Source organism: Streptomyces sp. NPDC048269, assembly GCF_040652395.1.
In the GTDB taxonomy this organism is placed as follows: Bacteria; Actinomycetota; Actinomycetes; order Streptomycetales; family Streptomycetaceae; genus Streptomyces.
This window is the reverse complement of the sequence record NZ_JBEZLW010000022.1, coordinates 1-56,897: the sequence shown is the minus strand read 5'-3', so window position 1 is coordinate 56,897 and position 56,897 is coordinate 1. Positions and strand designations below refer to the sequence as shown.

Genomic DNA, 56,897 nt, shown 5'->3' with positions numbered 1-56,897 from the left:
CTTGACCATGGTGGACTTTCCGGAGCCGTTCTCACCCACCAGGGCGATGATCTTTCCCATGGGGAAGGAGAGGCTGACCTCCCGCAGCGTGGGCTTCGGCTCTTCGCCGCTGCTGCCTGGGTAGGTGAAAGTGACCTTCTCGAACCGGACCTCCCGCAGCCGCTCGGGCAGCGGCTCCCCGCCTGCCGGGATGGCCCGGGCCTCGGCCTCGCGGCACAGCCGCTCATAGTCGGCGACGAACAGCGACTCCTGGTGCAGGTCGGTGATCTGCAGCACCAGGGAGTCCAGGCTGGAGGCGCCCGTACGGATCGCCAGCACGGCCGTTCCCGCCACCGCGAGCTCCATCGCCCCGCCCCACAGCAGCAGCCCGAGAGCCCCGTAGGTGAGCAGGGTGGCGACGCCGCCGGCGCCGTCGGCGATCAGCCCGATCCGCGCGGCCCGCCGGGCCAGCCGGGTCTGCTCGCGCTCGCTGGTCTCGGCCATGTTCCGGAAGTGGCCGAGGGGGAACGGGCCGACCTCGTGGACGCGGACCTCGGCAGCCGCCTCCTGCCGCCCCGTAGCGGGCGGCGTCCAGGAGCCGGTGGAACTCGTCGTCCTCGACGGCCGCGAGCTCGACCCGGTGCACCAGGCCCAGGTAGCGCTCCGTTGCCACCCGCTGCACCTTCGGCTCGAGTGTGCCGGTGGCCGCCGTGGACGCGGACCGCAGAAGCGATCCGAGCAGTCCCACCACGGCCACGACGGCGAGCGCGGGGACTGCCCGGGCGAGCCGCTCGTTGGTGGTGCCCTCGGTGAGGAGGTGCCCGAGTACTCCGTTGACCGCGACCAGGCCCACGGCCTGGGTGATACCGCGGCCGAACTCGGAGCCGAGAACGATCCGCAGGGCACGGGCGTCGGCGAGGTGCGCGAGCCGGACACCCGTGCCGACCAGCCGCGGCAGACCCCGCGCCATCGTCCACAGGCCCAGCTTCAGCCACGCGCCCTCGTGCCGGTCCCAGCCGATGTCGTACGCCAACTCCCCGCCGAACAGAAGTCGCTCCGAGTCCGAGACCCCGGGTGTCTTGGCCCCTCCCAGGTCGTCGCTCGCGTCTGTCATTCCCCCACCCCATATCCGGTCGTGATGAGCGGCGGGCGCGGGCCGCGGGGGCGTCAACCTGGCGCCTGGGCGCTGGGGCGGCACGGACGGATTCCTGGGGGCGTTCGAACGCGGCCGGGTCCTGGATGGGGCAGGGCAGGGCAATCACGGCTTCCTCCGGATGAGCGCGTGAGGGGCACTGGTGCTCTAAGAACGGCCCCCGGAGAGGCCCGTAACGGGTGCTTCAGGGGCAGATTCGGAACGCATGTTCTAAGTCGGGGCTATGGCCAAGTGGCCCTTGGGTCCTTGGCGCTGGGGGTGACTCGAATAGGAAGATCACTCGTTCGAGGGATTGCCTCCGGATTCTTGGCTGGCGATCACCCGGCCGTCGGTGGGGAGGGGCGCTGGGCTGCTGGTCACGGGACTTCTGGGGGCGGTCCAGGGGGAGGTGAGGGTGAGGGGGTGGGCTGCTTCAGCGTCCAGGCGTGCGACAGCACCGATGGGGAGTGTGAGTTGTAGCGGGGTGTGTCCGAAGGGCAGGCCGTGGGCGACGGGCCAGGTGTAGTCGCTGCAGACGTCGTCGACCATCTCCGGGTTCGAAGGCCGCAGGACGCGAGTGCTCCCAGCCCGCGATCGGAGACGTCCGGGTGGGCGGCGGCTTCGGGGGCGGAGAGGCTGACGATGCCGACTCGGTCGCCTCGGCGCAGGGAGGCGGGAAGCAGTGGTGTCGCGATCAAGCCGGTGTCTCCTTCGTAGCGGGCGTTGTCGGGCAGGTCGCGAGCTCTGTGCCGAGTGCCGCGGTGTCGCCTGTGCGGCGGTCTTGCGCGCTGTGACGTTCCCGGCTCCGTTATGGCTACGGTCAGAGCAAGACCGGATCGTGCTGCTGTTCAGGGATGGGAAAGCCGGAGGCCGAGGCGGTTGGCCAGGCTGGGGTCGGGGCAGCTGGAGAAGCGAGTAGAGCGCAGGCCGGGCGGTGGAGCAGCCGGATCTGGCCGACCTCGTAGTGATGGGCTCCTCGGGCGCACAGGAGGTTCGTATCGGAGCGCGGTCGCGCGCCCGGTCCTGGCCCGCGGTTTCGGCGAGCAGGGTCCCATGCTGCCGACGTCGCCGGTGGTGAGGGCTGTGAGTACGGCGACTTGCCGGACGTCGAGCATTCGCTTACCGATGCCGCGGTGTGTCTCGATGTGCTTCAAGGCCTCGCTCCAGCGGCCAGCGGTAGTGAGGGAGCGTGCTCCGTCGGCGAGAACCACGCGCCACAGCCATGCGCGGACTTCCGCGCGGGCTTGTGGGCTCTGGGTGAGGTCTGCCGGTACGGTCACGCCCTCGAACTGGGCCGCTGTTCCTGTGCCGACGGCGTCGTACAGCTCAAGGAGGCGTTGGCGCCCGTCGTCGGCTTGACCGGCGCGGATCTGCAGGCGCGCGAGGTTGGCGACGGGTTCCAGGGCCCGGATCGCGGTCATGCCGGGTAGGGGGCAAGAGCGGAGGTATGCGGCGGCGTGCTGGTGGCACATCTGGCGGGCGAGCTCGGGGAGACCAACGTCGGAGGCAATGAGCACGGCCTGGTTGTGGACGGCCGGTGCCAGCCCCTGGTCAGTGGTGCTCTGCGCCGTGTAGGACAGCGCGGTTCAGCGGCGTGTCGAGCGAGAGGAGGCCGGGCCGGTGCTCGATGGCGGGGGCGTTGAAGGGTTGGATCTCGAACGTGGCCTCGCGGCCGCGGTATGCGCGATCCAGGTGCGGATGGCGTCGGCCACGGTCGCGCTGCGCTTCCCAAGCCATCCGGAGGGTCCCGTCTGGGGAAGAGGCCATCACGTCCGCGCGAACCGATGCAGGCAGGCCAGGATCAGGCAAAGTAGGCGAGTCGCCGCCGGTCGAACGGTGAGGCGCGATCCAGATTTTTCGGAGTTCGGCGGTCTGAGGATGTCGAGAACGTGCCACCGGCTCCGTCCCAGGGACGGCAGCGGCCACCACCGGCCGCACGAGGAAGAAGGAGAAACGAGCATGGCGATTCAGCGGATGGACAACGTCGGCATCGTCGTCGAGGACATGGATGCCGCCATCGCGTTCTTCGTGGAACTCGGTATGGAGCTGGAGGGCAGGGCGGAGGTCGGGGGCCTCGTCGCCGACCAGTGCACCGGACTCGACGGCGTCCGCTGTGACATCGCGATGGTCCGGACCCCGGACGGTCACAGCCGGCTCGAGCTGGCGAAGTACCGCAGCCCCGCGGTGATCAGCGCCGGGCCGCGCAACCGGCCGCACAACATTCTGGGCACGCACCGCGTCATGTTCGCCGTCGACGACATCGAGGACACCGTTGCCCGCCTGCGCCCTCACGGCGCCGAACTCGTCGGCGAGATCGCCCGGTTCGAAGACAGCTATCTGCTCTGCTACCTCCGCGGCCCGGAGGGCATCATCGTCGGACTGGCCGAGCAACTGCGCTGAGAAGGAGAAACCGAACAACAGCTCACTGCACCGCTGGCCGCGCAGGTCGCCCTCTTCCTCCGGGGAGCCGGCCCAGCCGCTGAGTCCCGCACCCCGGACGGGGAGCCGTACCGGCGTGCTGACGAGGGCCTGGTGGTGGAGGTCGCGGCCGGGACAACGCGGCACGCGGTGGTCACGGTCGTGCGCGTCCACAGATGACGTGCCGAGCAGCGTGAGCAGAGCGCAAGAGTGCCCGCCCGTGGGTCAGCCCTGCCCCTGCCGAAGGGCCTTGCATCGCTCACAGAGCGGGTTCTCTGGGGGAAAACTGCGGCACAACACGGTTCGGTCAGGAACGCTGCAGCTCAGCGGCTACGGAGTGACCGTAGCGTGCGCAACAGATGCGCCGCCACGGCCCAGTGGCGCGGACGCGGACGGCAGAGCCCGCCGCCCTGAACGGGGTTGCTCTGCCGCCGGAAAGTCCCAAGTTCCAGCAGGTCAAGGGCTACTGGACGGGATGTCAGGCACCGCAACGGGACGGAGCACCGTTAGGGACTCTTCCTGACGAGCCATCATCGCAAAGGGGAACCTGTCGATTTCCAAGCAGAGATCGACATCGTCTGGGTGGTATCCGCTCCGCAGCCCACCGGCAAGATCGGCCGCGGCACGAGAAGTCCTCGCGCGGTGGACATACGGGGCCGCCTCGACATCGCCCCCGGCCATAGATCGACCAATGTATTCGGCGCAGGCCAGGTCCTCGTCGGCCCGGCCTCCCTCGCCGGTGACAACGAACGTCACCGGGCCGGAATCCTCGGTCTGCAGGAACCGCGCGGTCGGGCCGGCCACCACGAAGCTCGCGCACAAGACCAGCGGTGCGTTCGCGACGGCCAGCGCGCCCACGGTCCCTGCCGTCGTCTTCTGCACCAGCGTGCGGCCAGCGAAATCGCATGACCTGAGCAGGCCAGGTGAGTTCACCGCGTCGAAGCCCGCCGCTGGGGCTCCGTCCTTCAAAGCCAGCCAACCCGAGCGGCTCTCCTTCAAGGCAAGTGCCTCACTCTCCGTCGAGGCCAGGACGATCTTCTCGACGCCACGCGAGAAGGCCCAGGCAGCCACGGTGAAGGCGCGCATCACGTCGATGACGACAGCAACACGGGGAACGCCGGTCAACTCTGGGATGCCAACGAAGTGATGGTCCATCGCACCATTCTGACGCCCCTGCATCATCCGAAGGGCACGATTGATCCGGCTGCCGTCGGGGTGACGGTCAGCGAAGCGGTTCTGGTGCTAGTGCTGCGGGCGGCGAGGGCCTCGCGCTCCTCCGCGACGGCCGGCGCCTGCTCCGCGCGGCCGAGCCGACATCGACGACCGCGAGACGCTCTACCGCAAGGTCGCCCCCCACGCCAGTGAACTCCACGACTCCCTGTGCGCCAGTGCCAAGGAAGGGCACACCGTCATGACCGAAGAACTCGGCCAGTGGATCCCGGGCCCGCTCCAGGCACAGTAACCGTCTGTGGCCATCACCGATCAGTGGCGCCGAACAGCACCCAGCCCCGGGACCGTACTGTCCCGGGGCCTCATGTTCACTTCGCTGACCTCTGGGCTCAACGACCCAGGCAGAGCGGTGTCACGTCCACTCCCCACCCAAGTGCCCGTGCCGCGGAGATGGCTTCGGCGCATTTCGTGACGAGCCAGAAGGTCAAGCGTTCCCCCTAGACTTCGGGGACCTGTTGCCGGCCACTCCTCGCGCCGAGAACCAGCGCTGCTGTGACTACTGGGACATCAGTGTGGGTTTACCCAGCCGTGTCGGATGGCGTGACCACCAAGCTGCATCCGGGTCCGCACTCCGGCCATGTCCATGAGGTGGCGCAGGCGTCGGTGCAGCGTGCGTGGTGAAAGACCGAGCTGTGCCGCGGCCGTCGGGTCGGTCAGACCGGCCAGCAGAAGGGCGAGGATCTTCCTGTCGAGGTCGGTCGGGCCTTCCGCACCGAGCTCGACGGCGGTTTCGGCTTCTCCGCCGCTGCCCGACAGCTCGAATGGGCGGGCAGTGCGCCATACCGTCTCGAACAGCGCGTCCAACGCATCCAGCAGGCCGCTGCGGTGCAGCAGCACGGCGCCGGGCTCTCCGTCTGGTGTGACCGCAAGCGGGACGAGGCCGAGGTCGGCGTCTGCCAGGACGAGTTTCATCGGCAGCTGGTCGGCGACACGCAGTTCCACGCCGTTGCGCAGTGAATTGATCGCCTCTTCGATGATGCCCGGCTCTGCCAGCGCGGTCCGGTCGAGTACCGCCCGGAAGTGCACGCCGCGGCCGAGGGCCACGGGTTCAGCCGTGTTCTCGTCGGGTGGCAAGGCGACGAAGGGTGCCGTGATGAAGCTGCGCACCTGCGTGCGGGCTGCCTGCTGCACCTGTAGGAAGCGGTGGCGGATGGCATCGACTCCCGTGACCACCTCGATCAGATCGCTGATGCTGCTCCCGGTCATCGCCGCCCGGTGTTCCTCGGCGAAGGTCACCAGTGCCTGCTCGGCCACGCGCAGCCCGTCACGGCGCTGGCTGATGAGAGCGCCGAGCGCCATGGCCGGCGGTGCGGCGGTGAACCGCTCATCCGCCGACCTGGTCACCAGTCCCCACCCGACCAGGCGGGACAGCGCCTTGTCGACGTGGGCTCGCGAGAGAACGAGCAGATCCGACAGCGGCATCGCGGTGGAGTTCGGCAGTCCGAGCAGCGCCCGGTAGACGCGCTCGTCATCGGGTTCGAGGCCCAGGACATCCAGCATCGGCGACCGACTCTCTTCCGCTTGCCGCAGCGAGGAGAGTATGCGCCACGGCGGCAGACCCTGAAAAGTCCCTGCTGGGAGCAGGTGGGACGGGAAGGGCCCCGGGGATTCGCCTCCCCGGGGCCCGACAGTGCGGTTCATCGCAAGCCGTACGCCCGGATGATCTCGTTCTTGACGCTGAAGCCGCTGTCCGTCTCGGCACTCGCGCGTACCGAGACGAAGCCGCCGGGCTTCTTCGCCGTCCTGAACGAACCCGTCCAGTAGCCGCCGGCGCCCTTGTCCAGGGTCACCTTCTGCCAGGTGCGGCCCTCGTCGTACGAGACGTCCAGCTTCACCGTGGTCACGGTGCCCGGCACGGTACCGAGGTCCATCGACACCGGCTTGAGCGCGATCTGCTCGGTCGCATTGGCCTTGACGTCGCCGTGCAGGTCCGACTCGAGCTTGTAGTCCAGATTCAGCACCGAGAACGGCTCGAAGAAGTCCGAGTCGACGGTGTCGGACATGAACGTCCACTCGGTGTGGGTTCGCGTCGACAGCCGGAAGACGTCACCGGGCCGCTCCACGTCGAGGACGGCGCGGTAGGGCAGATTGCCCGCCGGCACCTCGTGCCACTGCATGTCTCCACCGGCCGGGTTGTCGTGGATCAGCGTGTCGCCCTGGAAGACCTGCAGGTGGGACGGCGTCTCACCCCAGGGCAGGTAGCCGCCCAGCCGCATGTTGTCGCTGGCGGAGGCCCATGCCTGCACGTTCCAGGTCATGTAGTTCCCCCAGCGGGAGTTGTACACACCGAAGGACTCGCTCTGGCCGGGGCGCGTCGCCGGAGCGAACCAGTCCAGCCGGGTGGCGCTGCCCTTGGCGTAAGTGTTGTCGCCCGACACCATCGACCACGGCAGGGCTCCGTCGAGGCCCTGCGTGTGGAACTCCCTCCAGACCTGGCCCGGGGTCACCCATTCGGTGCGGGTACCCGGGTGCCACTCGAGCTCGGGGAAGTTGAACGACGGGCTGAGGGTGAAGTCGGAGCGGTAGCCCTCCGCCAACCGGCCGCCCGCGGCGGAGTAGTAGCGCGCGTCGATCCGGGCGAGGTCGTCCTTGGTCGGCTTGTAGACCAGGGCCCGGTCCGGCACCTGGCCGGGATAGTCCCGGGTCAGGTCGTAGACGAACGGCGTGTACTCGGTCTGCTGTGCGGTCAGCTCAAGATGGCCCGCCTTGGCCATCGCAATGAGGGTCTTGCCCGCGTCGCGGTGCACGGTGGCCACCGGGATGGTCGACTCACCGACGTACTCCAGCAGGGCACCGACACCGTCATTGACCACGATCAGCGCCCTCGCACCGGCCGCGACCGCGGCCTCGGTGCGCTCCTGCGGCGAGACCTTGTCGTTGCGCTCGATGACGACGAACTTGCCCCTGGCCTTGACCTTCCCGTAGTCGGCAGCCGCACCGTTGCCCGCGTAGACGGCGTCCAGCTTGTCCGTGGCGGTGCCCAGGGCGCTGCCCGCCTGCACCAGCGTCTCGAAGCGGAGCCGGTCGCCCGACGTGCTCAGACTGAGCAGCGGCTCGCCCTTGCGCCAGCGCGTGGTCAGGATGAACTCGCCGTGCTTCATCGGCTCAGTCGGCGCGACGTAGACGTCGTCGTACGCCAGGGGCAGCACGTATGCGCTGCGGTAGTCCATGAAGGGGTCGAGGCCCTTGTAGTGGACGTTGAAGTCGACCTTGCGTTGGCGGTCCTCGGTGCGCTGCGGCGCCTCGGTCTGCAACAGGCGTGCCTTGCTCGCGTCCAGCACCACGTCAACGGAGCCGTCCTTGAGCACGGTCTCCGGGTCGACCAGCACGGCCAGGCCCGAGCGGTCCGCCTTCTCGCCGGCCACGTCGAGGTACGCCGCGACGGTGTACAGGCCGGGTGCCATGCGCATGGTGGTCGAGCCGTCGACGTAGACCGACCACGGCCAGAAGTCGCCGGCCAGGTTGATCGCGACCATCCCGGCGGCGGGCTTGCCGTCCCGGCCGACCAGCTTGATGTTCAGGTCGTAGCGCTCCTCTTCCTTGATGAGCGCCACGGAGGTGCGGGTCACCGGGTGGCCGTTGGCCGCGTCGGTGGCTGTCACGTAGCCGACGTGCCGGCCTGCCGAGGCGTTTCGCGGGTCGCCCGTCACCGGGACGGCGGCGGTGCCGCCCGCCGGGACGGTCACTGTGGTGGCTCCCAGCGTGAACGGGCCGCCGTCGTTGGTCAGGGCCAGTTTCAGTGTGATGTCTGTGGAACCGGAGTTGGTGAAGGTCAGGTCCTTGGTGACGGCGACGTCGCTCGGCTCGTGCGGCCATGTGTAGTCGCCGAAGAAGAGCGATCCGGTGCCGCGGACCGTGGTGCGCACGGCGGCGGCGACGTCGAGACGGCCGGCTCCGACCTCGTACGGCGAGTACCCGCCGTCCAGGCCCTTCGCGGTGCTCATCAGGTGTTCCTTGAGCTGCGCGCCGGTCCAGTCCGGGTGCTGCTGGGCAAGGATCGCCGCCGCGCCGACCACGTGAGGGGTGGCCATCGAGGTGCCGCTGATGGTGCGGTAGAGGCCCTGACCACCGTCGGTCATCTCCTGCGAGCGGGCCGCGGTGATGTCCACGCCGGGCGCCGCGATGTCCGGCTTCATGCCGCCGGAGTAGGCCAGCGGGCCGGTGCTGGAGAAGGACGCGAGCCGGTCCTGCTTGTCCGTGGCGGCCACGGTCAGCGCCGAGGCGGCCGCACCCGGCGCGGAGATGCTCTCCGGGCCCGCGTTGCCGGCGGCGATGACGAACAGCGTGCCGTACTGCGCGGACAGCGCGTCGACCGTTTGTGACATCGGGTCGCTGCCGTCCGTCGGGTAGGAGTCGCCGAGGCTCATGTTGACGACGTCCGCACCGGACTCGGCGGCCCACTGCATGCCGGCCATGACCCAGGAGTCCTGGCCGTAGCCCTCCGCGCCGCCGAGCACCTTGCCGACGAACAGGTCGGCGCCGGGGGCGACGCCCTTGTTGTCGCCTCCTGAGGCGGCGCCCGAACCGGCGATCGTGCCGGCCACGTGCGTGCCGTGCCCGTTGACGTCGGTGACGGTCTCACCCGGCACGAAGCTGGTCGTGCCGTCGATCAGGCCGGCGAAGTCGGGGTGGTTGACGTCGATGCCGGTGTCGAGCACCGCGACCTTGACGCCCTTGCCGGTGTACCCGGCCGCCCATGCCTCGGTCGCGCCGATCAGCGGCACGCTCTCCTTCAGGCTGGCCTTCACCCGACCGTCGAGCCACAGCTTCGCCACGCCCGCGCCCAACGTGGCGCTGCCCTGCGGCGCGACGTCGCTCCAGAACGTGCGGGCCTGCCGCTTCTCGGTGCTGAGCGCGGCACCGCGGATGCTCTTGAGGTCGCGGGTCAGCTTGCTGCCCCTGGGGGCCGTCGGCGGGGCGGCCGAGCGGGACTTCGGCTCGGCGTACGTCGCGATCAGCGGCACCTCGGCCGACTTCGCGTCGTCGTAACCCATTTCGATCAGGTCGCTGACGTTGAACAGCCGCCGGTCCAGCTTGCCCGTGCCCAGCAGCGGCACCGCCTCGTCCGGGATGACGAACAGATCACCCTTGATCTCCTGGATCTTTACGCCACCGACGGCGCTGTCCGGCCGGTCGACGTCGGCGGCCTGCTTGCCGTCGGCCATCGTGGTGACCGTGACGACGTCGCCGGTGACCAGGGTGACCTTGTGGGTCGCCGAGGGTTTGGCGGGAACGGTGGGCTTGCTCGGAGCGGCTTGTGCGGGCGCTTGCAGAACTGCGAGTCCCGACGCCAGCAACGGCACCGCGGTGACGGCCGAGATCAGCTGCCAGCGCCTACGGCGGAAGGCGGAAGATAGTGAGGGGGAGAACATGCCATGGGTCTATCGGCCAGTAACGCCCACGTGAACGCCTGATGGAGGCAAGTCCTTGCCATGGCGCGGACTTGCCAGCCGTGAACCTCGCGAATCCAGGCAAAGTCACACGCCGCAACGGTGAACGGCACGATCGCGGTGCTCCTCCACAGGCAGCCAGGTGCGTCAGGATTCGCCGTCGAACTCCCGGCCGGCGACGGTCACCAGGTGCTTCCATCCGGCCGCCGCGCGCCGCGCGCCGCGGCCTCGCAGCCGGCCAGTTCGGCTCGTGGGCTCAGCTCGGATATCCGCCCAGCTCGATCCCGGGAGCATCGGCAAGGTGGGAGTCACACCGCAGTCCGGTCTGTCCGAGCTGATCCTGGAAGCGGTCCTTGACGAGACGGGCTCTCCGAGCTGCTGCCGCGGGCCTGGCTGCGGGCGGCGCGGCGCAGCTCGATGCCGTCGGCCATGACGGCCGTCGCCGCCATTGCGGGCGGGCGTGCATGAAGTCCGGCTTGTGAAGCATGCGCGGGAGATGGAATGCGTCATTTACGACCAGGGTTCAGGCCGCTCGGAGTTCGCGGAGTGCGAGCTGCCGGACGAAGCCTGCCGGCTCGCCCTCAAACAGCTCCGTGGCCTGCGCGACGGTGAGTTCGCCTGGGTGCGTGTGGCAGATCCGTCCGAGGACGAGCTCGTTCAGCTGTCCGAGGAGCTGGGCCTGCATCCGTTGGCTGTCGAGGACGCCGTCCAGGCGCAACAGCGTCCGAAGCGGGAGCGGTTTGGCGATGTCCTGGCCGTTGCGCTGAAGACCCTCTGGTACGTGCAGGAAGAGACGGCGGTGGAGACCGGCGAAATGATGCTCTTCGTCGGCCCCCGCTGCATCCTCACCGTTCGCCACGGGGCGGTCGACCCGTGCGCCGAGGCCACCCGTCGGCTGGACGCCGACCCGGACATGCTGCGATTCGGTCCCTGGGCCGTCCTGCACGCCGTCCTGGACGTCGTCGTCGACGCCTACAGCGACGCGGCCGAGAAGGTGCGCGCCGCCCTCGACCGGCTGGAAGACCAGGTCTTTTCCAGTTCGCGCGTCGACCACACCGAGGGTATCTACTCGCTGAAGCGAGAGGTCCGCGAGTTTCGTGACGCGGTGCAGCCGCTCGTCCCGGTCGTCCAGGGCCTCTTGAGCGAGCCCGGCGAAGGGGACCGTCGGACGAAGATCGCGCCGTACGTTCGTGATGTGACCGATCACCTTCAGCGCACGGACATCGAGGTGCGGACTCTGGATGAGTTGCTGAACTCGGTCCTTGACGCGCAGCAGGCCCGGGTGAGTATGTGGCAGAACGACGACATGCGACGCATTTCGGCGTGGGCGGCGATCTTCGCGATCCCCACCATGGTTGCCGGCGTCTACGGAATGAACTTCGAACACATGCCGGAACTCGGCTGGACCTACGGCTACCCGATGGCCGTCGGGCTCATGGCGCTGGCGTCGGGAGCCTTGTACCGTGCCTTCCGCCGCAACGGATGGCTGTAGGCGAGATGCCGTCATCGCTGCGGCAGTTCACCCTGGCGAACTCCCACCACCCGAACCACACCGTCCAGACCCGCGCACTGCACGCCTGTCCACACTGGCTTGGGACGCTCCAGGCTGGCGCGGACGAGCCGGAGTGCGGCCGCCGGGTCCGCGGCACGGGTGACCGTCCTGCCCACGACGACATGTGAAGCACCAGCGGCGACGGCAGCATGCGGTGTGCCGGGCCGGGCGTGCTCACCTTGGGGCTCTCCCGGAAGCGCGACTCCCGGCGTGATGATCAGGGTGTTGGCTCCCAGCACACCCCGCAGTGGCCCGGCTTCCCGCGGCGATGCGATCACGCCATGGCAACCAGCGCCTTCCGCCAGCCGGGCCAGCCGCAACACCTGCTCCTCGGTCGAGGCTGATCCGGTGACGCCGATGTCAGCGAGATCGGAGCTCGTCATGCTGGTGACGACGGTCAGAGCCAGAACGCGAAGGCGTGGAAAGTCGCGGGCCGCCGCGACAGCGGCGGACATGATGCCGGTGCCGCCCATGCTGTGGACGGTCACCATGGAGACACCCAGAGCGCCAGCGGCGCGGACCGCGCCGGCCACGGAGTGGGGGATCTCGAAGAGTTTCAGGTCCAGGAAGACCTCCTTGCCCTTGGCTACGAGGTGCTCGACGAGGTCCGGCCCGGCCGCCGTGAGCAGTTCCATCCCGACCTTGTAGAAACGACACTCCTCACCGAGCCGGTCGACGACTTCGTCAGCCGCTCGACGGTTGTCAAAGTCCAAAGCAACGATGATCCGACTGGTTGGCTCCACGGCGTCATTGTCACCCACGCGGAGTTGGAGGCGTCAGCGGCCTGGGTTGCGCCCGACCGCCCTCACCAGCACCCTGGCGCCATGAATTCCTGACCGGGTGCCGGTGCCTTCTGCGAGGATCGGCGGATGGCCGACAGCAGGGACCGCTCGACTCTTCGACAGTTGGTCGGCGACGTCGTCGTTCGTCTCGGTGGCGCGAACGCGCACGCCACACTCGACGAGGCCTTCGCGGAGCTGGGGATGCCGCCCGTTTCGGACGAGGGGACGAAGAACGACGAGGAACTGCAGGAAACCTGCCGCGCCATCGTGACTCGCCTCGCATGACCTGCACACCGCGCCAGAAGACGCCACCAGGTCCCATTGAGCGCGGACGCAGCCTGACGGGCCATGTGGGCGCTCAGTCACAGTTGTTGTGACCGAGCATTAGACCTGTCACATGAGCACTGGATTTGTCGTGCTGTGTGGTGAAGCCGGGTTCGGCGCGGCGATCCCGGTCGTGGAGTCGACGCACACGATCGTCCAGCCCACCTCACTGATCGCGTCCGAGTGCTGCTGGACGTGCGCCAGGAGCCGGTCCCAGGTTCCGTCCGCCGACCAGCGGCGGAAACGTTCGTAGACCGTTCTCCACGGCCCGTAGCGTTCCGGCAGGTCCCGCCAGGCGGCCCCGGTGGACAGCTTCCACCGGATCCCGTTGAGGACCTGCCGCCGGTCGCGGACTGGTCGGCCCATCCGCGGCGGGGCAACAACGGCCCGATCACCGTCCAAGCCTGATCGGTAAGTTCACGACCTCGCACCACGAAAGGAGCAACGGGCAACCGACTCTGCGGACACGCCCCCAGTAATGGATTCCGGTGACAGCCGGGGCACCAGCACGGGCGGAGGGGGAGGCCAGTCATGCGGTCGGCCGGGCCGGGTGGTGAGGTGGCAGGCGGCGGCACGGGAACGTGTTGCAGCTCACCAGGAAACGGTGACAGGGCGGTGTCGCGGAAGGCTGCGATCGTCGACGCCGTGATGATCACCGATGAGGACTGCCTCGCCGAGACCCTGGCGTTCAACAAGCAATTCGAGGCCGCTGCCGCGAGCCGCCCAGCGCGCGACCAGATGCCGGATGCAACCGTGCTGGCCGCCCTCCGGCGCAACCGGTTGGGCGGTGACACGCCACCTGTTCGCCTGCCGCAGGGCCAAGACCGCGTCACTGCCGACGGGGTGAAGGTCCGGGCGTTCGTGCCCGACCGCGTCGACGGCGTGTACCTCCACTTCCATGGAGGCGGCTGGATGTTCGGCTCCGCGGACGGGCAGGATGAAAGGCTGTGGCGACTCGCCGAGCAGGCACGGCTGGCCGTGGTCAGTGTGGACTACCGCCTCGCGCCGGAACACCCCTTCCCCGCCGGGCCCGACGACTGCGAAGCGGCCGCCCTGTGGCTGGTGGACCAGGCTGCGGCCGAGTTCGGAACCGGGCGGCTGCTGATCGGTGGTGAATCGGCCGGAGCCCACCTGAGCGTCGTCACGCTGCTCCGGCTTCGCGACCGGCACGGCATCACCGGCGCGTTCCGGGCGGCCCACCTCCTCTTCGGCCCGTACGACCTGTCGATGACACCAAGCCAGCGATCGTTCGGTTCCAGGCGGCTGCTGAGCAATACCGATACGCTGCGGCGCACCATTGGGCTGTTCACACCGGGCATGGGGGCGGAACAGCGCCGCGATCCCGAGGTCTCGCCGCTCTTCGCCGACCTGGCCGGCCTGCCGCCCGCCCGGATCGTCGTCGGCACCGAGGATCCGCTGCGGGACGACTCGCTGTTCCTAGCCGCACGGTGGCAGGCGGCGGGCACGCCTGCGCATCTGAGTGTCGTCGCCGGCGCCATGCACGGCTTCACTCTGTTCCCGTTGACCATCACCGAACGGGAACAGCGACGCGAGTGGCACTTCCTGTCCACCACGGGACGGTAGCGTCGCCGACATGAACCGCACTGCCCGGCTGTATGCACTGGTGGAAGAGCTGCGTGCGGTGGCGCCACGGTCACGGACGGTCGCGGCGCTCGCCGCGCGCTTCGAGGTGAGTACGCGCACGGTGCAGCGCGACCTCCAAGCGCTGATGGAGACCGGCGTCCCGGTGCGCAGCGCCCCCGGGCGGGGCGGGGGCTGGTCGGTCGACCCTGAAATGACCCTGCCCCCGATCCACTTCACCTCCGAGGAAGCCTCGGCACTAGCCGTTGCCCTCGCCACGGCCGACGCCTCCGCCCCGTACGCCGGTGCGGCCCGCGCAGCAGCCCAGAAGATCGCGGCCTCGATGACCGGCTCGGCTTCGGCGGCGGCCCAGGAACTGGCCACACGGATCGTTACGCTGCCCTCACCGTCCGACGCCTTGGTTCGCACCGCCGTGGAACACGCCCTCAGTGCCAAAACGGTCCTGCAGCTGACCTACACCGACGCGGCAGGACGCGAAAGCCACCGCGCAGTGGAACCGGCCGGACTGCTCACCGCCGACGGCCGGTGGTACCTCATCGCCTGGTGCCGCACGCGACAGGCCGGCCGGGGTTTCCGGCTGGACCGCATCACAGCTGCGGCTGCGACCACGGAGCAGGCACACACCCACGACCTGACCGAACTGCTGCGCGGCTCGGTCGCAGCCGGCGCGGTCCAGCCCACCACGCTGGCCTCATTCACGCCCCGCCTTGAGAAGCCGAAGTCACCACTCCGGTGAACCCCTCCGGTCACGGCACCAGGGACACCGAGCGCGGACATGCTCGACACTCACGGACCTGGGCGGGGCTGAAAACCCTGGAGTGGTGCAGCGGCCCCGCACCACCCAGGCCCGGTCCCGCCGCGCGGCTAGCCGCGCGGCCCTCGGGTCGCTTCGGCGCGGCGGAAGGCCTCGTCGCAGGTCCGGCCAGAGCGGACGGCTACCAGTGAGAGGTTGTTGACGAGGCCGCCGTTGGTGAACTCCAGACGCCAGGAGCCCCTGGTCAGAGCTACTGCCGGAACGGGCTCGCCGTGGCGGGCCGTGACCTGCCAGCCACGTTCCTCCAGAGCGATTTCGAGGGCCGTCAGCCGACCGTCGTCGGCGGGGCCGTCGCCCGTCCAGTCCGCGATGCAGTCGGCGAGCTCCCCTTCCTCGGCGGGGGACGCGGCGCCCGGGGTGAGCCCGGCAGTTGTGGTGGCTGCGGCGAGTTCCGCCGCGACCGTGCCGCGCGAAGGGTCGCCCTCGGCGCGGGCCGGGGCCTTCGCGCCTTCGGGCTCCCGGACCCAGCCGTCCCCGCTGCCTTCCTCGGTCGAAGCCAGGATGATCCCACCGACGACGAGGGTGCTCGCGAGCGCCGCGGACCCTGCGGCAGCCGCCCATGCGGCTCCGCCCCTGATCCTGCGCACGTTCGCCCCCCTCGCACCGTCTGGCCTGCAACCGGGGCGTCATGCTAGCCGACCCGGTCGACGGCGGCGGCGACCGGGATGTCTCAGCCGGCGATCTCGCGGATCTGTTGTGCGTTCGCTCTCCAGCCGCGCCGGGCCGAGAGGTCCAAGCTGCATTCCCCGGTCCCACCTGCACTTCACCCTCGACAGGCTCGTCCTGACTGAACCTGGTGGAAAGGTGGTTCACCGAGCTCACCACGAAGAAGCTCCGGCGCGCGGTCGACCACGCGGTCCAGGCCCTCGAACGCGACAGCCGGGCCTGGCTCACCGACTGGACCGCTACGCCTCGCCCCGCTGGCACGAGTGGAACTTCACCGGCGACCGCTGCCCGGGCGGAGAGGACGCCCGCCGCCGGCGACCGGTAGCCGGCCGACGATGGAGACGACGTCGCAGCGGTGCAGGGGCGGTTGGGGATCACGGTGGCGAGCCCCTCGTCACCGAAAATCTGTCCCCATGCATGTCGGGCTGATCGAACGGCTCGGTGGGACACCATCGGTGCTGACTCCTCGTTGGACGAATCGGCCGGCCTGATCCTCCCCGAGGCGGGCTGCGACCCGCTGACCACTGAAAGGAACCCCACCGTGGACAAGACGATCTGGGACACCACCGCCGAGCTCGCGGCCTTCCTCGACGAGAAGGCCGCGCACGTCCCCGCCGAACAGCGGAAGGTTTTGCAGGTACTGAAGATCGGCGAGGAGTTCGGCGAGGCGGCGCAGGCCGTCATCGGTGTCACCGGCACCAACCCCCGTAAGGGCCGGTCCCACACGTGGGACGACGTGGCCGCCGAGGTTTGCGATGTGATGGTGACCTCGATGGTGGCGCTCCACCGGCTCGGCATCCCCGATCCGGCCGCTGTGTTCGCCGCGCACCTTCAGAAGACCACTGCCCGCACCCTCGCGGCCCGGGAGGCGTGAGTGGGTGACTGGATCCCCCGCGAAGAGTGGGTGAAGACGCAGCCGCAGGCACTCGTGGCGTCGTGCGTCATGCTGCTGGACGATCAGGACCGAATGCTCTTACTCCGGTACGGTCCTGGCCAGGAAGACGCCAGCGGGACGTGGTGGCTACCGGGCGGCATGGTCGATGACGGCGAGAACCCGTGGCCGGCGGCCCGGCGCGAGCTGGGCGAGGAGACCGGCATCACGTTGGGCTCCCCACCGTGCCTCATCGGAATCGACCACAGGGCCGACGTCCTCGGAACCGGCCCCGTCGTCGACTATTTCTTCGCTGCGAGGCTCGCCGCCGGTCAGCGGATCCGGCTCAGCCCCGAGCACGACCGGCACGCCTTACACCACCCCGACGACCTGCCGGATCTCCTCGCGGCACACTGTCAGACTCTCACCGCGCTTCATGCCGCAGCCCTGGCCGGCCGCGCCATATACCTCCAAGAGGGGATACCGACATGAACCGGATCCGTACCGCCGCGACCGGCCTGGTCGTCCGTGGCGGCCACGTTCTGCTCGTGCGCGGCACCTGGCCCCAGCCGGATACCTGGCTGCCGCCCGGCGGCGGACAGAAGCTGGGCGAGCCTCTGCACCGCACCGTCGAACGGGAGGTGCTGGAGGAGACGGGGGTGACGGTTCGCGCCGGACAGTTGCTGATCCTGCGCGAGCACATCCCCGCCAGCCACGAGGAGGGACCGATCGGGGACGACCGCAATCACCGGGTCGATGCATTGTTCTGGTGTGAGGTGGTCTCGGAGCCGTCCGAGCTGGGCGGCAGCGTTCCGGATCCGACTCATTCGGGCGTTGAATGGGTGCCGCTGGAGAAGGTCGGCGAGCTGCGGATGATTCCGGTGTACCTGCGCGACCAACTTCCCGTTATCGCAGCCCGGGCCGCTGCCGGTGCGTGGCGGACGATGTACCTGGGCGACATGGCTTGACCCGGATGAGCGCAGTGCCCCTTCCGCCGGGTCGGTAGAGGGGGCACTGCGCCGTGTGGAACAGACCGAGCCGGGCGGGATGACGCCGGCGTTCGCTGGTCAGCGGCCGGTGGCATCGCCCACGCAGTCCGTCTGGGGGTAGACCTGTTTGAGTTCCGCCAGGAGTTCGCTCTGGCCCGTGAGGAGTTCGGTCAGGATGCGGCGGGCCGCGCGCAGGAGGTCGGCCACGTCGCCGCCGGCGAGGGCGTAGCTGACGGTCGCTCCGTCACGGATGGAGATGACGATGCCGGAACGGCGTAGGACCGCCAGTTGCTGAGAGAGGTTGGAGGCCTCGACGTCGATCGCGGCCAGGAGGTCGCGTACGGGTAGGGGACCGCTCTGCAAGAGTTCCAGGACACGGATGCGGACGGGATGTCCGAGCATACGGAAGAATTCTGCTTTTGCCTGGTAGAGGGGTACCTGCATTCCCATGGGTGCTCCTGCTGTTGCTTCAAATCCCTGCCCCGATCCGCCGGCGTCCAGCCTGCCGGTCGGCTTGCGGTACCCACCATTCGTGCGGTCCGGCCCACGCACACCCGCTTTCACCTGTTTCAGATGTGTCGCATTGAAAAGTTCTTCAACTCGTGGGCATGCGTGGGCGCCGATGGGTCAGAGCTCCAGAGCGGCCTCGATGCGCTTGAGCTGGTGCCGGGCCATTGCCAGGTTGGATTTGGTCTTGTCCAGCACGACGTAAAGGAACAGGCCGTTGTTCCCGCGGCCCTTGAGGAGCCGGATCAGGTGATACTGGCCGCCGAGCGTGATCAGAACGTCCTCGATCTCGTCGTTCAGGCCCAGCATCTCCATGGTCCGGACCTTCGCCCGAATCACGTCGGTATTGCCCGCGGCAGCGACCGCCAGGTCGAGATCATTCCCCCCACCGAGGGTCCCCAACGCCATACCGCTGGTGTAGTCGACCAGCGCGGCACCCATCGTGCCGTCGATCGAGGTCATCGTCTCCTTCAAGGAGACTTCCACGTTCGCCATCGGCGTCCGCTCCCTTGCTCTTGCGGTCCTGGTCCGGCGTTCGGTTCCTTCTCACACCGGCCCATCTGTGAGCGACACGCTACCGAGAGTGCGCGACGACGGAAGGAGAACAACGGATTGGGCGGAATGTCCCTTGGCAACGCCGATGATCCGGCCATAAACCGTTGCAACTCAGCCTGGCCACCGCAAAGCGCAAGGGCCGCTCCCTCCTCTACGCCCTCCACGACCACCACGTCGCCCAGTTCTCGACCAGGCTCTCTTCCAACTTCGAACGCCTCACCCGGGCCGGGGCGGCGGGGGCGGCACCGGTTTGGGCGACAGCGGGCTGGGGCCCGGTTCTCGGTGGCGCCGACGAGCGGGCCCGGCCGCCCGAACCCTGGACATGGACCGGCTGGAGGCTTCTTTCTTCCCCAGTCGATCCACTTCCCGACGGGGACGGGGGAGAGGAGCGCTCGCGCCTGGGAGCTGTGCAATCCGGCGATCTGCCAGTCGGAGCACTCGGAGCACTCGGAGCACTTCTGAGCACTTCTGAACACTTCGAGGGCTGCGGGGGACGCTCTGTGTGCCGATGCGGTCGCGCCGGAGGCGGCGCCGGGAGCCAGCACCAGCAGAGGCCCTCTGTACGGCTCCGGTGCGTTCGGCTTTCCTTGAGAAACCGGCGACGGGGGGAGAACGGTGGACTACTCGTTATCGCGGAAGCAGGGGGAGGCTGCCCGCCGCCGCAAACGCGTACTTGCGGCTGTTGCCCTACCCCCGCTCATCACGGCGGTGCTGCTCGCCTTCCTGCTCCTCGGCGCATACGGACCTGGTGGAGGGTGGTGGACCGTCATCGGAATGCTGGCTGCCCTCGGCCTCCTCGGAGCCGGCTTCCTCAACAGAGTTCTGCGCTTCCTGCCCGCGGCTCTCACGCTGTGGGCACTCGGAATGACTGTCGGGGCCTTCGACGACTGGATCCTGGAGAGCAGGGGACTCGACGTCACCTGCACCGTTCTGGAGAAGGACTCGCGGGTCGAGACCTCCACCTCTACGGATGCCAACGGTCTCACCACCACGAATTCGACGACCTACTACGACTACCGCCTGGCTTGTCCTGGCGGCCGGCCCACAGCCATGACAACGACCAGCGATGTCGGCCACAAGGACCAGCAACTTCAGGTGGTGTACGACCCCAAAGGCCGCATCGACCCGGAACCGGCGCGCGACACAGACGCAACCGCGGTGTGGGTCCCCGGCAGCCTGATAACGGCGGCGATCGTCGTGGGCGTTGGTCATGCGCTGTTCGGTCGCAACGATTGGTAGGTGGGAGCGGACCGTTCCAGAATCAGCGCCCCGCGTCGGATGCACCCGCCGGACGCGACGGAACCGTCCGCGCCACGGCCCAGGGCCACGTCGACGTTGCGCCAGGCGCGCGCCTGCTGGTCATAGAAACGGATCGGCCCGGCGGCCACTTCGGTGGTGAGAGCGCCGTTCGGGTTCATTCGCCCCGTCGACCTGGGGCGGGATCAGCCGCCGCCTCTGTGGAGGAAGAGGAGAAGGCTGTTCGCCTGGGCGGGGGTCAGGTCAACCGGAACGTCCCGAGGAGCCGGTCTCCCATCGGCGATGGCGAGGAGGCAGTCCTCGGCCTGTTCGGGAGGGACGCTGTCGAGGATTTCATTGATCAGTTTCATCATCTCTTCGTCAGAGAGTGTTTCCGGATTGTTGGGATCCTTCGGCTTCTTCTTGTCCATTTCCGGCCTCACCGCGTAGTCATGTGATCGAACTTGCGTGCCCTGGCTACAGGCGTTCGCCTGCGGTCACCGTTGCTCCCGCGAGCGCACCCGCGCTGCAGCGAATGCCCGACGGAGCTGCCCAACATGGCATGCGTGTCCAGTGCGACGACAGGGGCGGCCCGGGTGGCCATGTTGAGCCTGCTCATGCCGACTCATTCGTCGGCGTGACGGGCCGGGTTGGGCCGCGTCCGTGTCCCACCATGACGAATCGGTTGGCTCGAGGCGCTGCGACCCGCTCGCATGCCATGCGAACGAGCGAGCCCCGATCCAACAGGAGGCCACTGGACGTCCTTGCCGTCGGCGGCCTGATCGGCCTGGACGACTCCAGGTTTGAGGGTTGCCCCGCAGCGGTTCTCCCCTCACGTGGCGCGGCGGGACCGTCTTGGGCTCGTACCGGCACGCGAGGACGACCAGAGCCGCTGGGTGACCCGCAAGCGTGACAGGTCGCTACGCGCGGGCCATTTCTTGACGTCCGGCGGTAGTCCGGGGTGGGTCTCCAGGCGATCTCGTTGCGTTTGCCAATCGCTGCGGACGGAAGGAGACTGGTGATATCAGCGTGGCCCCGCCGCTGGAATCCGAGCTGGCCGGCGCCAAGCGCTTCTCCTGTTGCTGCCACATCACGGGGCGCCTGCTGTTTCCCCGAGCCTTCCATGGCCGGAAATTCGAGCAGTGATCTGAGGGCATCCAAGTATCAACTGATGAATTTGTTAACCGTTGGTCCTCTCGCTCAGGAGGTGTCCCATGAGCAGAACCCGCCCAATCAACTGCATCATTCCCCCTTACATTCTCGACAAGCTCCTGGAGAGCGACGACCGCGAGGTGCGCCAGGCGGCCTTGGACACCCTGTTGACCACTGCGCGCCTGCGGGGTGAGCGAGCGGTCCGCGCGTCCCTCGCCGGCGCGGCGGCCACCGCCGGTAACGGCCGGCGCACCATCTTCGACGGCGAGCAAGGGGTTTCCCTTCCCGACGCTGTCCTGGTCAGGACGGAAGACGGACCGCAGTCCGCGGACCCGGCCGTAAACCAGGCGTTCGACGGACTCGGCCTGACGCGCGATTTCTACAAGGAGGTGTTCCAGCGCAACTCGATCGATGACCGGGGGATGCGGCTGGACGGTTACGTCCACTTCGACATGCAATTCAACAACGCGTTCTGGGACGGACGTCAGATGGTCTTCGGTGACGGGGACGGTAAGGAGTTCAGCAACCTCACGGGATCGCTGGACGTGATCGCCCACGAGTTGACGCACGGGGTCACCGAGAGCACCTCGGAATTCGAGTACCACAATCAGTCCGGGGCCCTGAACGAGTCGATGTCGGACGTCTTCGGGTCGCTGGTCAAGCAATGGTCGCTGAAGCAGACAACCGAGGATGCGGACTGGCTGATCGGGGCTGAGGTGTGGACCCCGGGAATCGCCGGTGACGCCCTGCGATCGATGAAGGCGCCGGGACAGGCATACGACAATCCGCAGTTCGGAAAAGATCCCCAGCCCGACCGTATGAGCAAATTCGTCCACCTGCCCGACACCCGTAGAGGGGACTTCGGCGGGGTGCACTTCAACTCCGGCATTCCGAACAAGGCGTTCTTCCTGGCGGCCATGGGCATCGGTGGATTCGCATGGGAGGCTGCCGGGGTCATCTGGTACGAATCGCTCAAAGCCTCCAGCAAGGACGCCACTTTCCAGGATTTCGCAGACACCACCTTCCAGAAGGCCGGGAAACTGTTCGGCGTCGGAAGCCCTGAGCAGTCGGCCGTGCTGGCGGCGTGGCAGGGAGTGGAGATCCACATCAGCGGGGTCCCGGCGGGGCTCGCCCGGGCACGGAGCTTGCCGGTCAACGGCAACGGCGGCCTGGGCCGGCAGGACGGCCTGGCGGCCCTGTCCAGGCAGATCGGGGAACTGAACGCCAAGGTGGCCGGGCTGGCCAAGGAAGTGGCCACACTGAAGGGGGCCAAGTGACCACCGGTCGCGCGCAATGAAGGTGACTCTGGAGTCATATGGCGGGCTGGCGGCGGTAATCCGCCGCCAGCCCAAGGCGCTGGACACAGCGGCCCTGCCCGAGGACGCCGCAGCGGCCCTGATCCGGCTGGTGGCGGCGGCCGTTGCGATGCCCGTGGAGGACCGGGCCGACCGCGCCAGGGACGCGATGACCTACACGATCACGGTGGAGGACGACGACCACGCGACGGTCCTCGAACAGTCGGACGCCGCGATGTCCCCGGCGTTCACGACCTTGCTCACCTGGCTCAAGAAACACTTCGCGCAGCAGGACCAGCCCTGAGAGGTCCTGGCAAAGGCGTTGGTCGTGTCGGTGGGTGATGAGGCAGGGGGCGAGGCCGGGGAAGGCTTCGTGGATGTCGTCGCGTCGTTCCCATCGGATCCTCGACCACGAGCGGAACCGGCGGCGGTGGTGGACATCGGCGCTGTGGAAGCCCGGGTCGGCGCCGTCCATCAAGGACAGCCTCACGGAGGCGTCCTTAGCGTTCCGGTCGGCGGCAGGATCCTCACCGAGTACCTGAACGCGGCTCCACGTTCACCACGGCATCGGAGGGAGACGTTGTCCAGGCCATCAAGGAAGTGGCGTGCTCCGTCGCCTTTGACTTCGACAAGGCCATGACGCGCGCCAGCGCAGCTCCTCGGCGTTCGAGAGCAGCTACAGCCTGCCGGACGGCAACCACATCTCCCTGGGCATCGAGCGTCTCCGGTGTCCCGAAGCCCTCAACGGGTTGCACAAGACGGTCGTGAATGTGATCTACCGAGCGGACGATTACATCCGCGCCGACCTGCTCGCAAGCGCCGTACGGACCGGCGGCTCGGTCGCCGCCGTCAGATCCAGCGGGCCCGCCGGAGGGAGCTCCTGGAGTAGCGGCTGGTCCAGCCGTCGGCAGGATCGAAGGCACACGCGCGCGGAGTTCGCGCCACGTACTGGTCGATCTTGGTGGTTCCTCCAGGTCGGGATCAAGTCAATCCGGCATGTATGGATCTTCCTCCAGTAAATGGACATCTTCGCCACACGAGGAAGCGCAGGCCCCCCATCTGAAGCGCATCTCTTGGTTGTGTCGATCAATCGGGAATGTCCGATTCCGGCCGAGAGGATGCGATTAGTGGCTGACATGATCAACGACGACGAACGGATGTTCGTTACTGGCGGGCGTGCCGACTGATCATGGCGTGCCCGCACAGTCGATGAAGGGGGAAGTGCCATGAACGCACTCGACATCGAGTTCGCGGAGTTCTCGCTCGAGGAGATCTCCGTGGAGGACGTGCCCGACACCACCGGCCTGCCGGTGATGGGTGCGTCCGATGGAGCGTCGTGCTGCCGGGCCAGCTGTTCCTGCTGCAGCAGCAGCAGCTGATGAGCCGTTGCCGAGGGCCGCGTCAGCGGCTCTCGGCAACACCTTCCGAATACGGGGACAGGCAAGACCGGCCGGTACGAGCGGCGCAGCAGGAAAGAGAGGGACCGCCCGCATGAGGCGATTCGTCGTGGCCGAAACAGCCACCACGCGGGTAAATCCACTTCCGTATACCCCGCTGGTGCGGCCCCGGGCCTCCGCCTCCTGGGAGCGACTTCTCACCACGGCCGCGCAGGTACTCGTAGCGGCCCGTGCGGCGGACGACGAACTGAACGCCGCTCTAGGGCTTGGACTGGATGGTGGCCGCCCTGAGTACGTACGGCTGCGGCGCAGGATCCGCGACAAGCCGATGACGCCACTGCCCAATAGGAGTGCCGCCGAGGCTCATCGCGAACCGGCGGTGCGCCGCTGGCACGCGGCAGCCGCTGCCTATCGGGACCTCCTGGCCGCCGTGACACGCGAACGCGAGCACGAGCTGGTCCATGAGCGCCTCGCCTTGAGTGCCGTGTGCGCCGCGCCGACCCTGTCGTCATCGGTCGAGCTGGTGAGCCCTGACCTGGGGCACGCCGTACGCCGCTACGCGGCCGGAGCGGGCACGGCGGACCGGGCCGACCGCAAGTCGGAGTCCCGCATCGCCGCCTACGCCCTGCGGAGCATGACCCGTACCAGTCCGCGCTCCACCTTCACCGTCGTCTCGATGTCCGCCCTCGCCCCCTCCGACGCCACGCCGGCCGATGTCGCGCGCTGGGAGGCCGCCCCGCCGTCCGGCATCCTGCGTGCCGTCGACGTGCAGCGTGGTGCGCTGCTGTCCGCGCTCGAACCTGAGGCGGTTACGGCCGGGCACGTGCGGCTTGCTCCGCTGCTGCCCGCGGACGTGTCCGAGACGGCCTTCATGGCCATCACCGGCGAGCCGCCCCGGCCGCGGAAGGTGACCCTGCGCCGCAGCCGCGAGCTGGGCGAACTGATCGCCGCCTGCCGCTTCGGCGTGCACCCCTGGGAGAAGCTGGCCGACACACTCGCCATGGCACTGGACTGCTCCGTCAGCCGGGCTCTGCAGGTGATGCGCGCCGCCCTCAAAGTCGGCCTGATCGCCCCCGCGCTCCCCGTGGACGATCAGGAACCCCGCTTCCTCGAGGCGTGCCTCGGTGCGCTGCCCGAAGACGGCCCGATGCAGGAAAGCGCACGGCACGAGGACAGCGCACGTCAGGACAACGCACGACAAGGCAGCGGCCTTCGGCCCGCATTGCGTGACATCGCCGAGCTGACCGGCCTCCTGGCCACGGACGACGCGGCGTCCCGGCCCGGGCTGATGGGGCGCCTGCGTGCGGCGGCCGAACAGCTGCCGCACTCCGACACCCTGCCGTTGCGGGTCTACGAGGACGCCGTCGCCGACCTGCCCACCTGCCCGCGTCCCACGACCGCGCTGCGTGCCGCGGCAGATCTGCTGCCCGTGCTCGCCGCCTTCGACCTCAAGGCCGATCTCCGGCTGGCCCTGCAGGCCGCGCTGCGCGTACGGGGAGGCAAGGCCCGGCTGCTGGACGACGCGGAGGGCCTCGCGGACGAGGCTGCCCGACTCGCCACCTCGGCGGCGGCCGGGGGGCGGCTGCCGGACCCGGGCATCCAGACCGCCATGGACGAGCTGTGGCGGTTCCGGCACCGGATTCTGGCAGACATGGCCGAGATCGTGGCCTCGGCGGCCGCAGCCGGAGACGGCGCGGACGCCGTCATCGGGGTGGAGTCCGTACGGGCGTGGGCCGCGGCCGTCCCGACGTGGCTGCACCAGGACGGCACCTCCTACGCGTTGATGGCCCAGCACGCGGCGGGAGACTGGGTCGCCAACAGCATCTTCGGCGGGCTCGGCGCCACCGCGGCACGCTTCCTGCACCTGGACGCCGCCGCGGGTGGCGACGCCACAGACCTGCTGAGGCGGCGCCTGCGCCGACTCCTGGGCCCCGGAGCGGCCGAGGACCGGTCCGCGCACGGATTCAACACCGGTTGCCATCCCCAGCTCCTCGACGAGGTCATGGACCCGGCGGACTGGGCGGGAACGTTCCTGGTCGACGGCGGGGTTCCCGGCCGGCTCTCCTGGCAGACGCCGCGCGCCCTGCACCCGGTGACCGTCACCTCCACCCGGTGGGACCTGCTGCCCTCGCCCAGCCGCATCGTACTGTGGCTCCAGGGCGGCGGGTTGCTCAGCTGTTCCTATGATCATGTCTACCGCGATACGGTCCGGCCCGGCTCCGACGGTGTCCTCGCCGTCCCCCGCCTGCGCTACGGGAACCTGGTGCTCCAACGGCGACGTTGGTACCTGCCGGACGCCTCCGTACTGACCGACGCGCGCCGAGGCTCGGCCGACGACCTGCACCGCCTGGTGCGGACCCTGGCCGAACACGGAGTTCCCGCACGGTTCTTCGTCAAGCAGCTGCCGCCGTGGCAGCGTGGCGAAGCGCTCGTACCGGACGTTACGGCACGCCCGGCCGCGCAGCCCAAGCCCCGCTTCGTCGACACCGCGGGCGTGCTGGGACTCTCCTCGTTCGCCAAGGATGCCGCTGACTTCACCCACCCGTTCCTGGAGGAGTGTCTGCCCGAGCCGGTCGCCGGCCGGTCCGTCCGCGAGGCGGTCTACGAGTTCGACGCGACGGACACGACGGAGATGAGGGGATGACGGCGTGCTGACGACCGTACGGGTCCATGACTACCGAGGAGATCCGTTCCCGCTGCTCGCCGGTGGCGTACTGTCCCTCGTCGCGGACTTCGCGGCGGACACCGCCGTCCCCGTGTGCTTTCCCACCCGGCACTGGGACGGCGGCCCGCACCTGGCCCTGCACCTGGGATACGGATTGCTGTCCGACACGGCTCTCGCGACCGTACGGGACCGGCTGGAGGTGGCGGCCGGGGCGGGAGATGCCTGGTCTGCCGAGGAGTACCAGCGTCGGGTCCGTTCACTGGCGGCGTCCGAGGGCACCGAGGTGCGGCACGTCCTGCCGTATCCGCACGCGGCGGTGGCCGTATCCACCGACGCCGCGGCCCCCGGCCCGGTGGAGACCGTGCGGCACCGGTTCCTCACCGAGTTCGCCCGGCTGCTCCCCGAGGGGCTGACCCAGGACGTGGAGACGGCCCGGTCCCGCGCGCCCGGACTCGCCCTGCAATGGATGGCGGCTGCGGCAGCCGCCTACCCCGGTGGGGCACGGTTCGGTTCTCTCTCGTTCCACTCCCACACAGAGGCGTTCCTCGCCTCCCGCCCGGACGGCGAGGAGTTGCGGGCCCGCTTCACCGCAGCCGGCGAACGCCACCGCCCGCACACCGACCGGCTGGTGGACATCGCGCTGCGCCGGCCGGAGCGGCTGCCGGGGCACGCCGCGTGCGTTGCCGCCTGCCGGCAGCTGAGCGACCCCGCGCTGCGGCCTGATCTCGACGTGCTCATCGCGGCAGGGCGGGCCCCGGTCACGGGCAGCGCGCCGAGCGCCTTCCACCGACAGCTCGCCGAAGGCGGCTTCGCGCAGAACGCGCCCGCTGGCTTCACGGCCTTCAGGGCCGTCGTGAACTGGCTGTACGAGGCCCTGCAATGGCTCGGCGTCACACCGCTCAACCGTTACCTGTACTGCCACAGCCTGGCCAACGCCATCGACGTCCGGCTCGGCGAGCCGTGGCAGGACCGACTCAAAGTGAGGCCCGCCTGACATGTTCGTGAAACTCCGCCCCAGCACCGTGTACGGGGCCGTCGCGGGAGGCGTGTTCGTCCAGACACCGGGCGAGTCCTTCACGCTCAGGCTGCCTGCGCCCCTGGTCGAACCGGCCTGCGCCTGGATCCGGGCGCTGGAGGTGCCCCGTACGACCGACGAACTCGTGGCGGCGACCGGAAACCCGAAGGCGGCCCCCTTCGTTGAACGTGTCGTGGCACAACTGCGCTCCCACGGCGCGCTGGTGGACGCATACGAAGTCCCGTCAGGGGTACCGGCGGCCGCCGTGGCCTATGTGGAGAGCTACAGCGACCGTCCCCAGGAGGCGCTGAACCGACTCGCGGCCGCACAGGTGACGGTCACGGGGCCGACGGCTCTCGCGGCGGCGGCCGAGGTGGCACTCGCCGGGCGAGGCGTGTCCGTGCGTACGGTGGCGGACGACGCTGAGCCGGATGTGGGGGATGGGACCCTGACCATCAGTGGACAGGGGCGGCTCTGTGTACGCCTGGAGCCGGCGGGAGCCCGCCTGTGGGTTGCCTCCTCCGGCCTCGCCGACCCGGTCAGCCGTGCCGCGTTGCGCGCCAGGCTGGCCGTACCGGGGGAACCCGGTGCGGTGGCCGCGGGGCTCGCGGCGGGGCTCGCCGCCGAGCAGGTCTTCCGCGAGCTGACCGGGCTTGCGGCCGAGGGCGTACACACCGTGCACGTTGTGGACTCCGGACCTCTGGGCTGGCGGTCGGTGGAGCTGCGGTCCGCCGACGGGCCCGGCCCGGTGCCGGCCGCGAGTGGCTCCGGGGCCGACGAACTGATCGGCTGCCATCGCCACGACACCCCCGTCGACTGGCCGCAACTGCCGGTGTGCCTGGGCCGCGTCACGCCGGGTCCCGGGCGCCCTGACGCGGCGTCGGCCGCAGGCTGGGGACGCACCCGGGGCGAAGCGGACCAGGAGGCACTGCGGGCGTTCCTGCGCGGCGGTGATCCGGCCGGTGGCGCCGGTGCCACGGAAGAGGAGGCGCTGCTGGACGCGGCCCTGCGGATCTGTGCCGCGCAGCGGGTGGGTGACACACAGCTGGAGTGGGTCGACGGTCTACCGGACGAGAGCACCGAGGACGGTACGGGTTGGCGGTACCGGGTTCACGAAACGACGGTGGGACTGGTGCTTGCCGAGGCGGAGTACCGGGCCGACGGGGCCGACACGACGCAGGAGCTGTGGCGGGGGAGTGCCTGGGGCTTCGACCGGGCCCATGCGCTTCGGTCGGCGGCAGGCTGCGCCCGGGCCCGTGCCCAGTTGTTCCCGCACTCGGCCGAGTTGGCGCAGTCCCTGGGCGTCGACTGCCGGATTGCCGCAGACGTCGTAGGGCAACGGCCCGACGCCGCGCCGGTCGCGACCGCCCTGCTGGGGTACGAGGTCGCCTTCCGCGCCGCCGAACCGGATGTGCTGCTGGGCGCCGCCCCGTTGGCGTGCGGTGTGCTGGTGCGGATCCCGCGAGGTGAGCGATGACTGCTGCGCTCGCCATCCACGAAGCGAGTCGGCTGCCCGAGCCGGCGGCAGAGGCGCTGGGTGAACTCGCCGCCGGGTACGGCGCACTGATCATGCTGGTGGCCGGACACGACGCCGCCTGGGAGCAGGAGCAGATGGTGCGGGCCACCGCGCTCGGCGTGCCCCTGCTGCCCGTGCGCCTGTGGGGCGCCGAGGTGGAGATCGGGCCGCTGTGGAGGGAGGGCGTGGCAGGTGGCTGCCCCCTGTGCCAGGTGGCCGCGCATCTGCGCACGCGCGGTATCAGCGACCCGCCCCGGCGGCTGGCCACCGGAGCGGACCATGCGGAGGCGGCGCTGCACGCGCTGAGCGCCGCGATCCGCCTGGCGTGCCACGAACCGCTGCGGCCGGGGGAGACAGTACTGGTCTCGCCCCGGGGCAGCTCCCGGCACCGCGTGGCGCCCCAGACCGGCTGCCCCGCCTGCGATCACACGGCCGGCACACCGGCCCCGCCCGGCGAAGCCGACAGCCCCCACCGGGTGGACCCTGACCTTCACGACCTGGACCTTCACGACGTGGACGTGGACGCGGACCTGAGGCAGATCCCAGGACCGGACCTCGCGGTGGAGTCCTTGACCGCGCTCCTGGTCGATGACCGGTACGGCCCGGTGGTGGGGCTCCAGTCCGTCCCGGACAGCCCCGCCTCGCTGGTGGCCGCAGTGCACGCCCGGCACGGATCGGCCGCCGAAGCGGCGGGCTACGGCCGGGGCCGGACCGTCGCGGCCGCGTCCCGGCTCGCGCTGCTGGAGCGGCTGGAGCGTTCCGGCTCGGAAGCGGTGGTGCGCGCCGCCCGACCGCTGCGCTGCGCCTACGACGCGCTGCCCGGGCGGGCGCTGGACCCGCGCCGGCTGGGCGTCCTCGCACCGGAGCAGTACGCACATCCGTCGTGCCGGGTCGACCCGTTCGCCCCGGAGGACGTCCTGCGGTGGATTCCGGCCCGGGTCTGGGGCGCGGCGGACACCTGCTGGGTGCCGTTGGAGGCGGGCTCGTACCACGTGCACCCCGAGCCCCGGCCGGGCCGGAGGTGGGGGCGGGTGCTGTACGAGTCGTCCAACGGCTGCGCCCTGGGCGCCACGGTCGACGAGGCGGCGCTGCACGCTCTGCTGGAAGTCGTCGAACGGGACGCGTTCCTGCTGACATGGTGGGCCGGGCGGCCCGTACCGCGTGTCGACTGGTCCTCGGTGTCCGACACCACAGCCCTCGAGCTGCGCGCGGCGATGCGCGCGGCCGGTTACGAGGTGCACTTGTGCGTCATCACCCAGGACGTGCCCGTGCCGGCCGTGTGGGCCCTGGCCGTCAACCCGCGCTCCGCCGAGAAGTACAGCCTCACCACGGCGGCCGCCCACCCCGATCCGGCCAGCGCGGTGCGCGCCGCCGTTGCCGAACTGGCGCCGCTGGTCCTGGGGGACGTGGTCACGCCCCACCCTGCCCGCGCCCGTCGGCTGCGCGCCGACCGCTGGAACGTGACAGATCTCGATGACCACATCCAGTGGTACTCGGTGCCCGAGGCGGCCCCTGCCTTCGAGCCGTTCCTCAGCGGTCCGCTGGTTCCTCTGGCCGAGGCTTTCCCCGCCTCGCCCCTGCACGGGGCGCGCACACTGGGGGAGGCACGCGACACGATGCGCGCGCTGCTCACGAAGGCGGGCATGGACGAGGTGCTCGTCGTGGACCAGACGGGCCGGGAGCACCGCGCGGCGGGACTGCACGGCGTGCGGGTGCTCGTCCCCGGATCCATCCCGCTGACCTTCGGCTTCGCCCATCAGCGTGTCTTCGGCTTGCCCCGGCTCCTGGCGGAGTCGGGACCACAGGGGCTGTCCCTGGACCGGCTCACTGTCCACCCCTTCCCGTGACCGGGCCTCCCCGCCCCTGCCCGCCGAACCCTCCTGTGTCCTGTCTCTGAAAGAAGTGGCTGCCGTCCGTGGTCGTTCCTCCCCCCTCTCCCACCTCACCAGGAACCGGCCGGCCCGCCGACGACGACCGTCCGGCCGAGCTCCGCACGATCCTGGCCGCCAAACCGTCCGGTGACACCCGGGTGGACCCCGAGGCCCGTCCCGAGCTGCAGCGGGTGCGCGCCGCGGTCGCTGCGCTCGCCGGCGGCCCGCGTAGTGAGGTGCCCGGTGGGGTGCCCGCCCGGTGGGACCTGTTGGAGCGCACCCGCTGGCCGGCGGGCGGGCTGCCGACGGGCGTCTCCTTGCGGGAGATCGCCGCCACCGTCTGCGCTCCGGTCCGTTTCGAGACCGACAATCCGTACAGCGAGCACCGGGCGTACCCCTCGGCCCGCTGCAAGTTCCCCGTTCGGCTCGTGGCCCACGAGGCAGGCGCGGCGGCCTTCCTCATACCCGAGGCATCAGGGACTCTCCAGGTCCCCGCCGCGCCGGGCGAGACGCCGGACCACATCGAGACGTTCTCGCTCCCCGCGGCCCTACCCTCGTTCTACGGCCCGCTGCGGGCAGTCCTGGCCGGTCTGGAGACCGGCCACGTCCTGGCTGCGGCGGCGCTGCTGGGCCGGGCCATGGGCCGTCCCCTGATGGTCCGCGGTCGGACGGACGGCGTACCCGCGTGGACCGACCGACTGCCGGGCCCCGCCCTTCCCGGCTACCGGATGACGGACGACAGCGGTGCGCGGCCCCCCACACCGCAGGACGCCCCCACCACCGCACCGACCTGGAACGAGGTGCTCTGGAACCGCAACAGCGGCCGGGTGCCGCGCGGCGTCTCGGGTTTCACCGGTACCCACCGCACGCTCGCGGCATCCGTGTGGCGCGGCGCCCTGGCCGCGCTCGCGGCCGGTGCCCAGGGTCTCGGAGCGCTCGAAGCGGCCCGCTCGGCCCTCGGACTGTACTGCTGGGTGCGCGATGTCGAAGGCGTGGAACCCGGTTGCTACCTGGTTCACTTCGACGGCTCGGCCGACCGTGTGGGCGACCTGGAGGCCGCGCGCGGCGCGCTGCTCATCGACTCCGCTCCCGCACCCGGACTGGCCTTCGATCTGAGCGCCTGCAACCTGGTCTGGCTGGTCACCGCTGACCCGGGCCTGGCCTGCGCGACGTCACCGGCTCCCGCTCCGCGGATCGCCGCCGATCTGCTGGCCGCGGCCGGCTGGACGGCGCAGCACCTGTCGTACGCGATGGCGGCCCACGGGCTGTTCGCGCGGCCGCTGCGCAGTTACGACGCCGAACTCGCCGCCCAGGCACTCCAACTCGACGCGGGCCAGGTGCCGGTCTATCAACTGGCCTGCGGCCCGGGCCGATTCACCGAGCCGGCCCTGGACGTACGGCAGCCCCCCACCCTGTCCGGCGAAGACGAAGGCACCACATGAGCAGTCCCCACCCCCACCTGCACCCCAAGGCCAACGCATCCGGCTGGCTGGCCTGGCACGTGCACGTGCCCGCGGACGGCTCCGGCACCGACCGCATCTCCCCACTCGTGCGGGAGAACCTCCCCGCGCTGATCACACCGCTGCAGGAGGCCGGACGGCTGCGCAGCTGGTTCTTCATCCGCTACTGGGAAGGGGGCCCGCACCTGCGGATCCGCCTCCTGCCACAGGCGGGTGTTCGGCCGGCGGAACTGGACGCGGCGGTACGGCGGGCCTTTGCCGGTCTGCCGTCGCAGGGCCACTCCCCGCAGGAGTACCTGCGCTCCATCGGCGACCTGGCAGCCGCCTCCACCGCGAGTGATCCGACGGTGGACCAGCGACTGGCAGCCACGGTGCTCGCCCCTGGCGTGCACCCCGCGGTCTACGAACCCGAAACGGCACGCTACGGAAGCAGAGCGGCTCTGGAGGCCAGTGAGGCCGCCTTCGCTGTCTCCAGCGAACTGGCGCTGCGCGCCGCGGGGTCCCCTTTGGACGGTCTGAGGCTACGGCTCCTGGGCATCGAGGTTCTCCTCAAGGCTGCCGCGCTGTCCGCTCCGGACGCGTCGGCCGGCGATCCCGTCGTACGCCAGCTGCGGCGTCACGCCGACTTCTGGCGGCGCTGGTCAGCGTCCGCCCCCCGGGAGGTGTTCCCCGCAGAGGAACTGACCCGGCAGGCAACCCAATGGGCCGACGTGCTCGCGGGGCGGGGCGGCGTCAGCGCGCGTGCTCTGGCCGAGCGCTCCTCCGCGGTGTCCCCGTGGCTGGAGTCGCTCGCCGCTGTGCTGCCGCTGGGGGCCGCCTCTCTGGGCGACGACGCGGAAACCGGCCTTCTCGTATCTCACACCCATATGACGCTGAACCGCCTTGGTATCTTCGTGCATGATGAATTTATTTTGGCGGAGACAGCCCTGCGGCTCTGGTCCGCGAGCGGGGAAGCGGGCGGCGGGCGATGAGTGACACACCGGACACGTCACGGCCGGATCTCCTGCGGGCCGGCGGCGTCCACGTCGGTTACGACGGCGAAACCGTGCTGGAGGACGTGAATCTGACACTGGGTCCGGGCCATTGCCTGGCCCTGGCGGGGGCCAACGGCTCCGGGAAGTCGACGCTGTTGCGTGTGTGCGTCGGTCGGCAGCAGCCGGACCGGGGCGAAGTGCTCTTCGCCGGCGCCCCGCCGCGTGAGGTGGACACGACCTTCCGCCGCGAGGTCGCGCTGCTGCTCGACGGGGCGGACTGCTTCCCGGATCTGACGGTCGGCGAGCATGTGGGCATGGTCGCCACCGCCCACGGCCTGGGCGCGGACGCGCGAGCGGCGGCGGCCCGGGTCTTGGCGGAACTGGGTCTGGGCGGACGCCTCGACGCCTTCCCCGGCACCTTGTCGGCGGGACAGCGGCAGATGCTGATGCTCGCCTCGGTCCTGGTGCGTCCCGCCCGTCTGATCGTCGTGGACGAGCCCGAACAGCGGCTGGACGTACGGGCCCGGCGCAGGCTCGCGGCCGCGCTGCGGGCCGCGAAGGAGAACGGCACGGCCATCCTGCTGGCCTCCCACGACCGCGGAGTCGTGGATGAGGTCGCCGACGAGGTACTACTGCTCGAGCGGGGCCGCACGGCCGCATTCGGAACACCCGCCGAGGTGACCTCTGGATCGGCGGCCGGACCATGGCGGTGACCGCACGCCGGGCGGGCGAACTGCGCAAGGCCGCCGATCCGGCGGCCGCCACGGCCGAGGCGATCGCGGAGATGACGACGGCCCGGCGCCGACGTGGCTCGGGACGACCCCGGTTCGACGACGTATGGACCTGGGTGTGTGGCGCCTTCGCGATCGCCCTCATGCTGGCCGGACTGATACAGGCGGCGCCGGGGCTGGGACACTCCCTCGGCTGGTCCGGCGGGGCGACGGCCCGTGCCGTGCTGGTCGGCGCGGGCCTGCTGTTGTGGGCGGGCGAACTGGCGGTGTGCGTACGCCTCGGGCCGGTGCTGCTCGGCGCACCCGAGATCACATGGCTGTTGTCGCTGCCCGGTGACCGCGGGAGACTGCTGCGGCCCCGGCTGACACGTGCCGTGGTGGTTGCCTCCCTCGCGGGACTGCTCATCGGCACGCTGATGACTGCTCTCGCGCTCCTGCTCGAAGGGCAGTCGCGGCTCACCGTGTTGCCTGTGGCCCTCGGCGCCCATGTGGCGCTGGCCTGGCTGGCGGTGGCCGCAGGCGCGCTGGTGGAGGCCCGCCCGGTCCTCCTCCCACGGGCCCGCGCCCTGGGTGTCTGCCTCGCCGCAGTGGGCGGGGCGGTCGTCGCCGCGGGCCCGTCCGTGCCCGCGCTGACAGCGGCGGCCGCGTTCTGTGGGCCCTGGGGCTGGGCGGGCTGGGCGACGGCAGGGGCATCCCACCACGGCCTGCCCGCCTGGGCGACTGCGTCGCTCGGTGCCCTCCTGCTGTGTGCTACCGCCGTACTGCGGGCGGCATTCGCGGCGGCGGGGAGCATCCCGACGACCGAACTGCTGAGCCGGGGCCGGACGATCCGGGAAGCCGCGCAAGGTGCGGCCCTGCTGGACCTGCGAGCGCTGACGCTGGTGATGCAGTCGGCCGCACCCACCGGGCTGCGGCGCCCGCGGCTGCGGCTGCCGCTGCCCAGAGCCCGCTGGGCGGTCGGGCCGTGGCGGGACGCCGTCGTCTTCCTGCGCCACCCCGGACGCTCGGTCACGGCTCTCGCCGTACTGGCTGCCGGCGTCGCCCAACTCCGGTTGGTCGCCCAGTGGATGCACGACACTCCGCACGGCCCGGTCGGGCCGCTGCACGCCACCGCCCTGGGCCTGTTCCTCGTCGTGCCCCCGTATCTGGCCGCGGTCGCCCTGGCCGAGCCGGCCTACCAGGACACAGACCGGCCGCGGCGGACCCTGATGCTGCCCTTCTCTCCCGCAGCCCTGGCTCTCGGCCACCTTGTGGTGCCCGTCCTGCTGCTCTGGGCGGCGGCCGCGGCTGCCTGGTCGGCCGCTCTCCTGCCGGGCACCCCCACCGCAACGCTCACCGCCTATGCGCTGACGCTGCTCTTCGCGGGGCCGGCGCTGGTGGCGACAGCGCTGGTCGGCGCCTACCGGGGCGCGCCCCGGTACGACCTGCTGGCGCTCTCGCTCGACTGGTACGCCGCCCTGCCGTTCCTGCTGTGGCGACTGGCACCCGCTCTGGCCGCGGGGTTCGTGGCCGCCCCCTGGCTCTGGCACACGGTGGCTGCACCGTCCGGCGGTCCGGACGCCTCCGCGATCCTGTGGCTCGCCGCCCGGTCGGCCGTGGTGATCGCCTGGGCGGCTCGCCGTATCGCCCGCCAGGCCCGCGACTTGCACACGTGACCAGGCCAGCTGGCCTCGCGCGAACGTGAAGTCTCCCCTGTGGCCTGGACGCGGAGGAGTGGGACGCCGGCACGTCCGCCGATGATGCGTTTCTGGAGCTGGACGTCGGTGATGCGGCCCTCGTCGACTCCGGAGTTGTAGCGGCCGGTGATCCCCTGGGCGACCGCGTGCCGGTCTTCGCGTAGGGCGGTGGCGATGCCGGCGAGGGACGGAAGTCCGCTGTGGGTGAGGTGATCGAGCCAGGTCGGCAGCGGTGTGGCGTCGCGGTTGTCGAGCATGCCGGCGAATTGGCGGACCAGTTCGTGGGTGCGGTGAAGTTCCGGGCAGTGGTCGAGCAGCCGTCGCAGGCGCTCCGCCGGCTGCGGGCGGTGCCGGACCGGACTGGCGATGATCCAGCGGGTGGCTTCGCGTGGAGAGGGCGGCCGTTCGCGGGGCTCGTCCAGGGGCGGCCCGCGTCGCAGCGGTGCCAGGGCCGCTTTCACGCGCTGGCAGTGGCCCAAGTGGCCCTTGCCGAGGAGTTCCTGGTGCAGAATCTTGGCGCTGTGTTCAACGAGTACGCCGACAGCGCGGGTCACGCGGCGGGCGGCCTGCGGGCTTCGACCGCTACGACACGGAAAGGGCAGGCGCGGGATGAAAGGCCCGCCGGTCAGGCGACCTCCTGGCGCTGGGGCGCCTTCCGCGTCTTCACCCCGCCGACGATGAGCGCCAGCCCCACGACGACGATGCCGAGGTAAGCGGGGGACGGAAGGTCGACGATCTTGTGCATCCAGCCCCACTCCGTGCCGAAGAAGGTCTGCGAGGCGAAGCTGACAAGCCCCTGGGCTCCTACGACGTAGCCGATGCTTTCGACGGTGTATCCGATGGTTGTTCGCACGGATCAACCCTCTCGCGGCGGTGCCGCAAGATCGTCCTCCACAGGGCCGAAAACGCAGTAGTCCAAAGGATGTAGTCGCGTGCTCGCGGCACCGCCGCGACTTCGCCGCTCAACGCGGCTACGCGGCACCGCCGCGACCATGGCCCCGATCCACATGTCTGTACGGGTTCCAGAAGAGCGGCGAATGCAGTACCGGCGCTGGGAGCAGGGTGCGGAGACTGCGCAGGACTGGGAGCGTAGGGGCCAGATCGCGGTGTAGGGATGGGTTCGTGCGGCGGTCCGGGGTCGGCTGCGGAGGCGGCCGGCGCACTCCACCGGCAGGTTGTTCCAGGCCGTTGAGCAGGTAATGCTGTGACCGCAGGAGCCGCGAGGGTCCCGCTCTTGTCAGGCCAGATGTCTGAGTACGTCTTCAACCGCGTCGATGAGTGGATCGCCTTCAGTGCCTGTCCTCCGTATGAGACCTAGTTCGACGTCAGGAAGTTCGGGCAGGCTGCCATGTGCGGCGGTGCCGGGTTCCACGCAGGCGGGCAGTAGAGCCGCAGCGCCGAGGCCGGCCCGGACGGCGGCTTGCACGGCGGCCAGGCTGGTGCTTTCGAAAACAACACGCCACTTGCGTCCGTTGGCTTCCAGCGTGTCCAGTACCGGCGTGCGCCAGCGGCAGGGCTGGGAGAACAGTACGAGAGGGAGGGGGTCAACGCTTGGATCCAGTCCAGGCCCGACGGCCCATCTCAGCGGCAACCGGATCGTCCAGCGGGCCGGGGCGGGCAGGTAGGACGGGTCGCACAGAGCGAGATGGATGCGTCCCGAGGTAAATGCCTCTCTCATGTACGGTCCAGGAGCGCTGATCACTTCCAGCGTCGCCTCGGGGTTCAGTCGGGCAAACTCCGCAAGTGCCTGGGGAAACGGCCCTGCGGCGAGGTCCTCGATCAATCCGACACCGCAATGACCCGTCACGGTGTCCCTGGTTGCGGTGAGCGCCTGGGCAGACAGAGCAAGGATCCGCTCGGCATAGGGCAGCAACGCCTCGCCGGCCTTGGTCAGGCTCACTCCGGTGGCCGTGCGGTTCAACAGCGGCTGCTCAACGGAGCGTTCTAGCTTGCGCAGCTGCTGGCTGACGGCTGGCTGGCTGTATCCCAACGCGGCTGCGGCGCGACTGATGCTGCCAGAACGTGCGCAGCTGACGAACATCCGCAGCAACGACGTCTCTAGATCGCGATCGTAGGTCATAAGCGCAGATTATATGACCCCTTCGCAATTGGGCAGTTCCTTCTGGAGAAGAAGATCATTAGCGTTAGCTCCGTGCACTACTTCCTCGTCGATGTGTTCAACACTCGGTCCTTCAACGGCAACAGCCGCACCGTCTTTCCGCCACCAGTTCAACAGTGCCCGGATGGCATTCATCACCAGGGGGTGCGCCACCACCTCGAGAGGTCTGTCGGCGACCAGGAGTAGCCACGGCCCGGTCATCTGGTCAACGATTCCGGGCACGGAATAACGACAAACAGAAACGGTTGGAATGATTCGCCATCAATACCGCTGCTCCGTCCGCTGGTCGGACATGGACGTCTACGGGCACGTCAACAACTCCGTCTTCCTGACCTACCTCGAGGAAGCACGCGGCGACATGCTCGGCCGCCAGGCCTCAACCGCAGGGGTGGGCACCTTCGCAGCAGGCTGCGTGAGCGCGAAGCACGAGATCGAGTACAAGGCGCCCCTGGAGTGGCGAGAAGCGACAGTCGCTGTGGAGGTCTGGGTTACCGGCCTAAGAGCGGCGTCCTTCAGCCTTGCCTACGAGGTGAAGGACGAACGGACGCTATACGCGAGGGCCGCCTCCACGATGGTTCCCTACGACCTGGAGAGCAGGTGCCCGCGGCGCCTCACCGAGCCTGAACGAGCTTATCTGACACGATTTTTGACGCAGCATTGAGCGTCTGATCGAGCCGGTCGGTGTCGCGCCTACCGGCGAGATGCGACCAGGAGGTGTGAACGGTCGCCGCCGACGACAACACCGAGCCTTGCGCCATGTGTCGGGCCAGAGTGGCAGGCCGTGTGCACCATTTGGTCGATCACGCCGGTGGGCGGTCGAGCTGGACTGGTCGGCGTGACCGATCAGGACTGGCCATGGGCGTGAAGACCCGATCTCCGCCGGCCACGACCGAGTCGAGCCACGCGCCCGCCAAGATGAGCACTCCGGCCGTGCCCGGCCGTCCCTGCCGGCTCGCAACCCGAGGCCCAAGCACGCGCAGGAAACGGGTGGCGGCCGTGAGCGGGCGCATCATGAGGGTGAGGCGTCGGATACGGCCCTCATCGTCGAGATCGAGATACTGGGTCTCCTCCAACCGCAGGGGACCGACATGACCCGCAGCGCGCAGAACCGCGTGCTGTCCGTCCTGGAACTGCGCCTCGTAGCGGATGTCCGTGAACACTTCGAACACACTCGTCAGGAGTTCCTCGAGCTCACGGTGCCCCCGAAAGGTGAACCGGTCGGTCAGTGGTGAAACGAGCTCAACGTCCTCGGACATAGCGGCCACTGCCGCGCGCGCATCCCCTGCCTCGCCGGCCATGCGCCATGCTGCGACGTAATCAGTCATGCCGTCCCCGCAGGGTGCTCGCCAATGACGAGAGTGCCGGGCAGATGTCCACAATTGGCGCGTCCTCGAGTGGTCGACCTGGTGAACGCCACGTCCTTATCCCACGGGTGCGCAGTGCCTGCATTCAAGACCTGTTTCATCGCGTCTTCAATTCCCCACCGCTTCGGTTGCCGACAGCGCTCTCGGCGCGGTCGGTGCAGCTTCCTTGGGGGGACGCCAAACGCACGGCCCCACCGATCAGTCCGCGACTACTGTGCCGACGAATCGTGTGGTGATCCAGTGGGAGTTTCCGAGTATTAATGATGGAAAAAAATGACTGTTTACGACCGTGTTATGTTTGCCGGGCTTCAGCGGCGTCGGCCCTCAGGTGCGTCATCGGGGGCGGGCCCTCGAGGGGCGACAGCGGGTGGCAGCAACCGTGAACGCCCCTCTCTCTAGTGACATCCCTGATGCCCGGCCCGGGGGTCGCGACCTCGCCGTCTCAATCCGCCTCCGCCTCCGCCTGCGGCTGATAGTCCCGCGGCGGGACGAGTAGGTTAAAACCTCCGATGAGACAGGAAGCCTGTCTGCCTCGGTCGAAAAAGGAAGAAACAAGTGAAGAATCGCCTTGTCCCTTTCTGTGTTGTGTGTCTGTTGAGTTTGAGTGCGTGTTCCGCAAATGGTCAGGGAACCCAACCCTCCGAGGGCCAGATTTTGCGGCCAAAGCCGAGAGGATGTACGACGAGTGGCTCTGGGCCAAGCCCCCCGCCACGCTCGACGCCGCCCCTGAAAGGACGGACATCACCGTCACGAAGGCAACCACTGACGACATCAAGGCATGGCCGGCGCGAGTTAGTGAAGAATTCCCCGGTGGATACGAGAAGATTGGCCCTTACCTCAAATCGGGAACGACGATCTACCGGTGGAAGTATGTAGAGCCTGGCAGAGTTCTCGGCACGGCGTACGACGGCATGGCCCATGTCAACGGGCACTGGGTGTGGTTCCCGAAGTCGTGGCGCGTCCTCGAGCAGCCCTGATCCAAGGCGGTGCCTATGCAGCGCGGACACGAGTGCGGCCGGCCGAGAGAGGCCGGCGCCCGGGGCCGATTCGCGCCCGGAGCCCAGAGTGGACGGGCAAGAGAAGGGATCTACTTGGTCCTCCTCACCGGAGCGGGCGGGGTGCGGGTCTCGTGAGTGTGGGGGACCAGTTTTGACGGACCGTGTCGGGGACCGATGCGGGGACAACCCATTGAGTCCGACCTGCAACCGAGAGTAGTCCCCGACGCCTGATGGTCTGCGCCCCGTCCGTCTCGTGGCAGGGGGCCGAACGAGCGGGCGAGGAGACGGCCTGCCGTGCCCACCGTGGGTTTGCGGCGATCTGTTGCTGATTTCTCCAAACAGTTGAGCGTTTGACGTCTGCTGTTCACGCTCTACCTATCAAGTGCCCAGAGGTACGGCCTCGGGCCCCACCGCTTCAGAAGCGAGTCGAGCATGGTGCGTGTCCGTTCATCCTTGGTGCAGTTGCCCGCCTATGTTCCTGGCCGCAAGTTGCCCGGTGCGGTAGTGCTGGCCAGCAACGAATCCCCCTACGGGCTGTTGCCCGGCGTAGCCGCGACGCTCACGGAGCTGGCCGGCGGCGTGTCGCGGTACCCGGACCTGAGCGCCACTGCACTCGTACACGCCATAGCCGGGCACCACGAGGTCGAGCCGGAGCGGATCGCGGTGGGCGCCGGATCCTCCGAGGTCTGCGGACAGCTGCTGCACTCGGTCGTCGGCTTCGGCGACGAGGTCGTCTTCGGCTGGCGGTCCTTCGAGGCGTACCCGATTCTCACGGCGGTCGCGGGCGGTACGGCGGTACGGGTCCCACTGCTCGACCATGCGCTGGACCTCGAAGCCATGGCCGCGGCTATCACCGATCGGACCCGGCTGGTCTTCGTCTGCAACCCCAACAACCCCACCTCCACCGCAGTCGGCGAGCGGGCGCTGCGCGACTTCGCGGACCGCGTCCCGGAAGACGTGCTGATCGTCGTCGACGAGGCCTATCGGGAGTACGCCGATCCGGCGCTGGTCCCCGATGCTCTGGCCCTGCTCGGCGACCGGCCGAACGTGGTGGTTCTGCGGACCTTCTCCAAGGCCTACGGACTCGCGGGACTGCGCGTGGGCTACTGCGTGGCGCCGCCGTGGATCGCCGCTCATGTGCGTAAGACCCAGGTACCGTTCAGCGTCAGCGCACTCGCCCAGGAGGCCGCCGTCGTCGCCCTCGGCGAGCGCGCGGAGGTCGCCCGGCGGGCCGCCCTCACGGTCGCCGAACGCGAGCGTGTAACCCTGATGTTGCGCGCCCTGGGCTTCGAAGTCCTGGATTCCCACGCCAATTTCGTCTGGCTACCGCTCGCGGACGAGAGCGCGGACTTCACCGTCCACTGCCTGGGCGGGCAAGTCGTGGTCCGCCCGTTTCTCGGGGAAGGCGTCCGGGTGACCATCGGACTGCCGCAGGAGAACGAGGCCTTCCTCGATCTCGCGGCCACCTGGCGAGGCTGAAGGCAGTGAGCTTCAATCCCTACGAGCGGCATCGCGCACTGCTTCAGGAAGCCGTACGGGCGCTCGCCGCCGGTGAATACAGACGGCCGTTCACGGAGGCGACGGGACAGGATGCTGCCGACGCGGGCATGCGATCGGTCCGAACAGCGAAGAAGGTCTTCGGCTCCCTGCTGGGACGGCCCTTCGATCTCGACCAGCCCGGCGAGCTCGGCCGAGTGCGTACCGAGTCGTCGCCGTACGGCATCGACATGGGCATCGGGTACCCGCGATGCGACCCCGCAGCCTTGGTGGCGGCTGCCGCCCGGGCGACGGCCGGGTGGCGCGCCGCCGGGACCCGGCGACGCGCGGGGCTGGCCGTGGAGATGCTGCGCCGGCTGAACACCCGCAGCCATGAGCTGGCCCTTGCGGTGCATCACACCACAGGGCAGCCTCCGCAGGCGGCGTTCTGGTCCGCCGGGCCGCGCGCCCAGGACCGTGCGCTGGGGGCTGTGGCCCTTGCCTTCGCGGAGTCGGAGCGCGTTCCTGCGGACCTGAGGTGGGAGCGTGCCCGAGGGTGCGGGCAACCGCTGGCGATGCGGGGCACCAGCAACCTGGTGCCCCGGGGAGTGTCGCTGCTCATCGGTTGCCCCGACTATCCGCTCTGGAACGGCTACCCGGGCCTGTTCGCCAGCCTGGTGACCGGCAATCCGGTGATCGTCGCCCCGCATCCGCGTTCCGTGCTGCCGATGGCCATCACCGTGCGCGTTGCCCGGCAGGTGCTGGCGGAGGCCGGTCACACACCGGACATCGTGACCCTGGCGGTGGCGAAACCGGCGGAACGGCTGCACGAGAGGCTGGCCACGGACCCGGCGGTGCGCATTGTCGACTTCACCGGCTCGGCGCAGTTCGCAGGCTGGCTGAAGGAATACGCTCGTCAGGCCGCCACGTTCGTCGACCGGACCGGCCTGAACACGGTGATCGTCGACTCCACCGGCGACTACCGGGATCTCGTGCGCGGCCTTGCCCACTCGCTGTGCCGGTGCAGCGGCACGGTGCGCACCACACCGCAGAACATCCTGGTGCCGACGACGGGCATCGCGACCGACGAGGGACGCAAGAGCTTGGGGGACTTCGGCGCCGACCTCGGCGAGGCCGTGGACCGGCTGCTCGGGCATCCCGCACGTGTAGGCAGGCTACTGGGCGCGATCGTCAGCGATACGGTGCGGGCGGGGTTGGCGGAGGCCACGCGCTGCGGCACCGTGCTCCATGCGTCCGGGGCACTGCGCCATCCGAACCATCCGGGCGCCGATGTGCGCAGCCCACTGCTCGTCCGGCTGGCGGCACAGGACGAACGGATCTACGCCCGTGAGTGGCCGGGGCCCGTCTCGTTCCTTGTCGGTACCGACTCGACGTCGCACAGTCTGGCTCTCTTCCGCCGCACGGTGGGCCGCCACGGGGCGTCGTACGCCGCGGTGCATTCGACCGACCCGCTGGTGCTGGCGGTCGCCGAGACGGCAGCACTGGACGCCGGGGTGCATCTGGTGCAGAACCTCGCGGACGACTTCCCCGCGGACCCTTCCTCGGCAGGCGCGGACCTGCCCCCCGAGGGGGCCCATTTCGTCACCGGGCGGTTCCGGGTGGTGCGGTCTCGGCAGCATGCGGCGGGGACGGCACCGGCTCCTGTCGTGGAGGCGGCCCCGACACCGGCACCGACCTCCATCGGGGCTGCGGAGTCGGCTCGGGCCCCGGCGCCGGGCGCCGGTTCCGCTGCCGACCCGGCCGACGGCTGAGTGACCAGGCAGTCAGGCGGTCCAGTGCGTCCCGCGTCCTCGCACCTCGTCGAAGACCAGCCAGGTGCGGGTCGAGCGCACTCCCGGTACCGCCTGGATGCGCTCCAGCACGACCTGGCGCAGCACCGAGTTGTCCGGAGTGCGGACCAGCACCAGGACGTCGAAGTCACCCGCAACGAGGGTGACGTGCTCGACGTAGGGAATCTCGCGCAGTTCCCGGGAGATGTCCCGCCACGCATTCTGGTCGATCGTCAACGTCACGTACGCACTCGTGCCGAGGCCGGCCCGCTGCGGATTCAGCTGCGTGCTGAAGCCAGTGATGACCTCCTCGGCCATCAGCCTGTTGATGCGCGTGTACGCGTTGGCGCGTGAGATGTGCAGCTTGTCTGCGAGCGCCTTGATCGACACCCGGCCGTCGTCGAGGAGCCCGGCCAGGATGTGCCGGTCGGTGTCGTCGAGCCGAACGACAGTTCGTCCGGCCATCGACTCCGACGGTGAGATTTGCTCGGACACTTTGCCCTCCCGGAGCGCGTGGTTTGGCAGTGCGTCGCCGGTTCGCCTGAAACCTTGAACACTTATTCCGCACTGGCGACGATACTCGCGTCAAGTGTCCAGAGAAAGCGAGTGCCCGACATGTCCGTGAAGAGCCTCCGCCAGACGGTCCAGGGCCTCCTGCCGTCCCTCATGCCGGTGCAGTTCGTGGCCGAGGACGGCACGCCGGTGGCCAAGCCCGCAGCCGACTACACCGAGCCTCCGCCCGAGGCGCTGCGCGAGGCATACCGGCGGATGGTCCTGGGACGCCGGTTCGACACCCAGGCCACCGCGCTCACCAAGCAGGGGCGGCTCGCGGTCTACCCGTCCAGCCGGGGCCAGGAGGCCTGCCAGATCGCAGCCGTACTCGCGCTGCGCCCGGACGACTGGCTGTTCCCGACCTACCGTGACTCCGTGGCCCTGGTCTCCCGGGGCATCGACCCGCTCGAGGTGCTGACGCTGCTGCGCGGCGACTGGCACTGCGGATACGACCCGGTCGCCACTCGCGTCGCCCCCCAGTGCACCCCGCTGGCCACCCAGGTGCTGCACGCCACCGGCATGGCGGAGTCGTTGCGCCGCACGGGCGGAGACGGTGTGGCGATGGCCCTCGTCGGGGACGGGGCGACCAGTGAGGGGGACTTCCACGAGGCGCTGAACTTCGCTGCCGTCTTCCGCGCGCCAGTCGTCTTCTTCGTCCAGAACAACAAGTACGCGATCTCCGTGCCGCTGGCCCGGCAGTCCGCGGCGCCCGCCCTCGCGTACAAGGGCATCGGACACGGGATGCGTTCCGAACAGGTCGACGGCAATGATCTGGTCGCCGTGCTGGCGGTGCTGACCGCGGCGGTCGAGCACGCCCGTGCCGGGCACGGACCGGTCCTGGTCGAGGCGCACACCTACCGCATGGACGCACACACCAACGCCGACGACGCGACCCGCTACCGGGACGAGGCGGAGGTCGAACGGTGGAGTGCCGCCGACCCGGTCAGCCGTCTGGAGACGTACCTGCGGGCCCGCGGCGCCCTCACCGACGAGGACGTCGCGGCGGTGCGGGAGGAAGCGGAGAGGCTGGCGACCGAGCTGCGCGCGGGCATGAACGAGGAGTCCGTGCCCGACCTGCTGGAGCTCTTCGACCACGTCTACGCCGAGCCGACTCCGCAACTGCGCGAACAGCGCGCCCTGCTCGCGGCCGAGCTGGCCGAAGACGCCGCTTCCCCCGCACTCGACACCCAGGAGAACTGACGGCCATGGCCAAGGTCACGATGGCGCAGGCGCTGAACACCGCACTGCGCGACGCACTGCGCGAGGACGAGCGGGTGCTCGTCTTCGGCGAAGACGTCGGTCCGCTCGGCGGCGTCTTCCGGATCACCGACGGGCTGACCCGCGACTTCGGCGAGCAGCGATGCTTCGACACCCCGCTGGCCGAGGCCGGCATCGTAGGACTGGCCGTCGGCATGGCGATGGGCGGCTTCCGGCCCGTGGTGGAGATGCAGTTCGACGCCTTCGCCTATCCGGCGTTCGAACAGATCGCCTCCCACGTCGCAAAGCTCCGCAACCGGACCCGGGGGCGGCTCGCGCTGCCGATGGTGATCCGTATCCCCTACGCGGGCGGCATCGGGGGAGTCGAGCACCACTGCGACTCCAGCGAGGCGTACTACGCACACACCCCGGGCCTGAAAGTCGTCACCCCGGCGACGGCCGAGGACGCGTACTGGCTGCTGCGGGACGCCGTGGCCGACCCCGACCCGGTGGTCTTCCTGGAGCCGAAGAAGCTGTACTGGTCGAAGGAGGAAGCCGACCTGGAGCGGCGCGGAGCACTGCCGTTCGGGCGGGCGGCGATCCGACGGGAGGGCCGCGACGCCACGGTCGTCGCGTACGGGCCCTCGGTTCCGGTGGCCCTGGCCGCGGCCGAAGCGGCGGCGGCCGATGGCATCGAGCTGGAGGTAGTGGACCTGCGCACGCTGGTGCCCTTCGACGACGAGACGGTCACGGCATCGGTACGCCGGACCGGGCGCTGCCTGGTCGTACAGGAGGCCCAGGGCTTCGCCGGCGTGGGGGCGGAGATCGCCGCACGGGTGCAGGAGCGCTGTTTCCACTCGCTGGCGGCGCCGGTCCTGAGGGTGGCCGGCTTCGACATCCCGTACCCGCCGCCGAAGCTGGAGCACGCGCATCTGCCGGGCGTCGACCGGATCCTCGACGCCGTCGACCGTCTTCAGTTCGGCGACGAGCCGGACACCCGGCATCTGCTGAAGGGAACGGCCGCATGAGCACCGCAGCGCTTCAGGAGCAGCTGTTCCGGCTGCCCGATCTCGGCGAGGGGCTGACCGAGGCCGAGATCGTCGAGTGGAAGGTCGCGGTCGGCGACACGGTGACGATCGACCAGATCGTCATCGAGGTCGAGACGGCCAAGGCCGCGGTCGAGGTACCGGTCCCGTACGCGGGGACGGTGCTACAACTGCACGCGGAGGCGGGCACGGCGCTGGAGGTGGGGAAGCCGCTGATCACGGTGGGTACGCCGACTTCCGGCCGGCCCGGTGGTGCGGGGGAGGGACCGGGCGCCCCGCCTCCCGGCGCACCTCCCGTCGATTCGACGTCGGCCGACCCTGCGGCTGAGCGATACCGGGAGGAGGAGCAGGCGGGGTCCGGCAACGTCCTGATCGGCTACGGCACCGGCCACGGTCCGGCACCGCGTCGCCGCCGCCGAGGCGCGGGCGCCGCGAGGGGAGGCGGCACTGCTGTCGAGGCGGCGCCCTACGGCGGGCCGCACGCTCCCCGGGTCATATCGCCCCTCGTACGGCGGATGGCGCGGGAGCACGGGGTCGACCTCGGCGGGTTGACGCCCTCGGGTCCCGCAGGGGTCGTGCTCAGACGAGATGTCGAGCAGGCTGTGGGGCGGGCCGGCCGGCCCGCGACGGACCCCGATGCCGCACCGGTCACCCCGGATCGCCGGCCGTCGGCGGACCGCGCACCGCACGCCCGGCCGGCGCCGGCCGGTCCCGAGCGCATCCCGCTGCGCGGCGTCCGCCGCGCGGTCGCGGACAAGCTCTCCCGCAGCCGCACCGAGATCCCCGACGCCACCACCTGGGTCGACGTGGACGCGACGGGCCTGCTTGAGGCCCGGAAGGCCATGCAGGCCGCGGACCCCGGCCGCCGCATCGGGCTGCTGGCCCTGCTCGCCCGTATCTGCGTCGCCGGACTGCACCGCTTCCCGGAGCTGAACTCCACCGTCGACACCGAACGGCGGGAGATCGTCCGCTTCAGCGAGGTGCACCTCGGCTTCGCCGCCCAGACCGAACGCGGCCTGGTGGTCCCCGTCGTCCGCGACGCACGGCGCATGACGACCGCGCAACTGGCCGCCGAGCTGGCCCGGTTGACCGGGCTGGCCCGTGACGGGGCCCTGCCGCCCGACCGTCTGACCGGCGGGACCTTCACCCTCAACAACTACGGCGTGTTCGGGGTCGACGGATCCACGCCCATCATCAACCACCCTGAGGCCGCACTGCTCGGCGCGGGCCGCCTCGTGGACAAACCGTGGGTGGTGGACGGCGAGCTGGCCGTCCGCAAGGTCATGCAGCTCTCCCTCAGCTTCGACCACCGGGTCTGCGACGGCGGTGTGGCCGGCGGGTTCCTGCGCTTCGTGGCCGACTGCGTGGAACGCCCGGCGATCCTGCTCGCCGACATCTGATCCCGCCCCGCTTCCTCCGCTTCCCCCGCTTCCCCGGCGTCCGCCCGGGCGCCTCGCACCCATCAACCAACCGAACGTTCGGCCAGGAGCTCTCAGTGCCCACCGACCAGCATCCCGACTTTTTCGTCCGCCATGCGGCTCTGCTCGACCAGGCGGTGGAGTGTGCCGCCGACCGCACCTACTGGACGCCGTACCCGGAAACCCCGAGCACCTCTGCGTACGGAGCCGAGGCATCCGGGCTGGGCGAGGCCGCTTTCCGCGGCCTCCTCGGCCACCCCTTCCTCATCGAAGGACATCCGGCCACCGGCACCGTCCCCGCCACCGAGGTTTCGCCCTACGGCTTCCCGCTCGGCGTCAGTTACCCGTACCTGGCGCCCGATGTGGCCGTTGCGACGGCCAAGTCAGCCGCGGTGACATGGCGCGCCGCGAGCCCGGACACCCGGGCCGGCGTCGCCGCGGAGATCCTCGCCCGGCTCAACGAGGCGAGCTTCGAGATCGCGCACGCCGTCCAGCACACCACCGGCCAGCCCTTCATGATGGCGTTCCAGGCCGGCGGTCCGCACGCCCAGGACCGAGGCCTCGAAGCGGTCGCCCACGCATGGAACGAGCAGACCCGCCATCCGGTCGCGGCCCGCTGGAGCAAGCCGCAGCGCAAGGGCGGCCCACTCGTCATGGACAAGACCTTCACCACCGTGGGACGCGGTGTGGGAGTACTGATCGCCTGCAACACCTTCCCCACCTGGAACGGCTATCCGGGACTGTTCGCGAGTCTGGTCACCGGCAACCCGGTCGTCGTCAAGCCTCATCGACGTGCCGTGCTGCCGCTGGCGATCACCGTGCGGATCGCCCGTGAGGTACTGGCGAAGGCCGGCTTCGATCCGGATGTGGTACTGCTCGCCGCGTCGAAGCCCGAGGAGCGCACCGCCCCCGCCCTGGCCACCCACCCCGACGTGCGCATCGTGGACTACACCGGCTCCAGCGAGTTCGGCGACTGGCTGGAGACCAACGCCCGCCAGGCCGTCGTCCACACCGAGAAGTCCGGACTCAACACCGTCGTCGTGGACTCCACGGACGACTACGCGGGGCTGCTGCGCAACCTTGCCGTCTCCCTGTCGCTCTACAGCGGCCAGATGTGTACCACCCCGCAGAACTTCCTCGTCCCCCGGGACGGCTTCCCGACCGACCAGGGGCGGCGTACGGCCGACGAGTTCGCCGCCGACCTGGGCGCCGCCCTGGACAGGCTGCTCGGCGACCCGGCCCGTGCGGCCGCCACCCTCGGCGCGATCGTGAACGACGGTGTGCTCAATCGCGTGGCGGAGGCGGCGGAACTCGACCGTGTCGCCCATCCGTCGAGGCGACTCGCCCACCCGGAGTTCCCGGACGCGGCCGTCCGTTCCCCGCTGGTGGCCCGGCTCGAGGCCGAGGCCGACGAAGAGACGTACACCAGCGAGTGGTTCGGGCCGGTCTCCTTCGTCATCGGTACCGACTCCACCGCGCACGGCCTGCGTCTCCTGCACGACACCGTACGGCGCCACGGCGCGCTGACCGCCTCCGTGTACGCCACCGACGAGGGTGTGCTGGAGGCGGCACGGGCAACCGCGCTGGAGGCGGGCGTGCACCTGTCGGAGAACCTGACCGGCGCGGTCTTCGTCAACCAGTCCGCCGCCTTCAGCGACTTCCACGGCACCGCGGCCAACCCCGCGGCCAATGCCGCCCTCACCGACCCGGCGTTCGTCACCGGACGCTTCTCGGTCGTCCAGTCCCGGCGCCACGCACCCGCAGAGGAGCACGTCGATGCGTGACGAGGTCTATCTGATCGACGGGGCCCGCACTCCGCTCGGCCGCCACCGAGGCGCCCTGGCCTCCGTACGCCCCGACGACCTGGCCGCCCTCGTGGTCGGCGAGGCGGTACGGCGCTCGGGCATCCCGGCCGACACCGTGGACGAGGTGATCCTCGGCGCCGCGAACCAGGCGGGCGAGGACAACCGGGACGTGGCCCGGATGGCGGTCCTGCTGGCCGGACTGCCGGACACCGTGCCCGGATACACCGTCAACCGGCTGTGCGCGTCCGGGCTGACGGCCGTCGCCTCGGCCGCCCAGGCGATTCGTGCGGGGGAGGCCGACCTGGTCGTCGCGGGCGGAGTGGAGTCAATGACCCGTGCCCCCTGGGTGATGGCCAAGCCCGGCACGCCCTGGGCCCGGCCCGGCGAGGTCCACGACACTTCCCTGGGCTGGCGCTTCACCAACCCGCGCTTCCCCGCCGCGACCACCCTGTCCATGGGCGAGACCGCCGAGGAGGTCGCCGCCCTGGACGGCATCACCCGCCTCGAGGCGGACACCTTCGCGCTGCGCAGCCACCGCCGGGCGGAGGCCGCCCAGAGGGCGGGCCGCTTCAAGGAGGAGATCGTCACGGTTCGGGTGGCGGACGGCGAGGTGACCCAGGACGAGGGGCCCCGGCCGTCCACCTCGCTGGAGAAGCTCGGCGGACTGCGCACGTCCTTCCGCAGCGACGGGATCATCACCGCGGGCAACTCCTCGCCGCTGTCCGACGGGGCCGCAGCCATCGTGGTCGCGAGTTTGGCGGCGGTCGAACGATACCGGCTCACCCCCCGGGCACGCATCGTCACAGCAGCCTCGGCCGGGGTCGAGCCCCGCCTGATGGGACTCGGGCCTGTGCCGGCCACCTTGAAGGCGCTCGGCCGGGCGGGCTGGCGGCCCGACGACCTGGACGCCGTCGAGGTGAACGAAGCCTTCGCCGCCCAAGCGCTGGCAGTCGTCCGCCGCCTGCAGCTCGACGAGGACCGCGTCAACGCCGACGGCGGCGCCATCGCCCTCGGACACCCGCTCGGCTGCTCCGGCGCCCGCATCCTGCTCACCCTGCTCGGACGCATGGAACGCGAGGACGCTCGACGGGGACTGGCGACCATGTGTGTGGGGGTCGGCCAGGGCGTGGCGATGCTGGTGGAGCGCGTATGAGCACGCGGGAGGACACGGCGTACGAGACGCTGCGGGTCGAGGTGGGCCCGGACCGGGTCGTCGTGACCCTGCACCGGCCCGAGGCGCGCAACGCCATCGGCAGCGGCATGATCGCCGAACTGCACCGCGTGTGCGAGGACCTGGAGCGCGCGCCGAGGCTGCTGCTGCTCACCGGGCACGGCGGGGTCTTCGCCGGCGGCGCCGACATCGCCGAACTGCGGAGGCGTGGCCGGGACGAGGCGCTGCAGGGAATCAACAGCCGTCTGTTCGAGAGGGTGCGCCGGCTGCCCATGCCCACCGTGGCCGCGGTGGACGGCTGGGCGCTGGGCGGCGGCGCCGAGCTGGCGTACGCCTGCGACATCCGGATCGCCGGGCCGAACGCCGTCTTCGGCAACCCCGAACCGGGCCTGGGCATCCTCGCCGCCGCCGGGGCCTGCTGGCGGCTGCGGGAGCTGCTCGGCGAGTCGGTGGCCAAACAGGTCCTGCTCGCCGGGCGGAACCTCGACGCACCGGCCGCGCTCGCCTGTGGGCTGGTCACGGACGTCGTACCGGCCGAGCGGCTGATCACCGAGGCACACGCCCTGCTGGACCGTATGGCCCGCTCCTCGGGGCTCGCCCTGCGGCTGACCAAGCTCGTCACCGACGCCCCGGGTGCCCATCCGGTGGCCGACGACCTCGCCCAGGCCGTGCTGTTCGAGGGCCGCGACAAGGAGGAGCGCATGACGCGATTCCTGGAGAAGAACGAGAAGAACGGAGGCCGGGCATGACCTCGGCATCAGCACCGCCCGCCGTCGTGGGGGTGATCGGCGGCGGCCGGATGGGGACCGGTGTCGCCCAGTCCTTCGCGGCCGCAGGGTCGTCCGTGGTCGTCGTGGAACACGACGAAGCGGCCGCGACCGTCGCGCTGAACCGCATCGCCGCCGGGCTGAGGCGGGCCGCCGAGCGCGGGGGGCCCGGCGGATCCGCCACCGGTGAGGTACCGGACCGGGTCACCGCCGTGACCTCGATCGCCGACCTTCCCGCCGACACCGATCTCGTCGTCGAGGCGGTACCGGAGGACGCCGCGCTCAAGGCCCGGCTGCTCGCCGCCGCCGAGCAGGCCGTGGGGGAGCGGTGCGTACTCGCCACCAACACCAGTTCGCTGCCGGTCACCGAACTCGCGGCGGCCCTGAAGCGGCCGGGACGCTTCCTGGGCATGCACTTCTTCAACCCGGTGCCCGTCTCCGCGCTCGTCGAACTGGTCCTCACTCCCGACACCACCGGGGAGACCCTGACGGCGGCGGCCGGCTGGACACACGCCCTGGGCAAGCAGAAGGTCGTCGTCCAGGACTCGCCGGGATTCGCCAGCAGCCGTCTCGGCCTGGCCCTCGGCCTGGAGGCGGTCCGCATGGTCGAGGAGGGGGTCGCCGAGCCGGAGGCCATCGACACGGCAATGCGCCTGGGATACCGGCACCCGATGGGGCCGCTGCGCCTCACCGACGTGGTGGGTCTCGACGTCCGGCTGGCCATCGCCGACCACCTGCACAGGACGCTCGGGGAGCGGTTCGCCCCACCGGCATTGCTGCGGGAGAAGGTCGCCCGCGGCGAGCTGGGCCGCAAGACGGGGAAGGGGTTCTATCCATGGCCGTGACCGGCGGTGCGCCCACCGACGCCCAGGAGCCGGGCGGCCCCGCCCCTTACGGGGTCGCCTACGAGGTCACCGACGGCGTAGCCGTCATCGAACTGTGCGGCCCAGGGAGCGGCAACGCCCTCGACGCCCACATGCGCAGCGCGCTCCTGATGGCGGCACGCCGCCTGACCACGGACACCGCACGCGGTGTACGGGCGGCCCTGATCACCGCCCGTGGAAGCCACTTCTGCGTCGGCCAGGACCTCAAGGAGCACGCCCGGCTGCTGAACACCGCGCCCGAGGCGGCCTTCGCGAACCTTCCCAACGACTACAACCCGCTGCTGAAGGAACTGCACGGGCTGCCGGTCCCGCTCGTCGTGGCCGTCGAGGGCGCGTGTGTCGGAGCCGGGCTCGGCATCGCGCTCTGCGCGGATCTGCGCGTCGCCGCCGAAGGAGCCCGCTTCGCGACCGCCTTCACCGGCCTCGGCCTGGCCTCCGACTCGGGGGTCGCCCGCGGCCTCGCCCGCCAGCTCGGCCCTTCGCGGACCGCCGGACTCATGCTCCTCGGAGACCGCTTCTCCGCACAGGACGCCGAACGCTGGGGCCTGGTCCACCGCGTCGTGGCGGACGGCTCGGCCACGGCTGAAGGGCTGGCCGTCGCCCGCTCCCTCGCAGGCGGACCCACCGCCGCCCACCGAGAGATCAAGGCACTGCTGCGGTCCGCGGCCAACGCCCCCCTGCCGGCCGCGCTGGAGCGCGAAGCCGTGATCCAGCGCCGGCTCGGCGCCACCGAGGACCACCGCGAAGCCGTCACGGCCTTCCTCGAACGCCGCAGCCCGGCCTTCCGCGGCCACTGACCCACTCACCGAGTACGACGGGACACGCACACCCCATGAACACCCCCACCCTCACACCATCCGGGCCCCAGGGCCCCGAGGCCACCTTCGAGGACACCATCGCCCGCGACCAGCGCATCGAGCCCCGGGACTGGATGCCCGACGGCTACCGCACCACCCTGATCCGGCAGATCGCCCAGCATGCCCACTCCGAGATCATCGGCATGCAGCCGGAGGGCGAGTGGATCACCCGGGCGCCCTCGCTGCGCCGCAAGGCCATCCTCTTCGCCAAGGTGCAGGACGAGGCCGGGCACGGGCTGTACCTCTACTCCGCGGCCGAGACCCTCGGGGCGGACCGCACGGACATGACGGCGCGTCTGATCGACGGCCGCCAGAAGTACTCGTCCATCTTCAACTACCCGACCCACACCTTCGCCGACGTCGGCGTGATCGGCTGGTTGGTGGACGGCGCGGCGATCTGCAACCAGGTGCCCTTGTGCCGTACGTCGTACGGCCCCTACGGGCGCGCCATGGTGCGCGTGTGCAAGGAGGAGTCCTTCCACCAGCGGCAGGGGTACGAGCTCCTGCTGACGATGATGCGCGGCACCGACGAGCAGCGGGAGATGGTGCAGGACGCGGTGAACCGCTGGTGGTGGCCGTCGCTGATGATGTTCGGCCCGCCGGACGCCGACTCGCCCAACTCCGCGCGGTCCATGGCCTGGAAGATCAAACGCCACTCCAACGACGAACTGCGACAGCGGTTCGTCGACATGACCGTGCCGCAGGCCCACAAGCTCGGCGTCACCCTGCCCGACCCCGCCCTGCGGTGGAACGAGGAACGCGGGCACCACGACTTCGGCGCCCCCGACTGGGACGAGCTGAAGCGCGTGGTCTCCGGCGACGGTCCCTGCAACGCCGAGCGGATCGCCCGGCGCCGGGCCGCCCACGAGGAGGGCGCCTGGGTGCGGGAGGCGGCCTCGGCCCATGCCGCCAAGCAGGCGACCCGGCTGCGGGAAGGAGCGGCGGCATGAGCGGCACCGACCAGACCCCCGCCGGCGGACCCGTCCGCATACGGGACGAGTGGCCGCTGTACGAGGTGTTCGTCCGGGGCAAGCGCGGCCTGAACCATGTCCACGTGGGCTCCCTGCGCGCGTCCGACGACGCGATGGCCCTTGTCCACGCCCGCGACCTGTACACCCGGCGCAACGAGGGCGTGAGCGTCTGGGCCGTGCGCTCCGACTCCATCGCCGCCTCCACCCCCGCCGAGAAGGATCCCTTCTTCGCGCCCAGCGGCGACAAGGTCTACCGGCACCCGACGTTCTACGACATCCCCGACGACGTACCCCACATCTAGGAGCGGCCACCAATGAGTGACGAGGACCTGTACGTCGACCACGACAACGCGCAGTGGGCGTTCGGCACCGGTTTCACCGACCCCCTGTACGGCGTCGACCAGAGGGTGCCGGACGGCGTCGACGCCGGAGAACTGGCCGCCTGCTGTCTGGCCCTGGGCGACGACGCCCTGGTGTCCGCCCAGCGGCTCGCTGAGTGGTGCACCCGCGCCCCGGAACTGGAGGAGGAACTCGCCCTGGCCAACATCGGCCTCGACCTGCTCGGCCAGGCCCGGCTGCTGTACGCCAGGACGGGACGGGCCGACGGTACGGGCCGCGGCGAGGACGCGTACGCCTACTTCCGTGGTCCGGACGACTTCCGCAACCTACGGCTGGCCGAACTGCCCGGCGGCGACTTCGCCTTCACGATCACCCGGCTGCTCGTGTTGTCCGCCTGGCGGCTGGCCGTCTTCGAGGAGCTCACCGCCGCTCCTGATCCGGTGCTCGCCGCCATCGCCGCCAAGAGCGTGAAGGAGCTCACCTACCATTGCCACTACGCCGCCGTGTGGACCGTGCGCTTCGGCGACGGGACCCACGAGTCCCGCAATCGCCTCGGAGCGGCCCTGCTCGACATCGCACCGTGGCTGGGAGAACCACTGACCGACCGGACCGCAGCTGGTATGGGTGCCGAGTCCGCGGTGGTCGCCGACCGGACGCTGCGGCGCCTCGCGGACGTCCTGGTGCGAGCGGGATTCGACCCCTCCGAGGTCCCGCCTCCCGGCCCGGCGTCCGCCCCCGCCATACCCGGCTCCGGCCGCGACGGTGACCGTACCGAACACCTGGCGCCGCTCCTCACCGAACTCCAGAGCATCGCCCGCGCACACCCGCAGGCGCAATGGTGACGCTCGCGGATGCCGGCGAGCACCGCCGAAAGGCGGCGCACCGCGCCTGGCGTACCGCCTGCGAGATCCCCGATCCCGAACTGCCCATGCTGACCCTCGCCGACCTCGGAGTGCTCCGCGGCGTCGAGGTGGAGCAGGACGGTACGGTCGTCGTGCGGCTCACCCCGACCTACTCCGGCTGTCCCGCCGTGGCCGAGATGCGGGCTGAAGCCGCCACCCGGCTGCAGGCGGCCGGCTTTCCCGACGTCCGGGTCGTCACCGTGCTCGACCCGCCCTGGACCACCGACTGGATCACATCCCAGGGCCGCCACAAGCTCGCCGAGCACGGCATCGCACCACCGGGTCCCCGGCGCCTCACCGAATCCGGGCCGGTGTGGCTGTCCCTCGGGCCGACCCCCTCAGATGTGCCCTGCCCGCGCTGCGCCTCGGTCGATACCGAGGAGATCTCACGGTTCGCCGCAACCGCCTGCCTGGCGCTCCGCCGCTGCGGCACCTGCCTGGAGCCCTTCGAGCACCTCAAGGACCTTTGATGACGACCCCCTCCCGTCCCCCCGGCACGGCGCGGACCCGTCTGCGTCCCGCCTTCCACGCCGTGCGCGTCGCAGCGGTCGAGGGGCTGTGCTCCGACGCCGCCGCGCTCACCCTCGCGATACCGGACCGCCTGGCAGAGGAGTTCGCGTTTCTCCCCGGCCAGTGCCTCACCGTGCGCCGGGAGATCGACGGCCGCGACGAGCGCCGCTCCTACTCCATCTGCTCCCCCGTCGGGGCACCACTGCGCATCGGCATCCGCGTCGTACCCGGCGGGCTGTTCTCTTCCTGGCTCGTCCACGGTGTGCGCCCGGGAGACACCCTTGAGGTGATGGGACCGGCCGGTGCTTTCACCCCCGACCTCAGCGCAGCCGGTCAACCCGGTGATTCCGGTCAACCCGGTGGCCTCGGCCACTACGTGCTGATCGCCGCCGGATCCGGCATCACACCGATGCTGTCGATCGCCGCCTCCGTACTCGGCGCGGACGGCTCATCCCGCATCACCCTCCTCTACGGCAACCGGCGCACCGATACGGTGATGTTCGCGGACGAACTGGCGGACCTGAAAGACCAGTACCCGGCCCGATTCCAGCTCGTTCACGTATTGTCCCGCGAGCCGCGCGAGGCCGAAATGCTCACGGGCCGCCTCGATGCGACGCGGCTCACCGCCCTGCTCGATGCCCTGGTGGACACCGACGGCGTCGACCAATGGTGGCTGTGCGGTCCGCACGGCATGGTCCGTGACTCCAGCGCCATCCTGGCCGGGCTCGGCGTCCCGGCCGACCGAATCCACCAGGAACTGTTCCACGCCGATGACGAGCCGCCCGCCGCCCGCCACGAGGTCTCGGCGATCGGCCTCACCACGAGCGAAGTCACCGTCGTCCTGGACGGCCGGGTCACCACGTTCCCGGCCCCCCGGGACCGGACCGTCCTCGACGCTGCCCAACAGCTCCGCCCCGACCTGCCGTTCGCCT

At 70.1% G+C, this 56,897-nt stretch carries 49 protein-coding genes and 7 pseudogenes (1 of these 56 running past the window's edge); 39 read left to right on the top strand and 17 right to left on the bottom strand.

Translation table 11 applies throughout. The features are described from left to right. The 3 genes and pseudogenes from AB0D48_RS23235 to AB0D48_RS23225 all read right to left on the bottom strand — a co-directional run. Positions 1-1,093 (bottom strand): annotated as a pseudogene (locus AB0D48_RS23235) (ABC transporter ATP-binding protein) (it extends 687 nt beyond the left edge of the window). Positions 1,094-1,408: 315 nt separating this feature from the next. Then, on the bottom strand, positions 1,409-1,660 hold the full coding sequence (locus AB0D48_RS23230; RefSeq protein ID WP_362400013.1) for a hypothetical protein: 252 nt from the start codon (positions 1,658-1,660) through the stop codon (positions 1,409-1,411). Between the two features lie 515 nt (positions 1,661-2,175). Next, positions 2,176-2,691: pseudogene (locus tag AB0D48_RS23225) on the bottom strand (hypothetical protein); the annotation flags it as partial. 379 nt (positions 2,692-3,070) lie between these two features. Here AB0D48_RS23225 and AB0D48_RS23220 point away from each other — a divergent pair. Next, the gene (locus AB0D48_RS23220; RefSeq protein WP_362400010.1) at positions 3,071-3,511 is read left to right on the top strand and encodes a VOC family protein; all 441 of its coding nucleotides are present in this window, start codon (positions 3,071-3,073) and stop codon (positions 3,509-3,511) included. 474 nt (positions 3,512-3,985) lie between these two features. Here AB0D48_RS23220 and AB0D48_RS23215 read toward each other — a convergent pair whose 3' ends face one another. The 3 genes from AB0D48_RS23215 to AB0D48_RS23205 form a co-directional block, all read right to left on the bottom strand. Beyond that, positions 3,986-4,684, bottom strand: coding sequence for a 2-phosphosulfolactate phosphatase (locus tag AB0D48_RS23215; protein ID WP_362400007.1), 699 nt, complete (start codon positions 4,682-4,684; stop codon positions 3,986-3,988). 582 nt (positions 4,685-5,266) lie between these two features. Then, positions 5,267-6,259, bottom strand: coding sequence for a helix-turn-helix domain-containing protein (locus tag AB0D48_RS23210; RefSeq protein ID WP_362400004.1), 993 nt, complete (start codon positions 6,257-6,259; stop codon positions 5,267-5,269). A 137-nt stretch (positions 6,260-6,396) separates the two neighbouring features. Continuing rightward, a complete protein-coding gene (locus AB0D48_RS23205; protein WP_362400001.1) occupies positions 6,397-10,131 on the bottom strand; it encodes a S8 family serine peptidase in 3,735 nt (1,244 codons plus the stop codon). 496 nt (positions 10,132-10,627) lie between these two features. Here AB0D48_RS23205 and AB0D48_RS23200 point away from each other — a divergent pair, with 496 nt between their 5' ends. After that, a complete protein-coding gene (locus AB0D48_RS23200; RefSeq protein ID WP_362399998.1) occupies positions 10,628-11,641 on the top strand; it encodes a magnesium and cobalt transport protein CorA in 1,014 nt (337 codons plus the stop codon). 17 nt (positions 11,642-11,658) lie between these two features. Then, a pseudogene (locus AB0D48_RS23195) lies at positions 11,659-11,727 on the top strand (integrase); the annotation flags it as partial. Between the two features lie 30 nt (positions 11,728-11,757). On the opposite strand, the pseudogene pyrF reads toward AB0D48_RS23195, so the two are convergent. Next, positions 11,758-12,444: pseudogene (gene pyrF / locus AB0D48_RS23190) on the bottom strand (orotidine-5'-phosphate decarboxylase); the annotation flags it as partial. Between the two features lie 126 nt (positions 12,445-12,570). On the opposite strand from pyrF, the gene AB0D48_RS23185 reads away from it, so the two are divergent. Continuing rightward, the gene (locus AB0D48_RS23185) at positions 12,571-12,768 is read left to right on the top strand and encodes a hypothetical protein (protein WP_362399995.1); all 198 of its coding nucleotides are present in this window, start codon (positions 12,571-12,573) and stop codon (positions 12,766-12,768) included. A gap of 171 nt (positions 12,769-12,939) precedes the next feature. Here the strand turns inward: AB0D48_RS23185 and AB0D48_RS23180 are convergent. Next, a pseudogene (locus tag AB0D48_RS23180) lies at positions 12,940-13,238 on the bottom strand (transposase); the annotation flags it as partial. Between the two features lie 217 nt (positions 13,239-13,455). On the opposite strand from AB0D48_RS23180, the gene AB0D48_RS23175 reads away from it, so the two are divergent. Further along, complete coding sequence (locus AB0D48_RS23175; protein ID WP_362400135.1) at positions 13,456-14,391, top strand: alpha/beta hydrolase; 936 nt, start codon at positions 13,456-13,458, stop codon at positions 14,389-14,391. Between the two features lie 10 nt (positions 14,392-14,401). Continuing rightward, positions 14,402-15,145, top strand: coding sequence for a YafY family protein (locus tag AB0D48_RS23170; protein ID WP_362399992.1), 744 nt, complete (start codon positions 14,402-14,404; stop codon positions 15,143-15,145). Between the two features lie 128 nt (positions 15,146-15,273). On the opposite strand, the gene AB0D48_RS23165 is transcribed toward AB0D48_RS23170, so the two are convergent. Beyond that, positions 15,274-15,810: a hypothetical protein gene (locus tag AB0D48_RS23165; protein ID WP_362399989.1), complete on the bottom strand. Its 537-nt coding sequence runs from the start codon at positions 15,808-15,810 to the stop codon at positions 15,274-15,276. 157 nt (positions 15,811-15,967) lie between these two features. Between AB0D48_RS23165 and AB0D48_RS23160 the strand changes: the two are divergent. From AB0D48_RS23160 to AB0D48_RS23145, 4 genes and pseudogenes are all read left to right on the top strand, one after another. Then, a pseudogene (locus AB0D48_RS23160) lies at positions 15,968-16,082 on the top strand (IS630 family transposase); the annotation flags it as partial. Positions 16,083-16,430: 348 nt separating this feature from the next. Continuing rightward, entirely contained in the window at positions 16,431-16,763 is a 333-nt protein-coding gene (locus tag AB0D48_RS23155) for a MazG-like family protein (protein WP_362399986.1), read from the top strand. Further along, a complete protein-coding gene (locus AB0D48_RS23150) occupies positions 16,764-17,252 on the top strand; it encodes an NUDIX hydrolase (protein WP_362399983.1) in 489 nt (162 codons plus the stop codon). Then, positions 17,249-17,728, top strand: coding sequence for an NUDIX domain-containing protein (locus AB0D48_RS23145; RefSeq protein WP_362399980.1), 480 nt, complete (start codon positions 17,249-17,251; stop codon positions 17,726-17,728). Before AB0D48_RS23150 ends, AB0D48_RS23145 begins: the two co-directional genes overlap by 4 nt. 99 nt (positions 17,729-17,827) lie before the next feature. Here the strand turns inward: AB0D48_RS23145 and AB0D48_RS23140 are convergent, their stop codons facing one another. Beyond that, the gene (locus AB0D48_RS23140) at positions 17,828-18,193 is read right to left on the bottom strand and encodes a metalloregulator ArsR/SmtB family transcription factor (protein ID WP_362400132.1); all 366 of its coding nucleotides are present in this window, start codon (positions 18,191-18,193) and stop codon (positions 17,828-17,830) included. A 183-nt stretch (positions 18,194-18,376) separates the two neighbouring features. Then, complete coding sequence (locus tag AB0D48_RS23135; RefSeq protein WP_362399977.1) at positions 18,377-18,751, bottom strand: hypothetical protein; 375 nt, start codon at positions 18,749-18,751, stop codon at positions 18,377-18,379. 768 nt (positions 18,752-19,519) lie between these two features. Between AB0D48_RS23135 and AB0D48_RS23130 the strand changes: the two genes are divergently transcribed. Then, positions 19,520-20,050 carry a hypothetical protein gene (locus tag AB0D48_RS23130; RefSeq protein ID WP_362399974.1) on the top strand — a complete coding sequence of 177 codons (531 nt, stop codon included), beginning with the start codon at positions 19,520-19,522 and terminating at the stop codon, positions 20,048-20,050. Between the two features lie 203 nt (positions 20,051-20,253). On the opposite strand, the gene AB0D48_RS23125 is transcribed toward AB0D48_RS23130, so the two are convergent. Further along, on the bottom strand, positions 20,254-20,478 hold the full coding sequence (locus AB0D48_RS23125) for a hypothetical protein (RefSeq protein WP_362399971.1): 225 nt from the start codon (positions 20,476-20,478) through the stop codon (positions 20,254-20,256). Positions 20,479-21,261: 783 nt separating this feature from the next. Between AB0D48_RS23125 and AB0D48_RS23120 the strand changes: the two genes are divergently transcribed. The 11 genes from AB0D48_RS23120 (at position 21,262) to AB0D48_RS23070 (ending at position 35,778) form a co-directional block, all read left to right on the top strand. Next, the gene (locus AB0D48_RS23120; protein ID WP_362399968.1) at positions 21,262-22,476 is read left to right on the top strand and encodes a M4 family metallopeptidase; all 1,215 of its coding nucleotides are present in this window, start codon (positions 21,262-21,264) and stop codon (positions 22,474-22,476) included. 16 nt (positions 22,477-22,492) lie between these two features. Beyond that, positions 22,493-22,798: a protealysin inhibitor emfourin gene (locus AB0D48_RS23115; RefSeq protein WP_362399965.1), complete on the top strand. Its 306-nt coding sequence runs from the start codon at positions 22,493-22,495 to the stop codon at positions 22,796-22,798. 922 nt (positions 22,799-23,720) lie between these two features. After that, positions 23,721-23,873 carry a thiopeptide-type bacteriocin gene (locus AB0D48_RS23110; protein WP_362399962.1) on the top strand — a complete coding sequence of 51 codons (153 nt, stop codon included), beginning with the start codon at positions 23,721-23,723 and terminating at the stop codon, positions 23,871-23,873. 448 nt (positions 23,874-24,321) lie between these two features. Next, positions 24,322-26,535 carry a hypothetical protein gene (locus AB0D48_RS23105; protein ID WP_362399959.1) on the top strand — a complete coding sequence of 738 codons (2,214 nt, stop codon included), beginning with the start codon at positions 24,322-24,324 and terminating at the stop codon, positions 26,533-26,535. A 4-nt stretch (positions 26,536-26,539) separates the two neighbouring features. Then, on the top strand, positions 26,540-27,550 hold the full coding sequence (locus AB0D48_RS23100; protein WP_362399956.1) for a hypothetical protein: 1,011 nt from the start codon (positions 26,540-26,542) through the stop codon (positions 27,548-27,550). A 1-nt stretch (position 27,551) separates the two neighbouring features. Next, the gene (locus AB0D48_RS23095; protein ID WP_362399953.1) at positions 27,552-29,048 is read left to right on the top strand and encodes a hypothetical protein; all 1,497 of its coding nucleotides are present in this window, start codon (positions 27,552-27,554) and stop codon (positions 29,046-29,048) included. Next, the gene (locus AB0D48_RS23090; RefSeq protein WP_362399950.1) at positions 29,045-30,934 is read left to right on the top strand and encodes a YcaO-like family protein; all 1,890 of its coding nucleotides are present in this window, start codon (positions 29,045-29,047) and stop codon (positions 30,932-30,934) included. The genes AB0D48_RS23095 and AB0D48_RS23090 overlap by 4 nt, the downstream gene beginning before the upstream one ends. A gap of 68 nt (positions 30,935-31,002) precedes the next feature. Beyond that, positions 31,003-32,400 (top strand): hypothetical protein, encoded by a 1,398-nt coding sequence (locus tag AB0D48_RS23085; protein ID WP_362399947.1) that lies wholly within the window; start codon positions 31,003-31,005, stop codon positions 32,398-32,400. Beyond that, on the top strand, positions 32,397-33,389 hold the full coding sequence (locus AB0D48_RS23080; protein ID WP_362399944.1) for a thiopeptide-type bacteriocin biosynthesis protein: 993 nt from the start codon (positions 32,397-32,399) through the stop codon (positions 33,387-33,389). Before AB0D48_RS23085 ends, AB0D48_RS23080 begins: the two co-directional genes overlap by 4 nt. Beyond that, entirely contained in the window at positions 33,386-34,105 is a 720-nt protein-coding gene (locus tag AB0D48_RS23075) for an ABC transporter ATP-binding protein (RefSeq protein WP_362399941.1), read from the top strand. The genes AB0D48_RS23080 and AB0D48_RS23075 overlap by 4 nt, the downstream gene beginning before the upstream one ends. Next, positions 34,096-35,778: a DUF6297 family protein gene (locus tag AB0D48_RS23070; RefSeq protein ID WP_362399938.1), complete on the top strand. Its 1,683-nt coding sequence runs from the start codon at positions 34,096-34,098 to the stop codon at positions 35,776-35,778. The genes AB0D48_RS23075 and AB0D48_RS23070 overlap by 10 nt, the downstream gene beginning before the upstream one ends. Positions 35,779-35,873: 95 nt before the next feature. Here AB0D48_RS23070 and AB0D48_RS23065 read toward each other — a convergent pair. The 3 genes and pseudogenes from AB0D48_RS23065 to AB0D48_RS23055 all read right to left on the bottom strand — a co-directional run. After that, positions 35,874-36,260: pseudogene (locus AB0D48_RS23065) on the bottom strand (transposase); the annotation flags it as partial. Between the two features lie 164 nt (positions 36,261-36,424). Continuing rightward, a complete protein-coding gene (locus tag AB0D48_RS23060) occupies positions 36,425-36,652 on the bottom strand; it encodes a hypothetical protein (protein ID WP_362399935.1) in 228 nt (75 codons plus the stop codon). Positions 36,653-37,036: 384 nt separating this feature from the next. After that, positions 37,037-37,879, bottom strand: coding sequence for a LysR family transcriptional regulator (locus tag AB0D48_RS23055; RefSeq protein WP_362399932.1), 843 nt, complete (start codon positions 37,877-37,879; stop codon positions 37,037-37,039). Between the two features lie 289 nt (positions 37,880-38,168). Between AB0D48_RS23055 and AB0D48_RS23050 the strand changes: the two genes are divergently transcribed. Next, on the top strand, positions 38,169-38,579 hold the full coding sequence (locus AB0D48_RS23050) for a thioesterase family protein (protein ID WP_362399930.1): 411 nt from the start codon (positions 38,169-38,171) through the stop codon (positions 38,577-38,579). A 139-nt stretch (positions 38,580-38,718) separates the two neighbouring features. On the opposite strand, the gene AB0D48_RS23045 is transcribed toward AB0D48_RS23050, so the two are convergent. Then, positions 38,719-39,243, bottom strand: a complete 525-nt coding sequence (locus AB0D48_RS23045; RefSeq protein ID WP_362399928.1) for a nuclear transport factor 2 family protein — start codon at positions 39,241-39,243, stop codon at positions 38,719-38,721. 713 nt (positions 39,244-39,956) lie between these two features. On the opposite strand from AB0D48_RS23045, the gene AB0D48_RS23040 reads away from it, so the two are divergent. From AB0D48_RS23040 to AB0D48_RS23030, 3 genes are all read left to right on the top strand, one after another. Further along, entirely contained in the window at positions 39,957-40,259 is a 303-nt protein-coding gene (locus AB0D48_RS23040; RefSeq protein WP_362399926.1) for a hypothetical protein, read from the top strand. A 453-nt stretch (positions 40,260-40,712) separates the two neighbouring features. Next, positions 40,713-41,759 carry a histidinol-phosphate transaminase gene (locus AB0D48_RS23035; RefSeq protein WP_362399924.1) on the top strand — a complete coding sequence of 349 codons (1,047 nt, stop codon included), beginning with the start codon at positions 40,713-40,715 and terminating at the stop codon, positions 41,757-41,759. Between the two features lie 128 nt (positions 41,760-41,887). After that, positions 41,888-43,528, top strand: a complete 1,641-nt coding sequence (locus AB0D48_RS23030) for an aldehyde dehydrogenase family protein (RefSeq protein WP_362400129.1) — start codon at positions 41,888-41,890, stop codon at positions 43,526-43,528. A 12-nt stretch (positions 43,529-43,540) separates the two neighbouring features. Here the strand turns inward: AB0D48_RS23030 and AB0D48_RS23025 are convergent, their stop codons facing one another. Continuing rightward, entirely contained in the window at positions 43,541-44,011 is a 471-nt protein-coding gene (locus AB0D48_RS23025) for an Lrp/AsnC family transcriptional regulator (RefSeq protein ID WP_362400126.1), read from the bottom strand. Positions 44,012-44,161: 150 nt separating this feature from the next. On the opposite strand from AB0D48_RS23025, the gene pdhA reads away from it, so the two are divergent. The 13 genes from pdhA to AB0D48_RS22960 form a co-directional block, all read left to right on the top strand. After that, positions 44,162-45,298, top strand: a complete 1,137-nt coding sequence (gene pdhA / locus AB0D48_RS23020; RefSeq protein ID WP_362399922.1) for a pyruvate dehydrogenase (acetyl-transferring) E1 component subunit alpha — start codon at positions 44,162-44,164, stop codon at positions 45,296-45,298. Positions 45,299-45,303: 5 nt separating this feature from the next. After that, positions 45,304-46,323, top strand: a complete 1,020-nt coding sequence (locus tag AB0D48_RS23015) for an alpha-ketoacid dehydrogenase subunit beta (RefSeq protein WP_362399920.1) — start codon at positions 45,304-45,306, stop codon at positions 46,321-46,323. After that, positions 46,320-47,741 (top strand): dihydrolipoamide acetyltransferase family protein, encoded by a 1,422-nt coding sequence (locus AB0D48_RS23010; protein WP_362399918.1) that lies wholly within the window; start codon positions 46,320-46,322, stop codon positions 47,739-47,741. The genes AB0D48_RS23015 and AB0D48_RS23010 overlap by 4 nt, the downstream gene beginning before the upstream one ends. Before the next feature lie 95 nt (positions 47,742-47,836). Further along, a complete protein-coding gene (gene paaN, locus AB0D48_RS23005; protein ID WP_362399915.1) occupies positions 47,837-49,543 on the top strand; it encodes a phenylacetic acid degradation protein PaaN in 1,707 nt (568 codons plus the stop codon). Then, on the top strand, positions 49,536-50,717 hold the full coding sequence (locus AB0D48_RS23000) for a thiolase family protein (RefSeq protein ID WP_362399912.1): 1,182 nt from the start codon (positions 49,536-49,538) through the stop codon (positions 50,715-50,717). Before paaN ends, AB0D48_RS23000 begins: the two co-directional genes overlap by 8 nt. Continuing rightward, entirely contained in the window at positions 50,714-51,484 is a 771-nt protein-coding gene (locus tag AB0D48_RS22995) for an enoyl-CoA hydratase/isomerase family protein (protein ID WP_362399909.1), read from the top strand. Before AB0D48_RS23000 ends, AB0D48_RS22995 begins: the two co-directional genes overlap by 4 nt. Further along, entirely contained in the window at positions 51,481-52,347 is an 867-nt protein-coding gene (locus AB0D48_RS22990; RefSeq protein ID WP_362399906.1) for a 3-hydroxyacyl-CoA dehydrogenase family protein, read from the top strand. The genes AB0D48_RS22995 and AB0D48_RS22990 overlap by 4 nt, the downstream gene beginning before the upstream one ends. After that, entirely contained in the window at positions 52,338-53,183 is an 846-nt protein-coding gene (locus AB0D48_RS22985) for an enoyl-CoA hydratase-related protein (protein ID WP_362399903.1), read from the top strand. Before AB0D48_RS22990 ends, AB0D48_RS22985 begins: the two co-directional genes overlap by 10 nt. A 35-nt stretch (positions 53,184-53,218) precedes the next feature. Next, complete coding sequence (gene paaA, locus AB0D48_RS22980) at positions 53,219-54,193, top strand: 1,2-phenylacetyl-CoA epoxidase subunit PaaA (RefSeq protein ID WP_362399900.1); 975 nt, start codon at positions 53,219-53,221, stop codon at positions 54,191-54,193. Further along, positions 54,190-54,516 carry a 1,2-phenylacetyl-CoA epoxidase subunit PaaB gene (paaB, locus tag AB0D48_RS22975; protein WP_030712015.1) on the top strand — a complete coding sequence of 109 codons (327 nt, stop codon included), beginning with the start codon at positions 54,190-54,192 and terminating at the stop codon, positions 54,514-54,516. The genes paaA and paaB overlap by 4 nt, the downstream gene beginning before the upstream one ends. Positions 54,517-54,528: 12 nt before the next feature. Beyond that, the gene (gene paaC / locus AB0D48_RS22970) at positions 54,529-55,395 is read left to right on the top strand and encodes a 1,2-phenylacetyl-CoA epoxidase subunit PaaC (protein WP_362399896.1); all 867 of its coding nucleotides are present in this window, start codon (positions 54,529-54,531) and stop codon (positions 55,393-55,395) included. Continuing rightward, positions 55,389-55,925 (top strand): 1,2-phenylacetyl-CoA epoxidase subunit PaaD, encoded by a 537-nt coding sequence (gene paaD / locus AB0D48_RS22965; RefSeq protein ID WP_362399893.1) that lies wholly within the window; start codon positions 55,389-55,391, stop codon positions 55,923-55,925. The genes paaC and paaD overlap by 7 nt, the downstream gene beginning before the upstream one ends. Continuing rightward, the coding region (locus AB0D48_RS22960) for an FAD-binding oxidoreductase (protein WP_362399891.1) at positions 55,925-56,897 on the top strand (973 nt) is incomplete at its 3' end. The genes paaD and AB0D48_RS22960, both read left to right, overlap by 1 nt.

Bases quoted from the DNA above. Each gene is read 5' to 3' on its own strand.
- AB0D48_RS23230 (WP_362400013.1), bottom strand. From the start codon at position 1,660: ATGGTCGACGACGTCTGCAGCGACTACACCTGGCCCGTCGCCCACGGC.
- AB0D48_RS23220 (WP_362400010.1), top strand. From the start codon at position 3,071: ATGGCGATTCAGCGGATGGACAACGTCGGCATCGTCGTCGAGGACATG.
- AB0D48_RS23215 (WP_362400007.1), bottom strand. From the start codon at position 4,684: ATGGACCATCACTTCGTTGGCATCCCAGAGTTGACCGGCGTTCCCCGT.
- AB0D48_RS23210 (WP_362400004.1), bottom strand. From the start codon at position 6,259: ATGCTGGATGTCCTGGGCCTCGAACCCGATGACGAGCGCGTCTACCGG.
- AB0D48_RS23205 (WP_362400001.1), bottom strand. From the start codon at position 10,131: ATGTTCTCCCCCTCACTATCTTCCGCCTTCCGCCGTAGGCGCTGGCAG.
- AB0D48_RS23185 (WP_362399995.1), top strand. From the start codon at position 12,571: ATGGCCGACAGCAGGGACCGCTCGACTCTTCGACAGTTGGTCGGCGAC.
- AB0D48_RS23175 (WP_362400135.1), top strand. From the start codon at position 13,456: ATGATCACCGATGAGGACTGCCTCGCCGAGACCCTGGCGTTCAACAAG.
- AB0D48_RS23170 (WP_362399992.1), top strand. From the start codon at position 14,402: ATGAACCGCACTGCCCGGCTGTATGCACTGGTGGAAGAGCTGCGTGCG.
- AB0D48_RS23145 (WP_362399980.1), top strand. From the start codon at position 17,249: ATGAACCGGATCCGTACCGCCGCGACCGGCCTGGTCGTCCGTGGCGGC.
- AB0D48_RS23140 (WP_362400132.1), bottom strand. From the start codon at position 18,193: ATGCAGGTACCCCTCTACCAGGCAAAAGCAGAATTCTTCCGTATGCTC.
- AB0D48_RS23135 (WP_362399977.1), bottom strand. From the start codon at position 18,751: ATGGCGAACGTGGAAGTCTCCTTGAAGGAGACGATGACCTCGATCGAC.
- AB0D48_RS23125 (WP_362399971.1), bottom strand. From the start codon at position 20,478: ATGGACAAGAAGAAGCCGAAGGATCCCAACAATCCGGAAACACTCTCT.
- AB0D48_RS23120 (WP_362399968.1), top strand. From the start codon at position 21,262: ATGAGCAGAACCCGCCCAATCAACTGCATCATTCCCCCTTACATTCTC.
- AB0D48_RS23115 (WP_362399965.1), top strand. From the start codon at position 22,493: ATGAAGGTGACTCTGGAGTCATATGGCGGGCTGGCGGCGGTAATCCGC.
- AB0D48_RS23110 (WP_362399962.1), top strand. From the start codon at position 23,721: ATGAACGCACTCGACATCGAGTTCGCGGAGTTCTCGCTCGAGGAGATC.
- AB0D48_RS23095 (WP_362399953.1), top strand. From the start codon at position 27,552: ATGTTCGTGAAACTCCGCCCCAGCACCGTGTACGGGGCCGTCGCGGGA.
- AB0D48_RS23090 (WP_362399950.1), top strand. From the start codon at position 29,045: ATGACTGCTGCGCTCGCCATCCACGAAGCGAGTCGGCTGCCCGAGCCG.
- AB0D48_RS23080 (WP_362399944.1), top strand. From the start codon at position 32,397: ATGAGCAGTCCCCACCCCCACCTGCACCCCAAGGCCAACGCATCCGGC.
- AB0D48_RS23075 (WP_362399941.1), top strand. From the start codon at position 33,386: ATGAGTGACACACCGGACACGTCACGGCCGGATCTCCTGCGGGCCGGC.
- AB0D48_RS23070 (WP_362399938.1), top strand. From the start codon at position 34,096: ATGGCGGTGACCGCACGCCGGGCGGGCGAACTGCGCAAGGCCGCCGAT.
- AB0D48_RS23055 (WP_362399932.1), bottom strand. From the start codon at position 37,879: ATGACCTACGATCGCGATCTAGAGACGTCGTTGCTGCGGATGTTCGTC.
- AB0D48_RS23050 (WP_362399930.1), top strand. From the start codon at position 38,169: ATGATTCGCCATCAATACCGCTGCTCCGTCCGCTGGTCGGACATGGAC.
- AB0D48_RS23045 (WP_362399928.1), bottom strand. From the start codon at position 39,243: ATGACTGATTACGTCGCAGCATGGCGCATGGCCGGCGAGGCAGGGGAT.
- AB0D48_RS23040 (WP_362399926.1), top strand. From the start codon at position 39,957: ATGTACGACGAGTGGCTCTGGGCCAAGCCCCCCGCCACGCTCGACGCC.
- AB0D48_RS23035 (WP_362399924.1), top strand. From the start codon at position 40,713: ATGGTGCGTGTCCGTTCATCCTTGGTGCAGTTGCCCGCCTATGTTCCT.
- AB0D48_RS23030 (WP_362400129.1), top strand. From the start codon at position 41,888: ATGCGATCGGTCCGAACAGCGAAGAAGGTCTTCGGCTCCCTGCTGGGA.
- AB0D48_RS23025 (WP_362400126.1), bottom strand. From the start codon at position 44,011: ATGGCCGGACGAACTGTCGTTCGGCTCGACGACACCGACCGGCACATC.
- pdhA (WP_362399922.1), top strand. From the start codon at position 44,162: ATGTCCGTGAAGAGCCTCCGCCAGACGGTCCAGGGCCTCCTGCCGTCC.
- AB0D48_RS23015 (WP_362399920.1), top strand. From the start codon at position 45,304: ATGGCCAAGGTCACGATGGCGCAGGCGCTGAACACCGCACTGCGCGAC.
- AB0D48_RS23010 (WP_362399918.1), top strand. From the start codon at position 46,320: ATGAGCACCGCAGCGCTTCAGGAGCAGCTGTTCCGGCTGCCCGATCTC.
- AB0D48_RS23000 (WP_362399912.1), top strand. From the start codon at position 49,536: ATGCGTGACGAGGTCTATCTGATCGACGGGGCCCGCACTCCGCTCGGC.
- AB0D48_RS22995 (WP_362399909.1), top strand. From the start codon at position 50,714: ATGAGCACGCGGGAGGACACGGCGTACGAGACGCTGCGGGTCGAGGTG.
- AB0D48_RS22990 (WP_362399906.1), top strand. From the start codon at position 51,481: ATGACCTCGGCATCAGCACCGCCCGCCGTCGTGGGGGTGATCGGCGGC.
- AB0D48_RS22985 (WP_362399903.1), top strand. From the start codon at position 52,338: ATGGCCGTGACCGGCGGTGCGCCCACCGACGCCCAGGAGCCGGGCGGC.
- paaA (WP_362399900.1), top strand. From the start codon at position 53,219: ATGAACACCCCCACCCTCACACCATCCGGGCCCCAGGGCCCCGAGGCC.
- paaB (WP_030712015.1), top strand. From the start codon at position 54,190: ATGAGCGGCACCGACCAGACCCCCGCCGGCGGACCCGTCCGCATACGG.
- paaC (WP_362399896.1), top strand. From the start codon at position 54,529: ATGAGTGACGAGGACCTGTACGTCGACCACGACAACGCGCAGTGGGCG.
- paaD (WP_362399893.1), top strand. From the start codon at position 55,389: ATGGTGACGCTCGCGGATGCCGGCGAGCACCGCCGAAAGGCGGCGCAC.